Genomic DNA, 57449 nt, shown 5'->3' with positions numbered 1-57449 from the left:
CGGAAGTACGGCCGCAAGGTTGATACTTTGGGGAAATATCCGCTGGTGATAATGACAAAAACTCACTTTTACTTTTGATACCGTGTAAATCCACAGCAGCTTGATTACATTCTATGAACTTACCTGTATTGAGGTCTAGAATAGATAATGCATCTCCTGAAGCCTCGAACAGCTTTTTATACTTGTCTCTTTCAAAAGAAGTCTCAGCTAGTTGAGATTTAAGACTGTGGATTTCTTTTTCTAATTCAAGTTGATTTTTACTTACCATGTCCTTCCTAGTATGCGGCGTTAAGTATGTTAAACAATTCGACCTGTTAGTAGTATAGAATGGGAATAAACATTGTTAGCAGAAAAATAAAAGAGTTTTCTCACTTCAATGAAATAACTGAGAATGCACCAACTGCTATCAACACTACCTTGCAAAATACGTGTTGAGCCGAATGCTTCATGTTTGGGCTCAGTCAGAACAAGCCTTTAGCCGTCCGCGGAAAAGTAGCATCTCCATCTGTTATTGGCCTTATAACGATGATGTCGAGCAATAGATTCAGGTGCATTCAGAATGTAACGTAGTTGGAAATTGGTCACCAGCTTGCGGATTAAACTACAAAGCAAATGGACCTAGAAAAATGCAAGTATAAGAAGTTGTCGAACGGGGGATTTTCAACCTGTTTCTAATAACAAGAACATATAACATTCGCAGTACAAGTCATAGACCAAAAGGAACAGCGAGTGATGCTGACGCTAATGCTATTAAATATGCATGTGATGTCTGTAAGTTCAAACAATGGAAATCGAATACTGTTGTTAATTAACATTTTACTCAACAATAGATTCTGTCTTTATCTTGAAACTTGAGTCTATAATAATATTAATCAAGAGTGAGTTTAGACTTTGTTTTGCGATTACCTTCAGTCCTTCCTAGTGAAACATTATTTAGCCGCTTAATCCGGGGCCTGACAATCTCGGGGAGCAGTCGCCCTCATTATTATTTCTGGCTACTTGGAAGCTCAAGAGCTAGTTTCCATCCATATCTTACGTCAAATCTTATCAAAATAGCGAGTAAAGCGGAGGAGTCAGCAAATAGCTTATACTTTTCTCAGACACTATTCCCGCTTTTTGCCCATTATTTACCTTCGCATAGTAATGAAATTTACTACTCAGCGTTATCTACACCTTATGGTTTCAGAAGCTGCCAGCTGGCGAACTTTAGGGAACACGAATGTTTAACATTAAAATATTGCCCTTTATGTGCAATGAGCGATATTAAGCACTTTGGGGTGGCCTATTGGCATATTGAGCATCAGATACCTGGAATTGAATGTTGCTGTAGTCATCCAGTATGGCTTCTCCACAAACCTTTGCATAAAGCTAGTCAAGTCCACGAAGGGTTGTTACCTTGTGAAAGTAGCAATACTTTCAACTGTAATGATAAAGCCTTTAGTTTTGCTAAGTACACATCAAAAATATTACAATCAATACAAGCAGGTAAGCAGCTTAAAAATGATTACTTACCTATTTTGGCAGATAAAGGGTATGTGACAAAAGGTGGGTGTATTCGAAGGCGGTTACTAGCGACTGAACTTGCGAGATTAGTTGAAGAGTTGGGTTTCCCTTATACCGAGCTAATGCCTGAGTCTGAGCGTGATTATAAATATTTCTCTAATCTTTTGAAACCTAATGTTAATCAGCATCCCTTCAAACACCTTTTATTAGCTTACTGCCTGTCGGATTTAAATGTAGCTCAATTTTTGGCAGTTAAGCCTGTGTTGAATAGAAGCCTAAAGCCAGACCCTACTATTATTGAAGCGCAATGCTTGAAGCTTTTAAAGGAAGGTCATTCTATGGCTGAGATTAGTCGGAGGACTGGTAGAAGCAGGTGTTACATTAAAACGTTAGCACTAAAAGAAAATGTTGAATTTGAATCAAAGCCGAAAATCATAACCAAAAAAGTTAAATTATATATTATAAATTTAGCTAAGAAAGGATTTCACCGACGCGAGATTGCTAATCGCTATGGCATATCAAGTGGAAGTGTTGAGCAACTTATTTCTAGTCGTCCTGACCTAGTGATTTGGCGAAGGAAGTGTAAATCTGACTCAAAGCGTCGTAGATATAAATATACAATAATGAATTTTATTAAGACACACCCGCTTGCATCTAGGCAAGATTGTAAGAGAAGTAATTATGCAGCTTTTTATTGGTTATATAATCACGAACATGATTGGTTGAGCACCATTTTGCCAACGGCGATTAAGGGCTGTAGGAATCAAAGGGTTGATTGGAAAGAAAGAGATAGAAAGCTTTCAAAACAACTCGGTGATCTTTTGTCTAAGAATACAGAATCCGTAACTTTAACTAAGTTAGAACAGTTATTAGGTGCTCATGGGTGGTTGACGAGATATAGACATAAACTACCAACAGCTATGACGATTATTGAAAACTATAAGTTAAGAAATAAATGAATATACCTTTGGATGAATCACTGCAAAGCTTTCTATTTCGGCAGCAGATGTTATTTGCGGGGAAACTAGACCCTAAGAAAGTGATAACAAGAAATGGAATGTGGTACTTATCTCCTTATGCCCATCAAGAAGTACAACATATTTTTCATCGACTTGATGATAGCATTTTGCTTGAAGCGGCAGAGGTAGGTGAGCCTATACGAGCTTGCCAAGATGGCATTTTTACCTCTTCCGATGACTATTGTATGTCTCTATGGAGTATATTTTTTAACAACGGTAAGCAGGATAGTCGGATGATAAATAAAACGAAAATTCGATTTTGTCAGGCATGTGTTAATGAGGCCATTTTCGAGTATGGACACGGTTATTTTAAACATCAATGGGTTCGAAACACTTGGTGCTATTTGCATGAATTGCCCTTACGGCACTTAACAAGAGCTTCATATAAACATGCTATTGAAGATGTAAAAGAAGTTTTAGCTGGCGGCATACCGATTAACGAAGTGTGTACACAAACTAGACCTTCGGGTGCTGTCGAATCATTATCGGTCAATAATTCAAAGGAACTTGAGCTCTTATTTGCAGTTCATGCACCATATTGCTTAGGGCGCTTATTGGCGAATTGGCTAACGTTAAATTTCAGCAAACTGAGTGAGGTTGCTGAGTTTTTAACGAAAGTTGAATGGGCCTTTCTCCCGTGGAATTTATTGAATCTACCAATAGATTCAAATGATTACTCACAAGCTCTTAGGAAGCTAAATGCATTGATTGTGTCTTTTAGACGAAACTCCAGTTTAAACGAATATATAAGCGAACATGTTGAATATGTTAAAGTGTTTGTTTCGCCAAGAGGTCAGCTATCTGAAGTTATGATGCTTCCTAAGCTGCGCGATTGCCAGTCATGTGCTAAGAATAAAAGTTGCTCCTTTTTGAAGTTTGAGTATAACGAGATCAAAGAGGAAATTGACCTGCAGTTTTTGTTTCATCACTCAAGCTCATTTAAGAGGTATGCTATTGACCAAGGACAGATCTCCTTGACTGGCGATTACATGTGGATGCCTTTTCGAATTAACTCTTTTCTGTCGGAGGAAGATTTGGAGAGTGGGGAGCTAATGGAGTTTGTGTTATAGCTTCCAAATTTACTCTACGGTAACTTGAAAGGACAATTATGTTGCAACAGAAAAGCTATTGGTTTGAAAAATACGCTAGAAAATACTCATACAGTGTTGGTATATGAGAGCAGAGCGAAGCACAGATCTAACGTGTAGGAGCATAATTTTAAGTTACTAATGCATCTTGCGGGCAAACTTTATTGTCCATATCATTCCTTGCGGGCAAACTTTATTGTCCTTTCACAGCTAGTTTATTAGATTCTAGATGAAGACAATTAGATTCAAACAAAGACAATCTACAATCGAATAGAGACAAATATAGGCTGGAGTAGTTACTGTATCGGAACTGATATTATTAGAGACATTAGTGTCGATGTGATGTAGTTTTTAATGTTTCTATTTGCTCAGGGCTAAAACCATGACGAAGTAGCTCAAAATCACAGAGTTCAACGGTAGCTTTTTTACCGTCACCGACAACTTCGTAGATACTGCCGCTTGCTGTTTTTATAAGATTTTTCTTTGGCTTTATTTCAACCAATTTTGAAGTACATATATAATCACCTTTAGCGAATCTAAAAGATTTATCTTCAACACATATGCCCCATAAAACTTGACCGATTCGGTGCCCATCGTCTTCAACTGTCACTATTTGCCAACCACAAACTATAGTGTCCATAAATTCCCCTTACCCCATGAGCAGTAAAGTTCGATAGTAGGAAATTTGTGGTTAAAAACATACTAAATGCATGGATCTAATCCTGAGTTTTTCATTCAAAAAATTTTGTAATCGACTACAAAACTTGCAGATGAAGTATCTTTTTTTACTTAATAACCTTGAACTTATGATTCTTGTTGAAGGTATTCTCGAAGTCGATTGGTCAGATTAAGGGAATTAATATGCTGTTGTGTTGAAGATTGAACCATGTTTTTCCATTCACCGTCACCATTGAGCAAAGACTCTCGAATCAAAGTTGATGAAACCTCTTTATCTGCAAGATTTTCCCAAAGAACTTCAACTTTATAGCCCGCTTGTGACAAGCGCTCTACTTTGGCTTTATTCCATGATTCCCTAATTGTCGTAAAGCAGACAGTTTTGGTATCAATAAACTGGTAAAGTTTTTCAGGCTCATCAATAGGGAATGGAATAAAATCAAATCTGGCTCTATCGATATTCGCCTCTAATAATGCGTCTTTTATAATATTGATCCTTTCCAAATAGGTAAGTGGATTTGATGAAAGAACGCTTCTATTTGGAGAGTCATTGCACTTTTTTAATTCTTCAATATCGTATTGAGTAATACCAATCCAAAGAAAATCACAGGATTTTAATGCTGCTAGGGCGTACTCTAAATGCTCATTGTGAAACGGCTGAAACCTTCCATGAATTGATCCAACTACCATATTAATCCCTAACTTTTATTATTTGATTTTTTGTGCTCATATGAGGTGAAGCTGTGCCTATGTGTATTAACTTGTCAAACCACTCGCCTAATTCAGCACCTCGCTCAACAATCGCTAGGATTGGGCCATTTATTTCTCCACCAAACAAGACATCAATTATTATGTCATCAAGTTCTTGTATATTTTCTACAAGAGAGCCGAATGATTCTAGATTTGATTTTGCAGAACACCCCAGAAAGTAGGGGGCGGATTTAGCTTCAAAATTTAAGGGACCTAAAACCGAATCTAAACTCAAAGAAACTAGGTAGTTTTTGTTTTGAATAATTGATGCTAGATGACCTATTAAGCCAAAGCCTGATATATCCGTTGCATATTTGACCGAATCAGAGCGAATAAAATCCAACCACTCCAAATTATTGCTCAAAATAGCTTTAACTGAAAAATCTTCTTCTTGGCAGCGAATATTTCTAGTTGACCAAACTCCAACAGGTTTTGTGAGAAAAATATCGTAACAACCATTCATTTCAAACTCTGGCTTAAGTTCGCGGGATATTCCATTCATTGTAATAGTAATAGATGTTTGGTCAGCCCTAAAGGTATGGTAATTACAGGAGTTTATTCCTAGTGCATCTAATCCTTCTTGTATACATTTAAACATTAACCTGATTTCAGTTTTATCAAGACTGTTGCTAATTCCAACACTTACACTTGCTTGAATCGGCTTTATACCAGACGCGTATATGTCATTTGCACAGTGTAGAATAGTCGCCATGACATATGTAGAGATATCGTCAACAAATGGAAAAACAGTATCAATTGTACTGTGTATATATCCGTTATCAATTTTTACAATGTTGTTATCTGGTAATAAAAATGAGTAGCTTACTTCTTCCAATAGATCTCGTAAGTTATTTGCAGGGAGCTTATTCCCACATCCAAAATATGTTTGATCATAATCAAGCATTTTTGAGTCCCAATTCTACAAAATTTGCTTCGTTTTCTTTGTTTAGCTCCCAAAGCCTATCAAAATAGCGCGAGAATGCAGTATAGAAAGAGCCTTCACCATCGGTATTATGTTTTTTATATAAATGCATTTGCGGAGTTTTCTCCCCCGTACTTTCCCCATTGCCAAATATATTGAATGAGCACATGCAATAATTGCTATTGAAAAACATCAAGCGAAATATCGGCATTTCCGGTATTTCATCAGCTTTGTACAATCTAACCTCAATGTAATAATGACTGTCTTTTAACTCGCTAAGTTTTCTTAAAGATTCAATTACATTATTTCTATATCTAGTTTCACTAACACCTGCTCTATTTGCAATTTCTTTCAAAGCCTTACTATCAGGGTGACACAACAAGAATTTTGCTGGGTTTTCTTGAGTTGCGCTCCTTACTGCATTCTTAAACTCTTGCTCATTCTTAGTAAGTTTATGCCCCCCAGTTCCTAGCATTTTTAAGTTATCTTTAGTTAGTAGAAGTGACTGCTTGTAATTAATTCCATTGGCAATTTCTCTATCAATTCCTACTATCCCTGTTTGCATGTATTTTACAAGTCTTCTCGACATCACAAAAAAATTAACTGCTACTATATAAATAACTGTTGATTGATATACAAATTCACTTATCACATGCGTTGCAAACAGCACTGCCAATAGAAAAGAAGCGATGGCCGTCGAGGTAATTAACCATGTAAGGTTTTGAAACCTCCAATCGTGATTACTTGAGTGCTTATTGGTAACTGAAATAATGGCATTTATCGCAGAAAGTAGGAGTTGGTATATAAAAGCAGCTACTATTGATTGTAAAATAGGGGTAAATTCTCCATTTAACATATCAGTTGTCCTTATTATTCTTCTTAGTTGATGATGCCTGTTTAAGAACTTTATCTATAAGCTCCACAGACCAATTCTCATAATCCGTCTTGTTTTTGATAACATCACTTATGTGAGTTAATTCATCATTAATGTGATAGCCTTTCTCACCAATTTCGTAATCTTCATTAATCATTTCAACTAAATATACCAGCCCCAAATGCTGACTACTTACATCTCTTGTAGAATCATAAAGTAAGCCAATTGGTTTCATAACTGAATCTGGTGAAATAGTAATTTCTTCTTCTAATTCTCTCTTAATAAATGGGTGAGTCGATTCTGGGTCAAAAGGGTCAAATAAAGAATTAACTTCTTCATATGTAATATGCCCTCCAAAAACAATAGACCGTTCTCCATGTAACCTTGACTCAGGAGCTTTTGCAGATCTAGTGTGAGTTATGATTTTATCTTCAAATATAATTATAAAAACAGAGATTAATTGAACAACAGAGTAATCCTCTTCTGCTTCATGTCTAATCATAGGCGTACAATTTTCTTTGAACCAATTAGAATCAATAGGAACTTCGTTTAAACCATTTATGGAGACTATTTGGGGTAAGAGATTTCTCTTAAATACAGGTAAATATTCATCCATTAGCTGATTTCTTTTCTTCTTCGCTTCGTACTCTTTATATTTTCCGGGGCTGTCATTTAGCCATTTTCTCAGACCAAATGCTCCTTTCTGTAACCTAACAAATACTGATGCGCTTCCTAATTGATCAATGTTTTCAGCAAGCCTTGCTCTAATTGCTGTTTTAGGAGTTTTACCTGTGAAATCATATAAATTATTTGATTCTATTTCTCTCAAGATCGCTTCCGCAGTCAAGGGTTTTTGAACTTGCTCTAAGACAATGTATATTATGTCTAGAAGGCTCTTTTCCATTAAACTCTCCTTAACTCATGTCTCGAATAAACTCTTTTCGCATCCATAGTCTATCCGACTTGGCGAAATTACCATCAAAGATAAATGAAAAATTTCTTTCAATCAAACGCTTAGTTTTTTTATTTTCTGTAAAAATAAAGTTATAGCCTTTTTTTATGTCCGAAATAACCACAAACCAAAGTTGTCCATTCGTCGCATATTTGTCTTTTATGTATTTAGTCGCAGTACCTGTTAAAAAGTATGTTTCGATTATTTCTTCGGAATCTAACATCTCAAGTTGCCCAATGAAGCAATCTTCACCTTTCCAATCGTGAGTTTTTACGTCATTTAGAAGAACATTCTTAAAATCATTCAATAATTGATGTTCAATATGTGAATAGTACTCCGTTATCAATTCCGATTCGAAAAATCCCAGTTTCTCGATACCAATTTTTGCTTCAATATCCCTATTAGTTGTTACAAATGCTTTTAAGTTTAATGTGTTAGAGACGATTGCTAAATAAAGTAATTTAGCTATCGACTCTGGAAGTTGATGAACTTTTTCAAGTTTGACATATTTTTCCCATATCAATGTTGCACACGAACCTACGTGACTTATTTGCACAAACTTACCAAGTTTATCTTTCCAATATTTTTCAAATCCAAAATGATGATCATAAACCTCGATAATTTTTTCATGATCTACAAAACTTTCAAAATACCGAGGGTTGGATACATCAACTAATGCATACTTGAACCTACCTGAACAGGGTAATGTTTTCTCGAATAAGTCATAAACTTCGACTTTTACAGATTCGGGAATTGTTCCATTCATTTTACCTGTATGACATGCGATTGACTCTATACCACATAGTCTATGTAAATAACTTAATGCCAAAGAACAAGCGAGAACATCTATGTCGATATAAGCAGAACCAGAGGTAACAATTACAGTTTCATTAGTTTCAATAAATTGTGTATTACTCATAATTATCCAGTAGCTGATCTAGCCCCAATTTGTCAGCGAAACTCTTGTTACGTATGTGTGCTCTTTTTGCCACATCAGATAATTTAATTACCTCAAGCCTCATATTTGCAATTACACTTCGATCATTCTTTTTTGTAGCCCGAACCGGAATAGAATCTCTATACCAAGAACCAGTAACTGATTCTTCATACTCATTCAAATCAGCTTCAGGGAATATTTTTTCACCAATTAAATAACAATAAAATTTCTCAACTTTTACCTGACCATAATTCGCAATTAGTTGGCAATATCTTGGCATCTGCTGAAGGTAATCGGCTAAATCTGTTTCTGGTTCTTTAAACTCTATCACGATACACTTTCCTTCATCAGCAAATAGAAAGACATCAGGTCTACGATCTGGCTTAAACCCCATTCCTTTCATGTCCTCTAAAGCTTCGGGAGCAAGAAATGGTCTGCCATCTTTGAGCTGCATCTTGGTAAATTGTGTTTCAGAAAACCCATCAAAATGAACAAATTCTTCGTCTAATATCCAAAGATCATTTATGCTTGAACTAGTTTTTTTTCTTTTAAATATGAGATCATGAATGATGCCTTCTCGATCTCTGTTCTTTCCTTTGGGTATTTCTTTGGTTTGTACATCTAGCTCATTTTTAAGTATCTTGCTCAACAGCTTTACAACTAGACCTCTGCGAACTACATACTTTGAAAGCTCTTCTTTATTTTGGGCATCAATTAGTTCTGCAACTTCTTTCGATTTTAACTCAAGTTTTTCCCTATAATCATCGCTTGTGGGATCAAGGCTTTTTATATTATCTAGACACTTTCTGGTTGTGTTGCTTTTATCAGCAATAAACCGAGCTTCTTCTATTAGTAACTTACTTGTAATTGAATCTTCATCATCGTTTAACGATACATTTTTTAGTACATTGTTCACAAACTGTTGTGATATCCCTAGTTCTTTAGCAAGTTTGTGAACATTTTGTTCAGCCGCTTTTTGTGCGGACATTACTTCTTTGAAGATTACGTTAAGTTCATTGTTAGCTTGTTTTCTAATATCATCTATATAAACAGCAGAGTCATTATCAAAAAGATCACGGCTGACATTTGATACTTCGGTTTTAGACTTAATATTGAATGAATCTACAGCATGGTTGACGTTTTCTGGTTTATCTAAGTAAGGTCCATAAAAAGCAGCTAATCGTTTAGTCCCTTTAAAGCCTTTGCTTTTTTTCAAAACTGGATTTTCTAACTCTTCAATAGGTATATCTTTTGAGCATAAGAATGCTCCATGTCGATCAATTTCATCTTCAGTGAAGTCAAAAACTAGCCATTCAAATTTTTCAGGGGGCTTGGAATTATCAATATGCCAACACAGTTTGCTATTTTTATCTAAACTAGCACTTAGATAATTTACTTCAAAAGTTCCTCGCTCACTCGGCTGGGGTAAGTCATTATTTGTTATTAACATCGTTTCTGGATCAGAAGCAGCATAACAATACTTTAATTCTATATTGGGAAAGGTAATCCCTTTTTTCTTTTCCAAATATGCCCTTAATGCAAAATGGGACTTAATTATCGACACAAACTTTTGAAATGATAAAGAAGAATAAAATTTAACGTCTTTACTGCTTAGATTAGGGTTAAGGAATTTTACTCTTGTCTTCAATATCTCAGAATTCGAATTGTTGCATATGATATTAGAGATAAATGATTGTTTATTACACTTAAAACTCCTTAAATAATATGAACCTTCATTGATGAAATTACTTTCAATGACTACTTCACCAAATCTATGCAAATATTGAAGTCTGCCAGTACCTCTATTTTTAAATCCTTTGCTCTTGTCTAGTAAGTTACTAAATCTAGTAAATGCTTCATCATTGAATCCATTCCCTGAATCTTCAATTATCATGTAATCTAAACGCTTACCACCTTCGTTGTCATCACTATCATTAAAATGCAGTTCAATTGATATTTTTCTTTCAAAGTCATCAGGTAAGTGAAGAATGGACTCTAGTGAGTTAGTAATTCCTTCTAACATAGGCGCTAAAGGATTTGATGATGGACCAATCATCCCCATCATTTCTTCTAAAACTACTCCCGGTCTATTCATAAGCTTATGATCCTTCTGATGAATCTATATCACAATGGTAAATATTTTTAAGCCGTACCCACCAACTAGCCTTAAAGTTTTGACGATAGATCATCTAGTTCTTGCCTAATTGTGCCGATATTACCCTTGTGGAAGTGTTGCTGAAAAGTAAGTACAAAAATTATCAAAAAAACTATCATAAAGCATCACTTTAACGTGATATTTTTAATAAATTTAGTTGATTTAAAGAATACATATGAACTTCTTCGACCCCCCTTATAAAGAAATACCTATCAAAAAAAGAAATCCTTTTTTGCGTGACGCTTCTCAACTTGAATGCATAGAAGAGCCTATGAAGGTAGTTAGTAACCATTTGGAAGCAGCCGAATATATTTTGGAAAAGGGAGCATGCAATGGGCTAGATTTTCATATTTCCAATGTGTTGCGTAATAACGCTGCAATGAAAAAGTTATATGGAGCTAATTCTTTAAAGCCGCTTCCTAAAGAAATTAGAACTTACCAACAGACTAACAAAGGCAGGGAAAGTACTGAACTAAGCAATGCGATTGCCAGCCACTGTGTCAGCTTAGATTGCGAACTAATGCTGTACCATGGTGGTAGTTTACCTGTTAAAGAGGGTAAGCCTTTTACAACGTCAACGCCTCTTTCGACTTCATTTCAACCAGAAGTTGCTCTAAGAAACGCATTATGGCGGGGCAAGACCTATAAAGATGACCATGCTTTTTTATATGTGATCAAGATTATAAATCCTGAAATACGTGCCTTTCTTATGCCCCTTGATGGTGAGAGTCATGGGCACGAGTGTGAGGCTCTGTTAGAGAAAGGACTAAAACTTCAACTTGTTAAAATGCATTCTAAAAAATATGAACAGAAGGAAGGTAATAAACTATACACTATGTCTCTTGTTGAAGTAGAAGCTTCCTAGCTGGGGAGTAAGTGGTAATTAGAGGAGTATAATTGCTATAAACTTTTTTCGACATCAATGAAATATCATTTATTATGCTCAATAGGGATAAAAATTTGTCTTCTATTATCCTTACGGGCAAACTTTATTGTGCCTAAACAAGCCCAAATCACGCTCAAAAACGGCTATAGATTGATATTAATTGTAGCTTATCAAAAGAAAGGCTTTTACCAATTTAAAAGGACACTAAGCATATACTTAGTGTCCTTTAGTTGTTAGCCAGTTATCACGTCATACCGACTTTGCCTACCAATTGCGCTTCTGGGTAGGTTTCAATGGTTTCGGCTTCGCCACGGTGATCGCTGGCTAACTTTTCATAAAGCAGCGGTAAGACAATCAAAGTGAAGAAAGTACCAATGAGCATGCCTGCGACTAAGATAATACCTATGCTGTTGCGCGCTTCTGCGCCTGCACCGGTTACCAATACCAAGGGGAAGTGACCAAGCACGGTTGCACCTGTGGTCATCAGTATGGGTCTCAGTCGTGTGGCCGCAGCCCCTTTTACCGCCTCAAATTTCGATTTACCTTCAAGCTGTAAATGGTTCGCAAATTCAACAATCAAGATGCCATTTTTGGCTATTAAACCGATAAGCGTAATTAGGCCGATTTGGCTGTAAATGTTGACGGTCGTGAGTGATAAAAACGGTAGCATCAATGCACCTGCGAGTGCCAGCGGTGCGCAGCCGAGTAGTACCACGAGCGGATCTCTAAAGCTGTTGAACTGGATCGTCAGTAAGAAAAACACCACTATCATGGCAAACAAAAGTACGCCAACCATGGTATTGCCTTCTTTTCTTAGCTGTCTTGATTCGCCAGCGTAGTCAATTGAGTAGTGACTAGGTAAAACGTCTGCTGCAATTTCCTCTACCTGTGTGAGCGCTTGCTCTTTGGTAATGTGTGGTAGTGTGCCTGCTAATATTCTAAACGAGTTTTGCTGGTTGAATGAGCCAAGCACTCTAGGGCTTGTAAAGGTGCGCAAGGTAGCAAACGCTGAAATCGGAATAAGATCGCCAGCATCGGTTCTTACTTGCATATTAAGAATGTTCTCAGGATTGTACCTTTCGCCATCGCCGACAATGGGAATGACGCGGTAGGCTTTACCTTCTTTGTTGAAGTAGTTGGCAAAATTATTCGACATATAAATACTAAGTTGCTCGTTTACCGACGACAAACTGAGACCTAAGTCTGCAACCAGCTCTCGGTCGATTTCAAGCTCGGCTTGCGGCAGGTCGATTTTTAGGTCGGTATTGACGAACATAAAGCTGCCACTGGCGGTGGCGCGTTGAATAATCTCATCGGCGTACTGCTTCATCGCGGTTGGGTCGTCACTGGCACGGAATACTACTTCAACGTCAAACTGTCCTGCGGTAGGAAGCGATGCTGGTAGAATAGGGAATAAACTTAGTCCAGTCACGCTGCCTAACCGGCCGTATAGATCGTATAGTAAGTCGTGTACTGAATTTTCTCGCTCATCAAATGGTGCAAGCTCTACACCACCAAAACCTGCTGCCGCCGTAATAATCTGCCAAGTAAACTCAGCGCCTTCAGTGGCGTTCATGACTTCGGCTGTGTCATTCATTTTCGCTGAAGTATAAGCTTGAGAAGACTCAGGTGGTGCTTCCACTACGACTTGGATACTGCTTTGATCTTCGATGGGCGCTAGCTCTTTTTGTGATAACAGGTAAAACGGCACCGACAATAAAGAGAACACGATAGCGACAAAAAAGACCTGTGGACGCCACTTAAACAAGGTATCGAGTGCTCGAAAGTAGAACGCTTGTAATCGATCAAAATAGCCATTGACCTTTTGCGTTAATTTACCTTCTTTACCGCCTTCGGGATTAACGTAAGCACTCATGATGGGCGATAAGGTAATAGCAACTAGTCCAGAAATTAATACCGCAATGGCTAGGGTGAACGCGAACTCTCGGAATAAGAACCCCGTTAAACCTGTTAAAAATCCGATTGGCGCGTAGACCGCTGCAAGGGTCAGCGTCATGGCAATTATTGGGACGAGTAATTGACGTGAACTGATAAGCGCGGCTTGTAATCTGGGTTTGCCTTCGCGCATATGACGCGCAACGTTTTCAACCACCACGATGGCATCATCCACCACTAAACCAACAGAAAGCACGATAGCCAAAATGGTCAGTAGGTTGAGTGAAAAGCCCATTGCTGAGATCACCGCGATTGCGCCTAAAATAGAGATAGGAATGGTAACCAGCGGCACCATGGCGGTTCTAAACGAGCCCATCATCGCGAGTACAACAATCCCCACAAGTAGGACGGTTTCCCCAAGCGTGGTGAAGATTTCTTTTATGGAATCACGCATATAAAGCGTGCCATCGTAGCCAATTCTTAAATGCATGCCGTCGGGTAAGATGGTATTTATCTCATCAATCTTTTTATACAGGGCATCACCAATATCGATTTCATTGGCACCTGGTAATGCCCACACCGCTAAGAATACCGTATCGTGGTCATCAAGGCGTGCGGTTACCATGCCTTCGGCCTCACCAAGTTCTACCGTGGCGATGTTACCAAGCTTGAGTTGCGTGCCATCGATTTCTTTTACCACTAGGTTGTTAAAATCTGCTACCGTTTTTAACGAGGTATTGGCCATCAGATCGATGCGCTGTCTGTTATTTTCACTGTAACCTAAGGTGGCAATGGTATTGTTTGCTTGTAGCGCGGCAAATACATCGCTAGCACTTACGCCATAAATAGCGAGCTTTTCGGTATCGAGCCAAATTCGCATTGCTGGATCGCGGCCACCTTCCAGTGTCACTTTTTGTACACCGGGAATATCAGACATAGAAGGGACAACATTTCGGATCAAATAATCGCTCACGTTATTACGTGGCAGACCTTGAGATTCTACATCGAGATAGAATACCGCATATGGGCTGTCGGCACGTACGATTTGAATGGCTGGATCTTCCGCTCCGCTGGGTAACTCAAACTTAATCTGGTTTAATCGGGTAGTCAGCTCAGCCAAGGCATCGGTGGTACTATGATTAAGTTCAAGCCAAGCGGTGACTTTGCTAAGTCCCGAGGTAGTTATTGAGTCTACATAGTCGACACCCGGAACGGTAGAGGCCACTCGCTCGATGGGCTCGGTAACATAGCCTTTTACAACGTCTGCGGCAGCGCCCGTATAGACAGTGTTGATCACCAGTGAGGCACTTTCTATTTTTGGATATTGCTGCACCGATATATCTCGGGCGGCATTAAAACCTGCTAGTACAATAAGCAATGACACCACGATCGCCAGTACCGGCCGGTTAACAAAAATATCCATGATAGACGGCTTATTTTCGTGTAATGCGCTCATTACTGGCCTCCGTTATTGCCATCAACAGCGGCAACCTGATCGGTATAAACCAGTAAGTTTTCTTGTAGCTTAAATGCGCCTTCAGCAGCAATAAATTCACCACCGCTAAGGCCTGATAGCACAAGTTGCTGATCGTTGACCTTATCGCCTAATGTGATTTTTACCGGTTTTGCCCGCCAATTTTGGCTGTCGTCCTTTTCAAGTACATAAACAAACTCGCCAAAGTGATTGCGCGTAATTGCATTGGTTGGTACAACTGCGGCGCTCACGACCTCGGTTGGTACATTGACTAACACCATTTGGTTGTGGCTGAGTGTGCCATTGCTGTTTTGTAGCTCAGCGCGATAACTTTGTTGACGCGATGCGACATCGACCATTGGCATTTTGGCTGATACGCGAGCAGGCACTTGGCCGCTGGTATTAGAAATTGCCACGCTAACGTCTTCGCCTATGTTAGGTTGTGCTAAGGTTTGTGGAATTTTGAAATCCACCCAAATGCTGTCGTCTAACCCAACCAAGAAAGTGATTTCGCTATTGGCATCAAGTAATTGACCAACCTGATATTGTTCTAACCCCGTTTGACCCGGGTAAGGTGCACGAATGGTTTTTTTCTCGATTAATGTGGTTAGTCGTTTTACGTCTGCCTGATTAATTGCAACTTCAGCCTCGGCTTTGTCTACCTCATCTGGGCTGATCCGTTTTTGTTCTAGTAATTTGGCAACCCGTTGATAGGTTGATTTAGCAAGCTTTACTCGAGCTTTAGCCGCTAATAGATTTGCCTCATCAATGCTGCTATCTAGGCGCAGTAATACTTGGTTCGCTGCTACTTGCTCACCGGGCTGAAAACCGACGTAAGTGATAAGACCTGGATACTCGTTACTAATGGTGACGGTGCGCTTGGCATGGAGCTGACCTACAACCTTAACCGATTTAATATGCTCAGTGGTTGATACATACGTGCTTTTGACCGAAGCCGAGGGTTCTGGGAAAGATTCCCCAAAGGCGATTGCCGCTTGGATTTGTGTAAACTTCACAAAACCAAGGCTGGTAATAACGATGAGAATGAGGACAACGGCCATAAGCCAACGTTTGATGTTCATTGTGATTTCCTTAAGTTAACGAAGCTCGAGCGCTTGCAATTCTTTCTCTATGCGTACCAGCGAATCTTGAGTGATAGGCTGTTGCCATGGATAGCTGTTAAGTAGCCTCACTGTACTGCGAATAACAGGGTCATTAAGCTCAAGTGGTGCGAGCAATGAAGCCGTGCCCTCAACAATTTGCTTAGTTTGTTGCAAGCGCAGTACTTGCTCATATCCTACGGTAAGCGCCCATCCGGTGATGATGATTTCTTCTATCATGTCGTGTAGATCTGGTGTAGCTTGCAACTCACCTGCTTCAATGCCATCAATCAGCGCCTGTTTAAACACGTTTTCACAACCACCACAGGATTCGATAATTTTATTGGTCCAAAACTCAGAAGCCCTTTTGATCACCGCCTCATTGGTGGAGTAGGACTGTAATTCATAATCAAAAGAGAAGCGTTTAAGCTTTTGTGGCGAGATAAGACACACCGCGAGCATGCGTTCTGGCGTGCTAAGAGGTAAGGACAACACTTGCTTAAAAACACTGGATGTATGGGTAAAAGACTCATAGGCCAGCGCCATTACTAGGTCTTCTTTGGTCTGCACAAATTTATAGATTGAGCCCATAGACAACCCTGCAAGCAAAGAGACTTTTGCCATTGTAAAGTCAGTGACTGAAGACTCATTAATGCATTGTTCCGCAGCGTTTAAAATCATGCGTTGCTGGGTTTCTTTATCATATTTAGGTGCCGGTGCCATTGTTTCCCCTTAGAGTTTGAACCTTATTCGAATGGTATTCGAATAAGGTTCAATTATAGAGAGCAATTTTAAAAGTGCAATAAGTAAACAGAGATTGGTTTTCAAAATAGGAATTTTGTGTGTAGATAGGTTCTGAAGGAAGACTCAGCACGGCGCGTCATTGTTATAGCGACGTGCTAATAGTTTAGTGGTTTAAAATCCAGCTTTTAACGGGCTTTAACCACTCGTCTCTCGGGAGATAAAAAGCGCCGTGTTCCTTACCGGTTGAAATCGAAATCTCTGAAAAGCTTTTGAGGTTTGCAGAGCGTGCTTTCACAAAATCGCAAGAACCCACTTGATCTGAGGTTTCGTAAACGGACAACACCTTGCCATAGAGTTGAATCTCGGTTTTACTTTTGATAAGTCCAGCGCAGCCTGCTAGTACCACGTAGTGAATGGCATCATTTTTTAATGCATCACTTGCCATTATCGTTAACGCGCCACCGCGAGAAAACCCCACGAGTGTAATGTTGCTGGCGCTGACGCCCGCGTCCAGTAATTTGTGAACCTTGCTAACCAAGGTTTTTGTATACGCGTCTGGTGCGACGCCTTTAGGGCGGTGCTCAGCAATTAGCGTATAGGCATCATCACTTAAAGCTTGTTTGATGGCTGGAAAGTCATATTTCCCCCAGCGCTTATGAATAGGTGTTTCATTATCACCTTCAACGATATAGCCATGAGAGTAAAAAACATATTTGGCAGATGGATTAATCTGCTCAGGTATATCTGGGAAAACTGCTTTTGCAGAGGCGATTGATGCCACGCAAGCGGCAAAGGAGGCGCATACAGCGCGTAGTAAAGGATTCATTTTTTGAGTCTTTTTAGTTGATGTAGCGAGATGGTAGCCAAGCTTTGATAAAAGAAGCAAGCGTAGCGCGACCATCGTTGGGTATTGAGGTGAAGGTCAAATAAAGTATGCAGATATTTCTATAGTAGGTACACTAACTAGCGAAACAGGTAATAGGGTAAATCGAATGAGTAGATTACAGTTTTTGAAAGTAAATAGTGATGTAGCAGATGACATGCTCAAGTTAAAAGTGCGTGACTCACAACAACATCTAATTGCATCAAACGCCGAGTGGATCATTGAGGATAGCTTTAATGAAGATAGCGTGTGTTTTGGTATGTACGATGATGACTTGCCTGTTGGTATGATTGCGCTTATTGATCCTCGCTTGGTTGGGGATGACAATGGGCACTTTCAGGCACAACACTTATACATATGGCGTTTGATGATTGATGAAGCGTCACAATCTAAAGGCTATGGTAAAGCCGCGATGTGTTTTGCCAAACAGTATGCTGAGTTAATAGGGTTAGTTGGTTTGTCGCTTACAACCATGGATACAGAGGCCGAAAACGCGTTAAATTTTTATCAAGCACTAGGTTTTATTCCGACAGGAAGAAGGCTTGATGGCGAAATTGAGCTCATCTACACACAGAAGTAATTACGCTTCAGGCTTACGCCATTGCCAGCTCGCTCTTATCACCCATCCAGCGCCAGATAATCGGGTCAACAATATCGCTGTGGTTTTTTAGCACGGTAAAAGCGAGGCTTCTCACTTGCGGTAATAAATGTTTATCACGGCTAAGATCGGCAATTTTTAGCTCTGCCAATCCAGTTTGTTTTGTACCAAGCACTTCACCCGGGCCGCGGATTTCAAGGTCGCGCTCGGCGATGACAAAGCCGTCGTTACTTTCTCTAAGCACTCCTAAACGCTTTTGCGCAGTGACCGACAGTGGCGCATGGTAAAGTAGTAAGCAATGTGATGCGATTTGTCCGCGACCAACACGGCCGCGCAATTGGTGAAGTTGTGCAAGGCCCAAGCGCTCAGGGTTTTCAATGATGATAAGGCTAGCGTTGGGTACATCCACGCCCACTTCAATCACGGTTGTGGCAACCAGCACATGGGTATGACCTTGTTTAAACTCGTCCATGATGGCCTGTTTTTCTTGGGCTTTCATGCGGCCGTGCACCAGCGCAATATTAAGTTCTGGCAAGGCTTCGGCAAGTGCTTTTGCGGTGTCTTCTGCGGCTTGGCATTGTAACGCCTCCGACTCATCTATCAGCGTACATACCCAGTAAACTTGGCGCTTATCTTCAACACAGGCCTTTTGTACTTTTTTGATCACTTCATTGCGTCTGGTGTCTGGCACGGCGACAGTTGTGATTGGTGTTCTGCCCGGTGGTAGCTCGTCGATAATTGAGGTTTCAAGATCTGCATAGGCCGTCATTGCCAAGGTTCTCGGGATTGGGGTTGCGGTCATCACCAGCTGATGCGGATAGCAATCGCCAAACTTACCCTTTTCTCTCAGCGCTAGGCGCTGATGCACACCAAAACGATGTTGCTCGTCGATAATGATAAGCGCAAGGTTAGAAAACTGTACTTGCTCTTGGAATAAAGCATGGGTGCCGACCACCATCTGTGCTTGCCCTGAAGCAATACGCTCAAGCGCATGAGTGCGTTCCTTGCCTTTGGTTTTACCACCCAGCCATACGGTTTCTATGCCCATAGGTTCAAACCAATTAAGGAAGTTGATGCCGTGTTGCTCGGATAGGATCTCAGTGGGTGCCATCAGTGCTACTTGGTAACCCTGCGCGATAGCCGTTAACGCACTAAGCGCTGCCACAAGCGTTTTTCCTGAGCCAACATCCCCTTGCACCAATCGCATCATGGGGTAGGGATGTTGTAAGTCGCCTTTGATCTCTGCCACTACTCGGCTTTGGGCATTGGTGGGGGCAAATGGCAAGGCCGACAAAAATTGGGCTTCAAGTGGATTGGTGGGCGGTAGTGCAACCGCTTTTACCGCTTGGCCTTTTTGCCTAAGCTTAAGCAAGCTGAGGTTTTGCGCCAATAACTCTTCAAACGCCAATCGTGCCTGTGCAGGATGTTGCCCAAGCTCTAATTGCGCTAAATCCACTTCCTGTGGTGGACGGTGCAGTAATAACAGCGCTTCTTTTACGCTTTGCTGCGATGGCCGATATTGAGCTGGCAAATAGTCTGGTACATCATATTTGCGCAGTAACTCAACGGCTTGATCGGCAATTGCCCGAATGCTCAGTTGCTTCAACCCTTCGGTAGTAGGATAAACTGGGGTAAGCGTCGCAAGACTCGGATCGCTTGGTGCAGAGCGTGTCTCTTTGATGCTGTATTCTGGATGCGCCATTTCAAAGCCATAATGACCGCGGCGAACCTCACCAAAACAGCGGATCACTTTGCCCGCTTGCATGGCATTTTTTTGTGCTGCATTAAAGTTGAAAAAGCGCAGCGCGATCCGCCCCGTCCCATCATTAACATAACACACCAACATGCGGCGTTTGCCTTGCGTGATTTCGCTGCGTTCAATCTCGGCTTCAATACTGACATGGCTATGCGCTTGCAGCTCGCAGATAGGATAGGTGCGTGCACGGTCTTCATAGCGTAGCGGAAGGTGAAATAACATGTCTTGCACCGATTGAATGCCAAGTTTGGCCAAACGCTCGGCCGCTTTTGGGCCTACGCCTTTTAATTCGGTGATTGGATAAGTGGCCAAATTTGGTGTCGACATGCTAATCCTCTAGCGCGATCCGCGTTATTTATTTCTTCTGCGTAAACTTAAGAATGTCCCAAAAAGCCTCATCTGCAACGATTTCACCGTGCTCATCAAGTGCCGGGTAAGGTAGCCCTTTTTCGCGACAGCGGGTTGCAATGATTGGATGACATCCTTCAAATAGTAACTTATGTTTTACCACAGGATCCATCATATCTGTACGTTTGTACAGTCCTGCTGCATCTCTTTGGCGCTGCGCTTCGTATAAAATAAGCGCTGCAGCAACAGACACATTGAGTGATTGCACCATACCTTGCATTGGGATCACGATGTGCTGATCCGCATGCTCAAGTGCGCGCTCTGAGATCCCTAAACGCTCTTGCCCGACAATAATAGCGGTAGGTTTGGTGTAATCAATTTCACGAAAATCAACGGCGCTATCGCTAAGATTTGTAGCTAATAATTGTACACCTGGGTTTTGTTCACGAATTGTCGCAACAGCTTGGTCGATATGCTCATGCATATGGGTTTCAACCCAATTTTTGCTGCCGCCAGAGGTATTGTTTGTTAACCGTCTTTGATCTTGTGGCCATACCGCGTGTACGTGGTGGCAGCCAACCGCATCTGCGGTACGCACAATTGCTGACAGATTATGGTGCTTATGTACTTCATCTAGGCACACTGTGAGGTCGGTTTGGCGTCTATCTAATACGCTTTTTACACGATGGAATCTATTCTCAGCCATCTACTTACTACTCTAATCAAAAAATTCCCGCGATTATAACAAAAAAGAAGCTAGGGCATAACGGTGCGCTGAATTGGGTTTTGCAGTGAGATTAGTGTTTCGGTTGACTGGATCGACTCAATGGTTTGCACTTTATTGATAAGCACATCCTGAAGATGGTCGATGGAGCGCGCCATCACTTTGATAAAAATGCTGTAGTTGCCAGTGGTGTAGTAGGCCTCGACAACTTCTTCAAATTCTTTTAAACGTGCAATGGCTCCCGGGTAGTCGCCGGCGTGTTTTAAGTTTATTCCGATAAAACAGCAGACATCATAACCAAGCCGTTTAGCATTAATGCTTACTTGAGTCCCTTCAATGATCCCCGCTTGCTTCATTTTTTCGACCCGAACATGGATGGTACCGGCGCTAACAGCAAATCTTTTTGCTAATTCCGCGTAGGGCGTTCGTGCATTTTCTTTTAAAGCATGAAGGATGGATCTATCCAGATTGTCGATCTCATAATTTTCCATGTAAATATCCATTAACAATTATTGTTTATATAAAATTTATAGCATATTTTTGATGAAAATAATTATGTAAAGGTGTTTTTGTTGATGGTTATTGATGTTTGTGTCGGTTTCTTTAAATATAGACTCAACAAAACGACAAATTCGGGAATGAGGACCTAACCATGTTGAGCAAGTATCAAGAGACACAAAAACAGATAGCACGAGTAAAACAAGTATTTTCAGCACAGCTAACCGAGCAATTGGGTTTAGTTGAAGTACAAGCACCTATTTTGGCGCGTTTGGGCGACGGTATTCAAGACAACTTAAGTGGCCACGAGCAGGCGGTACAGGTAAAAGTGAAAACGCTACCGGATGCGCAGTTTGAGGTAGTGCATTCACTTGCTAAGTGGAAACGTAAAACACTAGGCGATTATGGTTTTGCTAAAGGCGAAGGCCTCTATACGCACATGAAAGCGCTACGCCCTGACGAAGATAAGCTATCGCCAATCCATTCTGTCTATGTGGATCAGTGGGACTGGGAAAAGGTGATTTGCGAAAACAGTGAGCGTTCGCTGGCAAAACTAAAAGAAACGGTAGAAACCCTTTATCGCTCAATTAAAGCAACGGAAAAAGTGGTTGAGGATGAGTTTGGCATTGCGGCATTCCTCCCAGAGAAAATTACCTTTGTGCACAGCGAAGAGTTACGCACTATGTATCCAGATTTCACAGCCAAGCAACGTGAAAAAGCGATTGCCCAAGAGTATGGCGCGGTATTTTTAATTGGCATTGGTGGTAAGCTTGGGGACGGTAAGATTCATGACGTTCGCGCGCCGGATTACGACGACTGGTCAACGCCAACATGCGACAAATACCAAGGTCTTAATGGCGATATTTTGGTTTGGAACCCGGTGCTAGAAGACGCTTTTGAAATCTCGTCAATGGGCATTCGGGTTTGTCCTGACTCACTTGCAAGACAGCTTAAATTAACCGATGACGAAGCACGCTTGGGCTTAGATTGGCACCAACAGTTAGTTGCGGGTGAATTACCACAAACCATAGGAGGTGGTATTGGCCAATCGCGTTTAGTGATGTTGCTGTTGCAAAAGCAGCACATTGGTCAGGTACAAGTTGGGGTATGGCCTGAAGAAGTACGTAGCAGCGTAGCCGATTTGCTTTAAACAGATCGCGAGGGTGAACTCGCTCCTACGGTGTGAATGCCTTAGTAGGCGCCGCTGTACACGGCAAAATAACATTCTGTTTTAGAGGAATAAATTTAGCACAGTGATAGGTTTCTGGGTTACTCACAACGCTGAATTTATTCCTCGACTTTTCCTTATTCTCATCCCTAGTGTATTCTTATACGTTACTCGGTATAATGCCCGCTTTTAGCTCTGCGGCAGACTTGAGTAAACCAATACCACTCGGCCGGTACTTATTGTTGAGAATGACTATGACATCACCTACACGCGGTAATCTGTTTATCCTTTCTGCGCCTTCTGGTGCGGGTAAATCAAGTTTAATCAAAGCGTTATTGGAAAAGCACGACGATATTAAAGTGTCGGTGTCTCACACTACACGTACTCCTCGTCCAGGCGAAGAAAACGGCGTACATTACCATTTTGTCTCGGTTGATGAATTTAAGCAGCTGATCGATAAAGGCGATTTCTTTGAGTGGGCGCAAGTATTCGAAAATTACTACGGCACTTCAAAACAAGCGATAGAAGATCAGCTTGCCGCTGGTATTGATGTGTTTTTAGATATCGATTGGCAGGGTGCGCGTCAGGTGCGTGAGTTGATGCCTGAAGTAAAGACTATCTTTATTTTACCTCCTTCAACTGCGGAGCTAGAAAAGCGCTTAAATGGTCGTGGTCAAGACTCTCAAGAAGTAATTGCAGGTCGCATGGCTGAAGCGAAATCAGAAAGCTCACACTATAACGAGTTTGACTATATTCTTGTCAATGATGACTTTGAGCAAACACGCGGTGAACTTGAACATATTGTTATTGCCGCAAGACTTGAACAACAAGCACAGTCTATCCGTCATCAAGCGCTTATCGCCGACTTGCTAAAATAATTACTTTTAAACCTGAGGTTTGGATAAGAAATGGCTAACTTATTGTATTTAAAATCGGCCTAATTCATATCCTTGTTTAGCCAGAGAGTTTTAGGGGGAACAAGGCGAATTTACGTACCAATAGCGGGCTATTGGAAGTGAATTCAACGCAGTTAGCGCTAAAACTGGCTGCTAGCAAGGCATTAATTATCCACAGCTCAGGTTTTTTAACCATCAATACTTGGCGAAAGGCTAGACATACAGTAAACTAGCCTTTTGCATAATGAACTGAATTTGGAGTGCTTCGATGGCTCGCGTAACTGTAGAAGATGCAGTAGATAAAATTGGTAACCGCTTTGACTTGATTTTAGTAGCAGCGCGTCGCGCTCGCCAAATTTCTGTAGGCGGTAAAGATCCTATGGTTGATGCTGAAAACGACAAGCCAACCGTAATCGCGCTACGTGAAATTGAGCAAGGTTTTGTAACCACTGACTCGCTTGATATTATCGACCGTGAAGAGCAGCAACACCAAGAAGCTGCAGAGCTTGCTGCAGTAGCTGCAATCGTTGGTGGCAATCGCTAATCCAACCACTGTCTAGATTCAATAATGCCAGCTTTTTTGCTGGCATTATTGTTTTATAGCAATTGAAATTAAGCAAATTGGTATAAATCGCCAGCACATTACACAACGCGTAACGCCTTTAATTTCCTAACAAGTAGCATAAATTGTTCATTGGCATTGCTGGTGTTTCATCGTATATTCTTAAGTAACTAGCTTGTAACCCGTTTTATACTCGCCGAGTATAGCTTCTCTGAAACATTGGAGTGTGAATGTATCTGTTTGAAGGCCTCAAAAAGAAAATCTCAGAATATTTGTCACCAGAAGACGTCGATTTGGTGCAAAAAGCCTATGTCGTGGCCCGTGAGGCACACGAGGGACAGACGCGCTCTAGCGGTGAGCCCTATATCACTCACCCAGTAGAAGTAACCCAGATCCTTGCGAGCATGAGGCTTGATCATGAAACACTCATGGCTGCGCTTATGCACGATGTTATTGAAGACACTGACTTTAGCCAAGACGACTTAGCGGAGATCTTTGGTGATACGGTCGCTGAGTTGGTGGAAGGGGTGTCAAAGCTCGATAAACTGAGCTTCAAAGATAAAAAAGAGTTCCAAGCCGAAAACTATCGTAAGATGATCATGGCGATGACGCAGGATATTCGTGTCATCCTTATTAAGCTTGCAGACAGAACGCACAATATGCGAACGCTAGGCGCTTTGCGTCCTGACAAGCGCCGTCGAATTGCCCGCGAAACATTAGAGATTTATGCACCAATTGCAAACCGCCTTGGTATTCATGATATTAAAAATGAGTTAGAAGATCTCGGGTTTCAGGCGTTATATCCAATGCGCTATCGTGCGTTACGCTCAGAAGTCGCCAAAGCACGTGGTAATCGTAAAGAAGTGATCAGCAATATTCAGTCTGAAATTGAATCTAGACTGGAAGAAGCGGGTATTCAAGGCTCAGTAAAAGGCCGTGAAAAGCACTTATACAGTATTTACCGCAAGATGCTGAATAAAGAGTTGATGTTTAACGAGGTGATGGACATTTACGCCTTTAGGATCAATGTCGACAACCTGGATACTTGCTACCGTGTGCTAGGCGTTGCGCATAATTTATATAAGCCAATTGAAACTCGCTTTAAAGACTATATTGCCGTACCGAAAACCAACGGTTACCAGTCGCTTCATACGTCGTTGGTAGGTCCGCACGGTATTCCGGTAGAAATCCAAATTCGTACTCATGATATGGATCATATGGCGGATAAAGGGGTAGCAGCGCACTGGATGTATAAAAAGTCAGGTGATAATGCCGGCCATACCGCGCAGCAGCGTGCGCGTCAGTGGATGCAAAGCTTGCTTGAGCTACAGCAAAGTGCAGGCTCGTCTTTTGAATTTGTGGAAAACGTTAAAACCGAATTATTCCCAGAAGAAATTTACGTCTTTACGCCAGATGGCCGCATTGTTGAGTTACCAATGGGCGCAACTGCGGTAGATTTTGCTTATGCCGTGCATACCGATGTGGGTAATACCTGTGTAGGTGCTCGTGTAAACCGTAAGCCTTATCCTTTGAGTAAAGCACTGGATACCGGCCAAACGGTCGAGGTTATTACCAGCTCAGGTGCGCACCCTAACGCTACTTGGCTGAACTTTGTGGTAACGGGTAAGGCACGCCTTGGGATCCGCAATTACCTCAAGAGCCAACAAGAAGAAGAAGCGATCCAACTAGGCCGTCGTTTGCTCGACTCGGCACTGGGTGAGTATAAGCTAGATGATATTGCTCAAGAGCAAATCGACAACGTACTTGAAGAGCATAACCTCAATACCTTGTTGGAGCTGCTGGTTGAGATTGGCTGTGGCAATATAATGAGCGTATTGATAGCGAAGCGTTTACTGCAAGATGATAATGCGGTAGAAGATATTGCTAAACGTGCTAAAGCCGCGATAATCGGAACAGAGGGCATGTTGGTAACCTATGCTAAATGTTGTCGTCCTGTGCCGGGTGACGCTATCACAGCATATATGAGCCAAGGCAAAGGCCTAATGGTTCACCGCCAAGAGTGTAAAAATATTAAGGGTTGGCGCAACGAGCGTTCGAAGTACTTCGTCGTGAAGTGGGAAGACAACCCAGAGAAAGAATATATAGCAGCGCTGCGTGTGGAAATTATTAACCACCAAGGTGCGTTGGCTAAATTAACCAATGTGGTTGCGACGACTCAAGCTAATATTGTCGAAATCGCAACGGACGAAAAAGAAAGTAATTTATACGTGATTGATTTAGGTATTACCGTAAAAAACCGAATTCATGTCGCTGATATTATGCGCCGAATTCGAGTGATGCCAGATGTACAACGCGTGTATCGTAAAAAATAAAGGAACATTAATGAACAAAGCTATTATTTCAACAGATAAAGCGCCAGCTGCAATTGGCACATACAACCAAGCGGTAAAAGTTGGTACTGCTGTCTATTTATCTGGCCAAATTCCATTGGTACCAGAGACGATGGAATTTATTTCTGAAGATTTTGCAGAGCAAACGCACCAAGTGTTCAAAAACCTTATCGCAGTATGTGAAGAGGCTGGTGGCGAGTTACAAGATATGGTTAAGGTTAATATCTTCCTAACTGATCTGAGTAACTTTGCAACGGTCAACGAGATCATGGCTCAGTATTTTAGAAAGCCATATCCAGCTCGTGCTGCAATTGGTGTAAAAGAACTACCAAAAGGCGCACAAGTTGAGATTGATGGCATTATGGAGTTACCTTCAACTAACTAGTAGTTAGATATATCTCTTCGCTCCAGTGCCAATCGCTGGAGCGGCTTTTCATAAAGCCAACACAGTCCACTCATTTTTCCCCTCGCATTACATTACAGGAAGTCCCATGACCGCAGCCAGCGCACTTACTAGCCGTGCATTGAAATTAAAAGCAAGTACTGCTGATCTTCACGACCGTATAGATAACAGCATTATGGCAAAAGACCCGTTTGCCAGCATTGAACGTTATCTCCAGTTTTTAACCCTTCAGTACCTGTTTCTTAAAGATGTCGCTGCATTATATGAGCATCGTGAACTCTCTATGCATATTGACGATCTCAAATCGCGTCGACGACTTGGGTTGTTGGAGCAGGACTTTGCTGACTTACGGCACACATTGCCTGTGCCGTCTTTGTCGCCTTCTATCACAACTTCAACTGAGTTTGCGACTGCTTTGGGAGCGCTTTATGTCGTTGAAGGCTCTAAGGTCGGGGCCGCGATGCTTGGACGTCAAGTGCAGGCCCGTTTGCCCGTCACAGGTGAGTATGGTGCGCGTTACTTAGCAGGCCCCGGTGCAGGGCGCGGCAGTGCGTGGCGTCACTTAATTCAATTTATCGATACGGTTGAATTAACTAGTACGCAAGAAGATGCATTGATCACCGGCGCTCGTCAGGCCTTTATGCGTTTTCAGCAGTATCAAGCAGAGGTCTATGCTTAATACAATTGATATAAGTTGAACGGAGAATAGCACGGTTGTTGTCGCGACATTACATCGCGACAGGTTAGTGACTAACACATATTGGTTGGGCAATCACAATGTAATGTATTTGGCTCAGGAACACATGCTAACGCCTTTGATGGGCAGACCATCGTTGGGCCATCGGTGTCACAGTTTAAGTCGCGACTACAATAGTGGGAGCAACCACCGCCAATCTCACGGGTCTTGTTGTTATCCAAAATTAGCTTACTACCTGCTAATGACTTCAATTGCTTTTTGTTCAGTTTTAAATCCATCGTTTATTCCTTCAATTGATTTAGGGTAAAAGCAGCACAGGTCACTATGATCTATGCTGTGGCTCGGATTTTTTAAGCGTTGAGTCTTCTTCACTTTCTTTAATTGGCGCAGGACGAAAACGTTCAACGTAAACCGTTGCTAGGATGACAGTTAACATGCAAGCCAGCAAAAAGCTTTTAATGTACAAATAGCTTCTATGTATCCAATTCCAGCTCCAAAATGGTTTCGCTACTTCTTCTGAAACCCCGAATATGTAATCCATATTACGAATTAAGTTTTCTAAGAAAGCTAGCCCATCAACCACTATGAATAACAAGAAAAGACCAACCAAAAGAATATCTGCATGAGTCATATAAACATACTCTCGCATTTTTGGCTGATACTTACCTACGAATAGAATGGATAGTCTAACTCTATTCTTAAATATTAAAAATAAGGAGATATCAACAAGTAAGTGCAGTGTAAATATGGCACCGTTAGTAAAGTAATAGGGGAGGTTATATTGAGGTGAAAGTGTAACTATTAAGGCGTATAAAGCCAGTTCAATGACAGTTACACTTATTAGTAATATACTTATGTGTAGAATGTTAAGCATATTTCGTGAAAAATAAGCGATGCTGAGAACCACTGCTAACGTATGGAGGTGGTAAGCCATATCAGTCTTGATATGCGCTATTGAAAGTAAGATAGCAAACGCAATTACAATTAGATAAAAATACCAAGTTGTTTTCATATAACCTTTACTCTTTTTCGGCTTTAGCCATTTTCTTTTGATCTTGGGTCTTCAACTGTACCACCATGGCTACCCCCCTTTACACGTTGAATCTCAAAGGTATTTAAGTTTCTAAAAACGATCTTTTTAGGTTTCTTAGGTGACATCATATCTATATCCTTTTATAGGCTTTGCAGTGGTTAAAGTTGTTAATACTGTACTCTGGAAAGCACTTATTGAGAACAACTTGTAAAGCCAAATGTGGTCTACCTATTTGGTTTCGGATTTATTTTTATTTGTAAAATATCAAACTGCCTAAAATAAGACTTAATTTCATACGTGGTAACTTCTTGAATTGGATTTTACAATTTCTGTTTCTACTTTTGGATCGTCGCCAATTTTTCCTGTGCTACTACCGCCCACCAATTTGGCAGAAGTAATATCCATATGTCGGATGTCAATTATCTTATTCTTTGTTCTTGAAGCACCGTTTGATCTACTATGACTGCCCCTTACTCCATGTATTGATTTAAGGTAACCAAATTTCTTAAAATCTATTATTTTCGTTGTTATAGATAACATCATATCCATATCCTTCATAAGCTTTTGCGGTGGCTAAACTATTAATACGGTACCTGTAAAATCAATCATTGAAAGCAACTGTAATTATCTGGTTTTAGGATCTTTCTTTAGAAGACCACCACTTCCTCCAGCTATGGCGCGTAACTGCTGAAGGTTAAATATTTGCGAGGGCTGCGCTTGTTGAGTGTTAAGCTCTAGTCTGTGGCATTTTAATGCTTTGCCATGATTTTCACCTTCGACTCGTTTTGCTTCGCTGTGGTGCAAATATTTGTGAGCAATATTATTAGTGGTTGTTGCTGTATTTGTTATCCCTGCTTTTTTCATATTTCTTTGGCTTGTCGTCATCAGTGTTTTTCCTTTTAGTAACAGTTTCATCTACAAATTAGGATACTTACTCTTCTACTTTCTTTGTATTAGAAGAGGTTGGGCTTTTGCGTCTTAATTGTGTATCACTAATTAAGCTCCGTAGCGCTTGAAACTGTTTAATGATGGGAGAAAGGTCAATATCACAGTAGTTACACCAAACTTGAAAGTGATCCCAAGGTATACGGCTTACACCATTTTCATAGTTTTCGTATGTTTGGCGACTAATACCAACAAGGTCAGCCATTTGCTGCGTGGTTTTTTGGGCAGCAAGGCGCATTCTTCTAAGGTCGTCACCGTTATATTTAAAATAGGGATTGCCCACCAATTTAGTCCTTTCTTGCATGGGGAGTCTGCTCAGTGCCACCCAAGTTATTTTTATGTGTAATCTTTGTTAATTTGTAATTGTAATCAATAAAAATGTTTCTGCAAGAGGAAATTTAATTAGTAAGATCTGAAAGTGGCGCTTAGAAATACACTTATACTTTTCACTTTATTTTCATCATATTAATAGAAAAATGGGTTCGACAAGATTTTTTAGCGAGGCTTTTGTTACTGTAGTGTGAAATGAAAACAAGGGTAACAACTGACTGAGGGTGATATGGATTATCTACGTCAATATAACGACTTAAATATTCTCTATGAAGCACTTAAAAAATCGAGTCGCGGAGAGGTTGAGATAGCTGAGACAACCACTAAGTGGTTTTCTCTTGTAGAGAGTACCTTATTTGAGCTCCAGGAGCTGGCGTATATGGAAAAGGCGTATATGCAAAAGTCACGAACCATGAATAATCTTATCGAACTGGTGTATGCCAGTGTTCCTACCACTGAGTAGGGCAAAGAGCAGAAATAAAATTGTATGTTTTGCAGTGGTAAGAGTGCCAATCAAGCTCGATTAAGTATTGGCACTCTTTTTTTAGTGATTTATATGACTTTTAGAGCTCAAATGGCGCGACGCCTTTGGCTTCCATCATATAACCTGTTTGCGCGATGTCGCCCTTCCAAGTAGAAACCTTAATCGTGCCACTGACTGTGATTGCATCATATAGGCTTTCAATCGGAACACCGCCTTTGATTTTGACATGAACAATTTGATTTGGCGGCGGAGGCGGCACGTGGATGCAAGCGCCAAAGTAGGGAACCAACAAAAATTCGGTGATCACTTCACTGTCACCTTCAAGTGGTACAACAAAGCCGGGTAAGCTGACTAGTTGGCCGTCTAACTCTTTGACTACTGGGGCATCTAAGTCAGGTTGCACCCAATTTTGCTCGGCGCCATCATGACTTGCTGCGTCTTGATTGCTGATCTGGACATGCCCTTTTGGGATTAAATCTTCCCAGAATATCTCTTTAGGTGGTGCCGCGTTTGCGATACCACTGAATACCATCGCAGTGATGAATGCAATGAAGTAAAAAACGTGAGTTCGTGCGGTTAACTGCATCTTGATCCTCTTAGGTTTTAATTTGCATGCCATCGGCAAGCGAGTAAAAATAAGCACGGGCGGCAGGAATGGCGCCGATCAAAGTACCTGCGCCTATAATAACGCTTAGTAGCGTGAGTTCATAGGTTGACAGCGCTGAGATACTTAGGACTACGCCAAATTGACTTTGTAGGCCGGATTGGGCAGCAATGAGCAGAGCATAGAAAAGCGCTACACCGAAAGCACATCCCAACACGGTGATAAAAATTGCTTCGCTAATGAGAAGCGTAAAAATATGCCAAGGCCGCGCACCAACGGAGCGCAGGATAGCGAGTTCTCGGCGTCTTTGATTCAATGTGGCGAGCAATGAGGTTAACATGCCTAGTAAGCTTATCAGCACCACAGCGAGTGTAATGAGCAGCAAGATTTTTTCGACTATATCTAGCATTTCCCACAGTTCCCTTAATGTCACCCCCGGCATAATCGCCAGCAAAGGCTCTCCTTTATACTGATTGATGTTTCTGCGCACTTGTAGGGTATAAAGTGGTGACTCAAAACCAAGTAAAAATGCAGTGATTTGTGTTGTTGAGCCGATTAAATCACCGGGTTTGGAGTCGAGGTTGTGAAGTAGAGCACTATTGTTTTTACTGTCATGCTCATGCTCATGCTCGTGCTGCGTTGCATCTTGTTCTCGTGCAACCATTCGAGATGGCTTGTTGTGCCCTGTGCTATGCATGCTCTCTATGGCACTTAACGGCACATGTAGTGTTTTATCCACCGGCGTTCCCGTGGCTGCCAAAATGCCAGAAATAACCAGCGGATTATCATCATGATGATGGAAACTGGTATTGCCCATACCGTGAGAAATGACGATTTTTTGCCCTAGCTGATAACCCAGCTTTTTTGCGACCATAGCCCCAAGCACGACTTCTTGGCCATTGTGAAATGGTCGACCAGCGGCAAAGGTGAGGTGTTGTTTTTTAGCGTATTGATAATGACTGAAGTAACTTGTATCTGTGCCCAGCACAGCAAAGCCTTTATGGCTATCGCCTAAGCTAATGGGAATACTCCACGCAACACCGCGTTGTGCCTTGATGTACTCGTAACTTTGCCATTGTACGGCATTATTGGCATGACCAATTCTAAATACGCTTGAAAGCAAAAGCTGAATATCACCAGTACGTGCGCCGACAATCAGGTCTGTGCCAGAAATAGTGTTCGCAAAGCTGGATTTTGCGTCTTGGCGTACACGCTCAACCGACAGCAGTAACATGACACTAATTGCAATGGTCACTAGAGTTAGGGCAACGCTGGCTTTTCGGTTTAGCGTACTTTTCCACGCAAGTTTGATTAGCATAGCGGCGCTCCTTGTTGTAAATCAGGCAAGCTTATTTGCCTATCAAATAACGGCGCTAAGCTTTTATCGTGACTGACAAAGAGAATAGATGCACTGTAAACCGCGGCTTGGCTAAATAGTAATTTAATAAAACCATCACGGCTGTCGGCGTCGAGGGCTGAGGTTGGCTCATCGGCAATAATGATTTCGGGCCTGCCAATAAATGCGCGAGCGGCGGCTACGCGCTGCTGTTGGCCAATACTTAACTCCGCGACACTGCGCTGCTGAGTGTGCTCGTCTATACCAAGATCAGAGAGCAGAAGTTTGGCTTCCTGCTCAAGAGATTTATTCTGTGAGAAAATGTTTTGCCTGCGCTTTTTGGAAAATTCGCAGCCAAGGGTAACGTTTTCAATGGGCGACAAATAGGGCAACAAATTAAAGTTCTGAAAAATAGTACCTATATGGTCGGCTCTAAACTTATCTCGTTGGCCACGGCTCAGTGCGCTCGCGTTTGTACCTGCTATTTCAACTACTCCCTGCTGGCAATCTAAGGTGCCGGCAATAAGCCCTAGCAAAGTCGATTTACCGCTGCCGCTTGGACCATGTAAAAACACGTGTTCACCTCGGGCGATATGTAGCTTAGGTATGGTTAGCACCGGGGTGCTCGACTTAGGCCATGTAAACTGTAATTGAGATATCGTAAGCATAACGCCTCAACGCTGGCAAATAATGTTGTGATGGTATAACAAGAATGACTAAAGCAAAACTAAGTTAAGCTCAACAACAAGCGTGTAAGTTAAATTGTGATTTTTGTTCAGCTCGACTATTATAGCGACCCTAACCCCCTCATTATTTTGTGCCCTTTAGCAAGGCGCATCCTGTCATTGGAGTAACAATGAGTAGCTACAAAGTTTTAGACGTTAATGACGATCTTCCAATTCGCACTAAAGGTGCGGTTCACAGTGGTAAAGTACGTTCAGTTTATTGGTTAACCGACGCCGACAGTGCACGTTTAATTGAAGAAAAAGGCTATCAAGTCCCGGTTGGTACAGAGCTGGCAATTATGGTCATTTCAGACCGTATTTCAGCGTTTGATTGTATTTGGCAAGGTGAAAATGGTCTTAACGGTGTACCGGGTAAGGGCATTGCGCTTAACAGCGTTGCTTCACATTGGTTTTCACTTTTTGATAAAGCTGGCCTTGCAGGTAATCATATTGTTGATATTCCACATCCTTATGTTTGGATTGTGCGCAAAGCCAGTACGGTAAGAGTTGAAGCGATTGCGCGTCAATATATTACCGGCAGCATGTGGCGCGATTACGCAAAGGGCGTAAGGGAGTTTTGTGGCTTGCAACTACCAGAAGGTTTAGAGGCCAATCAAAAGCTAGATAATGTCTTAATCACGCCATCAACCAAAGGGATCATCAAAGGTTTAGCAGACGTACCAGAAGTGGATGACGTAAACATCTCTCGTAAAAACATCGAAGATAACCTTGCAGCGTTCAACTTTAAATCTGCGGCAGATGTGGATAAGTACGAGCAGTTGCTAACCGAGGGTTTTGCCCTGATCAGTAAAGAGCTTGAAAAGCTTGATCAGATCTTTGTTGATACTAAATTTGAGTTTGGTTACGTTGAAGATAAAGACGGCCAAGAGCGCCTAATTTACATTGATGAAGTCGGTACGCCTGACTCGTCACGTATTTGGGATGGCCCTGCTTATCGCGATGGTAAGATCGTTGAAAACTCAAAAGAAGGTTTCCGCCAGCTATTGATAAACAATGTACCAGATAGCGATGTGCTGCTTAATAAAGATCGCATGCCTGAGCGAGAAGCACTTGCTCGCGATTATCTTTTGCCAGAAGCTGTAATGATGTCGGTAAGCGAAACTTACGTTGGGATCGCAAGTAAAATCGTTGGCCGTGAGCTAACGATCCCTGCTGATCCTCGCCAAGAAGTTATTGATATTCTTGATAAGCAGTACGGTTTAATAGATTAATTCTTTTTCAATTGCCCTGATAGACAAGTTTATTAGGGCAATTTCCTCAATTCACTTGCTTTTCATTGCAAGGTCTCTTTTACTTAACCTAATTGTTGCAAAAAATAGAGTCAGATATGCGAACGTCTGTTCTACTTCTACTAAGTTTTTGTTTTTTATTCCTTTTAGATTCAAACTGCGCAAATGCCGGGCAATTAACAGTGCTAGATGGCAGCGGCAAGCCCTTGCAGCATGCCGTTGTTGAATTGACGGACGAGCCTGTCGAGTCAGCAGCAAAAGCAGTGGCGGTTATGGATCAAATCAATAAACAGTTTGTTCCTTTCATTCTTACCATCCAAAAAGGACAATTGGTTAATTTTCCCAATAGCGATGATATCCGTCATCACGTTTATTCGTTTTCTGCGGTAAAACCTTTTGAGCTAAAGCTATACGCTGGCACGCCAAATCAACCGCTTAAGTTTGAAAACGCTGGTGTAGTGGTGTTAGGTTGTAACATTCACGACTCTATGGTGGGCTATATTTACATTGCAGATGACAAGCAAGTATTGGTATCTGATGCGAATGGATTAGTAACTTTGCCAGACTCTACAAAACAAGTAACGGTATGGCATCCTTATCAAGATAATGACATAGATAGTCGGCAAACCGTGCAAATAGTGAACACAACGGCGCCAATGTCCGTAACAATAAAAACAACTTATCCAGCGCCGCGTAATACCTTTGGCGAGCGCTTTGGACAACATGAATGAATAACAGCTTTAAAAATAAAATAATTAGTCTCTGTATTTTGCTTATCCTTGTCACGGCGGGGATGAGCTTGGCAAGTTTTTGGTGGTCCACAAGTAAATTCAATGAAGCGCAAGTGCAAAGAAAAATTCAAGTGGCACAAAATGTTTATCAACAATATTTAAAAGCGCGAGAGCAGCTATTGGTTACCGCGGCGACTGTACTAACCGCTGACTTTGGCTTTAAACAGGCGGTCGCGACAAGAGACGCACAAACCATCAGTAGTGTGTTGCTTAATCACTCTCGCCGTATTGATGCCGACTTAATGCTGCTGCTGGATGTGAAAGGCGACCTGATCTCCGCAAACAGAGAAGGACTCGACTTCCCGAGCGATACCAGAACTTGGATGCAAGCGTTGCAAAGCCATACCGACCACTCAGCTTTTGTGGTGCTTAGTGAGCAGTTGTATCAAGTGATTATTTTGCCTGTGCGAGCACCTAGAACGATTGCATACTCAATTATTGGCTTTGAGGTTGGATCTGCTGTGGCGCTAGAGCTCAAAGAGCTGACAGGAATGGAAACGAGCTTTGTTGGTGCCGCTGATAACCTAAAAGCAAGTTCGCTGACTACTCTTGCACTTGGTGGTGATTTATTTACTTTCCTAGCGGCGCAAAAAACGACACGTTGGCTTAGCCAGTATCCGGTATATGAAAGTGCAGAGGTGAGTTTACCTTCTCTTGCAAGTAACCCGGTGAGTTTGGTACTCAGTGCGGATTTAACTACTCAGTATCAAGAATTCGATAAAATGGTGTTGACCATTATTTTACTCTCCCTCGGTACTATCCTTATTGGTTTTATCACCAGTGGTATTGTTGCCAAGAATCTTACGACACCGCTTAGTAAGCTTACTGAGTTGGCAAAACGCTTTGCTAAAGGGGATTACTCAGCCAAGCTGGAAGAGGCTCGACCGACCCAAGAAATTTGCCAGCTCGTTGACGCTTTTAATGATATGGGCGAAGACATTCAACAGCGTGAAGAGCAGATCCGCTTTCAAGCCAGTCATGACCATTTAACTGGATTTTTTAATCGTAATGCGGCTTTGGATAAACTACATAGTATGCTCAGCAGTGGTGCAGAGTATTACTTTATTGCCATAGACATAAAGGGATTACGCCATATCAATGACAAGCTCGGCCCTCGGGTAGGAGATGATTGCATTAAAGCCGTGGCGAAACGGATAGCGGAGATCAATACAGCAGAAGGCGGATTGAATGTTAGGCTTGGTGGTGATGAGTTTTTAGTTGCACATCCAGCGAGTGCGTGTGCCGATCCGCAAAGTGCTGTGCTTGGTATTGTTGAATGTGCTGAGATGCTAAATCAAGGCCTGAGTAAGCCTTACACTGTGCAGGGATTAGATATTTCGCTTCACTTTAGTATCGGCGTAGTGCATTACCCCAAACAGGCACATACTCCCGAGGATGTCGTTCGCCGGGCTTTGATCGCAGTTGATACTGCAGCGCACGATGGTCATGATGTTTACTACTACCAATCAGGTGAAGATGAAGCCCATCTAGAGCGTCTGCAAATTATTGATGAACTAAAACACGCTATTGCCAACGATGATGGTCAGCTTTTTATGACCTATCAACCAAAGCTAAATATGAAAACCAATCGTATTGATAAGGTTGAGTCTCTTATTCGTTGGCAACGTAAAAATGGTGAATGGGTGTCGCCCGAACTATTTATCGATCTTGCCGAGCAATCAGGTTTGATTGTTGAGTTAACTCAGTGGGTAGTAAAGACTGTGGTGTCACAGGTTGCTAATTGGGTACGCCAAGGTGAACGCATCAAGGCAGCTATTAATGTATCGGCACAAGACATCGCAGATAAAAACTTCTTGTCTCATCTTAAGACGCTACTAGATACACATAACGTCAAACCTGAGTTGATCACCATAGAGCTTACTGAGCGAGACATGATTGAGAATGAGGAAAAAGGCATTGCGGTTCTTCAAGCGCTCAAACAGCTTGGCGTGCAGGTCTCGCTTGATGATTATGGTGTGGGTCAAACTTCCCTTGGTCGATTAAAAATGTTGCCTATTGATGAGCTGAAGCTCGACAAGGTATTTATTTTAAAGCTCGCTCAATCGGAAAAAGACCAGTTTATTGTGCGCTCCACCATCACGCTTGGTCACCAACTTGGTTTTAGCGTGGTCGCGGAAGGCGTTGAAGACAAAGCATCGCTTGAGCTACTTGAGTCAATGCAGTGTGATTATGCACAAGGTTACTATCTAAGTAAGCCACTCAAAGCCGCAGACTTTGACCTGTGGTTGGGGAGGTATAATGAAGTGGGCTAATGTTTTTACCGTGTGCTTAATAGTGTGCGGACCAACTTACGCCGCAACAGGAAAGTTACTAGCGACTCCCGGGGTGTCACAGGTTGAGGGTAGTGCTGGTGGTGGCATTGTGCCGTGGGCGCAGCTTGCAGGATATGCTTCGGAAGATGAATGGGCGGCGAGCGGGTTTTGTAGCCGAGCTAGCCTGAAAGACTACCAGCTCGATGTGTGTGGCGTTCAAGCCAACTTATTCAACCGCGTAGAGTTAAGTTTCGCTCGACAAAACTTCGATGTGGATGCGCTTAATCTTGATATTGAGCAAGATATTGTCGGTGCCAAGGTGCGGCTATATGGCGATATCGTCTACAGTAAATATCCACAATTGAGCTTTGGTATTCAACATAAGTCTTTGGATGATGCTACGGTTGCCAATTTGCTCGGCGCTGAAGACGACTCAGGAACGGATTATTACTTAGCTGCAAGCAAACTGCATTTGGGCGCTGTAGGTGGTTATAACTGGTTCTGGAATATTACGATGAGACATTCTCGGGCTAATCAACTTGGCATACTAGGTTATGGTGGAGCTAACGACAGTGCGCCTTGGCAACTAGAAGCTAGCAGTGCAGTGTTTTTATCTAGGTATTGGGCTGTCGGTGCAGAATATCGCCAAAAATCCAACAACCTTGGACTTGGTGAATCAGATTGGAAAGATGTTTTTGTCGCTTGGATCCCGAATAAGTCAGTGAGTGTGACGGCGGCATGGCTAGACCTTGGCAAAATCGCAGGGCAGCCTTCTCAAACGGGTTGGTATCTATCTGTTACGGGGTATTTTTAAATGAAATGGCTATCACTAACGGCAATCTTGCTTTTCCTCGTGGCGTGTAGTGCTTCAACTCCACAGACCTCCCTATATGAGCAAATAGGGGGCAACGCCGGCGCAGAAAAGCTAGTAGACGCGTTTATTAAACAGATTGGCAATGATGACGTTATTTTACCTTATTTTAGAGAGTCCAATGTTAGGCACTTTCGTGAAGGGTTTATCACTCATCTGTGCGATACCTTAGATGGCCCTTGTGATTATGAAGGTGATAGCATGGTGCAGATCCACACCGGCATGGCTATTAGTGAGTCTGACTTTAATCGAGTGGTTGATCTCTTGATCAACGCAATGAATGAGGTTGGGATTGCTCACTCTCTACAAAATCAAGTTCTGGCCCGTCTAGCACCGATGCGAAGTGAAGTGATCAAGCTGTAGGCTCGATAGCAAAAAGCTTGCAGAGAGGTTTGTTTGTATTTTGTTAGTAAACTTGTCCTTGCAGATAAATTGTGTTGTTTATTGGAATTATTGTTCTTAATCCAAAAGAGTAAAGTATAAGCTGAATTTTGATGCTTAATTCTGTAATCTAATAGCCAAATTGTCGTAAAGTTCGTCACGGTTTTAGCAACAAATAAATGCCATAGTGGGTTACAGCTCAAATCGTGCTGATTAGAAAGAGAGCCAAGTTGAAAAAAGTTATCACATTTGGAACCTTTGATGTATTCCACGTTGGTCATGTCAATATTTTAGAGCGTGCGAAAGCACTGGGTGATTATCTCATTGTGGGGATCTCGTCGGATAAACTTAACTTTTCGAAAAAAGGTAGAAATCCAATATACTCAATAGCAGATCGCCTAAAAATCATTAGCTCATTGCGATTTGTAGATGAGGTGTTTGTGGAAGAATCTCTGGAGCTAAAAGCGCAATATATCAAAGACTTTGATGCCGATATTCTGGTGATGGGTGATGATTGGAAAGACAAGTTCGATATATATAAAGATATCTGTGATGTGGTTTACTTGGAGCGCACCCCATCAATTTCAACAACGGAAATAATAGAGGTCGTACGCAGACCCGAAGGAAAGTAATAGCATGAAGCATGTGGTCGATAGGGAATGGCTCTTTGCAAACCTTGGCAAAGTGAAAGTATTGGATGCTGGTATTGTGAAACCGGGTCTGTCAGGCCCTTATAGCGCTCCTGCAATCATTCAAGGCGCGCTGCGCTTTGATATTAGTGGTGCGCTAGCTAATCCCCATGCTACATCACCCAATATGTGCTGCAGTCCAGCTCAATTTCAAGCAGAAATGCGACAGCTTGGTATCAACCAACATGATGTGTTAGTCGCTTACGATGATAAGGGCATGTTTAGCGCTGCCAGAGCTTGGTATATGCTCAAAATGATGGGTCATAAACAAGTGTATGTACTGGATGGCGGATTACCTGCTTGGTGTGAGGGACAATACCCTTTGAGTCAAGCGTACGCGCAAGTCCAACAAGCAGGAAACTTTGTCGCGGCATATGATGAAACAGCATTTGTTGATAAAGCGGCTGTGCTTAGTAATATTGACGCTGAACTGAGTTGCCTATTCGATGCTAGAGGTGCAAAGCGCTTTACTGGTGAAGAGCAAGAACCTCGTGCAGATATGCGCAGCGGTCATGTGCCTAAAAGTAAAAACCTGCCATACACGAGTTTGTTAAATGCCGATGGTTGCTTTAAACCACTCACTCAGCTTGAAGTGTTATATAGCGACTTATCAAAGGACAAAACTAAGCCTCTGATATTCTCTTGTGGCTCAGGTGTTACAGCTTGTATTTTAGCGCTGGTGGCTGACGAGCTAGGTTATGAACATTTGACGGTATATGACGGCTCGTGGAGTGAATGGGGCGCTGATCCCGATGTGCCCGTTGAGACAAATTAATCCACTATTTAATGTGAAAAAGGTGCCAATGGCACCTTTTTCATTTGCGAAGCGAGTTATTTTCTCGCTTCAAAATAGATCACTTATGATAAGCAAGGCACGCTTCAACTTCGTGCTTTGAGCCTAAGATAACACCAACGCGTTGGTGTATTTCTTCAGGTTGAATATCCAAAATGCGTTCACGACCTGTGTGGGCAATACCGCCTGCTTGCTCGATAAGCATCGCCATTGGATTGGCTTCGTAAAGTAGGCGAAGTTTAAATGGCTTGTTTGGATCTTTGCGATCTTCTGGATAAGTGAATAGTCCGCCACGGCATAATACGCGGTGAACGTCGCCAACCATTGCCGCTATCCAGCGCATATTGAAGTTTTTACCACGCGGTCCGGTTTCACCTTCAAGTAAATCGGCAATGTAATTTTGCATTGCTGGGGTCCAGTGGCGTTGGTTTGAAGCGTTGATGGCAAACTCTTTGGTGTCTTCTGGAATGGCTGCAAAGTCTTGCGTGAGTAGGAAGCTACCGTGTGTTTTGTCTAGGGTAAACAAGCGAGTTCCCTTGCCTGTTGATAGCGCTAACATGGTTGATGGGCCATATAACACATAGCCCGCTGCAACTTGTTTATGACCTGGCTGCATAAAGATCGCAGGATCGCTAGGATCTGAACCTTCAGGGGCTTCCATAATAGAGAAAATAGTACCAACTAGTGAGTTAATGTCAGTATTGGATGAACCATCCAACGGATCGAAAGCGACAATATAGTTCGCTTTTGGATTGCCGGCGACGGTGTAATCTTCTTCTTCAGAAGCGATGGCTTTGACATAGCCAGATTCAAGCAAAATATCTTTCAATAGCTGGTTTGAAAGTACATCGAGCTTCTTTTGCGTTTCACCTTGAATGTTCTCATCTAAGGTTGAACCTAATACACCTGAAAGTGCACCTTGGCCAACACGGAACGATATTTCTTTACATGCCGCGAGAATGGTTCTGATTAGAGAAACCAACTCACGAGAACAACCATCTTCAATTAACACCGGAGGGAGTCTACGCATTTTTTAAATCCTGATCACCTTGTGTTTATGGCAATAAATAGTGTGAGAGGTGCCATAAACAGCGCTGTAATTCGTCTTGAAAGACTGTAAATTGTATACGATTTCATATACAACTGGGGTTAAGCCTCAAAACCATAAATAACAAAGAGCAGCCATGAGAAAAATAACGTGCTTCACTCAAACTGTATCCGCTTTGCTACTGTGTATGATAACCCAAGCACACGCAGCAATTAAGTCTATTGATGAATTTACTGCCAGTTTTAATCATCATCCCGGTTTTTACGCCTTCTATAGCGATGATTCGAGCGGCAAACTGTACTTAGACATCGACAAACTAGACGCCCCTTTCTTGTTACAGCATAGTTTACCTTATGGTGTAGGTTCCAATGATATCGGCTTAGACCGCGGGCAGCTAGGCGGTACGCACTTAGTTCAGTTTGAACGTTTTGGTGATAAGGTCATGCTGCGTGCTATCAACACGTATTATCGCGCAAGTGCGAATAATATGGCCGAAAAGCAAAGCGTTAAAGAGGCTTTTGCTTCAAGCATTCTACATGGGTTCAACGTGGTCGCAGAAGATAAAGACAGTGTATTGGTTGACTACACGCCTTATCTACTCAGCGATGTGCATGGTGTTTCTCGCACGTTGGCAAATCGTAATCAAGGTAGTTTTAGCTTAGACTCAAGCCGCAGTGCTGTGTTTATGTCGCGTTCAAAGGCATTTGTTAAAAACACAGAACTTGAAGCCGTATTGACTTTCAAAGGGACAAAGCCAGGTGAATATGTACGTCAGGTGAGTGCAGATCCTTATGCGCTTACAGTACATCAGCACCATTCTTTAATTGAGCTGCCTGACGATAACTACCAGCCACGTGCATTTCATCCGCAATCGGGTTATTGGAGTATCGAGCATAAGGACTACTCAGCGCCGCTTGGACAGTCAATGTTTGTGCGTTATATCCCACGCCACCGTTTACAGAAAAAAGACCCAACTGCACAAGTCTCGGAGGCCGTAGAGCCAATTGTTTACTATCTTGATCCTGGCGTACCTGAGCCGGTCAAAACAGCATTACTTGATGGTGCTAAATGGTGGGATCAAGCATTTGAAGCTGCTGGCTACAAAAATGCGTTTCAAGTCAAAGTACTTCCTGAAAATGCCGATCCTATGGATATTCGCTATAACGTGATCCAGTGGGTTCATCGTGCTACTCGTGGGTGGTCATACGGCGCGTCGGTGATTGACCCTCGTACCGGTGAAATTTTAAAAGGTCACGTGACGTTAGGTTCGTTGCGTGTCCGTCAAGATATTCTTATCGCCGAGGCACTTTCTGCGCCGTTTGTTGAGGGTAATGAGGTGACTGAGCGACTTCATGCTATGGCGCTAGACCGTATTCGTCAGTTGAGTGCACATGAAATTGGCCACACGTTGGGCATTGCACACAACTTCTCAGCGTCGGTAAAGGATCGCGCGTCAGTCATGGACTATCCTCATCCGCTGGTGGGATTTGAAAATGGCCAACTTGATATTACCAAGGGCTACGCAAAAGGCATGGGCGTGTGGGATACACAAGTGATTAAATATGGTTATAGTGATTTCGCTGGCGCTGATGAAGCCACTGAGCTTGCAGCTATTCTTGCTGAAAATAAGGCGCAAGGGCTTGAGTTTATCTCTGATTCAGATGCCAGAGCACAAGGCGGAGCGCACCCAACGGCACACCTTTGGGATAATGGGGCAGATCCTGCTGCCGAATTACTGCGTGTGTTGGATGTTCGCAAGCAGGCGTTGAATAGCTTTGGTATTCACAGCATTCAAAAAGGAGTTGCTCTGTCGCAGCTAGAGGAGAAACTGGTACCACTGTATCTTTTCCATCGTTATCAAGTTGAAGCTGCAGTAAAATTGATTGGCGGCGTGGATTACGACTATGAAGTTCGCGGTGACGAGGTGATAAAAGGGGCGAAAGTCGTGGCTAAAGAGACGCAGCAAAATGCGGCCCATGCGCTTTTGAGTACGCTGTCGCCTGCGGCGTTGACTATTCCTGACTCTATTTTGGGGTTAATACCTCCTAAGGCTTACGGTGAGTACAAAACTCGTGAAAGTATTAAAGGGAGAACAGGGCTAACCCTAGATGCGATGGCATTACCAGAAGTCGCCGCACAGCATAGCCTTGACTTGCTGCTTAATCCACAGCGATTAAACCGTCTTGCACAGCAGCACGCACGTGATACTCAATATTTTGGTACACAGGCACTTTTAGAGGCTTTATATCAGCAGGTATTTGCCCAATCAGGCAGCAAAGGCATGGCTCAAAAGCTACAGCAACGAGTGCAATACCTAAGTGCAAATCAGCTTGTAAAACTGAGTAACAACGATAAAGTCGCACCTGAAGTGCAGGCGCAGTTAAAGTTTTATTTAGCAAAAGTTGCGAAAGACTTTAATCAGTCGTCGGTATTTAGCGATGTTGCTTTTGAGCAAGCATTTAAACATATGCTCGCGCAGCAAATTAATCACTATCTAGATTCAGGAGAATGGCCTGAAAGCTTTAAGGCGCTTGAAATGCCGCCAGGCTCACCAATCTAGCCTTTAAAGCGAGGCTGAAAAAGGGCGCTCGAGTGAGCGCCCTTTTTAGTTATAATTAATACCAATTGAATTAATTCTCTAATCAATTTGAAGGGGGAAATAGCATATTAGCTTCGTTAAAAATTTCTCATTTAGAACAACTAAATAGCAAAATTTTTGCCTTGCTACTAAAGCTATTTCCCCGCTTCAAGATAGATCATTTACTTAATACAACTGGTATAAGCAAAGCAACTTTCTCTTATTAGCTGCTTAATAATATCCTGACTTGGCTGGATTTTTTCCATTGCTAAAAACTCGTTGGGTTGGTGTGCTTGATTAATTGAACCCGGCCCCATAACGATAGTTTCGCAGCCTAGCTGTTGTAGAAAGGGTGCTTCGGTACAATAGTTTACAGCAATTGCTTGTTGTCCTGACAGGCGCTCAGCCATTTTCACCAAAGCAGAATCTGTCGAGCCGGTAAAAGCCGGAATGGGTTCGTGCATATCTATAACCGAGACACTATTCGGATAATGTGTATTGATGGGTGCCATAGCTGCCGTGAGCATGGCTTGCAGTTCTTTGATGCTAAGACCTGGCAAAGGGCGCATATCAATATGCAGTTCACAACAGCCACAAATACGGTTGGCGTTGTCGCCGCCATGAATGTGTCCAAGGTTTAAAGTTGGGTAAGGAATTGCAAAATGTGGCGTTGAATATTTATTCTTTAATTCTTCTCTTAACTTTAATAAATTTGCAATCACCTGATGCATGATTTCAATGGCATTTAAGCCGCGCTCTGGATCTGAGCTATGGCCTGAACGACCAACGATGCGGATGGCGGTCGTCATATGGCCTTTGTGGGTAAATACCGGCACCATATCAGTGGGTTCACCAATAATACAGCGCGCCGGCTTCAAGCTTGGATGTTTAGCAATTTCCTGAGCACCAGCCATAGTGGTTTCTTCATCGGCGGTGGCTAAAATCATGATAGGAGCATTTTGCTGTAATTCATCAAGCTCTGAGATTGCATTCAATACGAAAGCAAAAAAACCTTTCATATCAATACTTCCAAGGCCATATAATTTATTATCTTGCTCGCTTAATTTAAAAGGATCGAATTGCCAGCGGCTATCGTCGAATGGCACGGTATCCGTGTGGCCAGCCAGCATTAACCCACCATCGCCACTGCCTCGTCTTGCAATTAGATTATATTTTCCTTTTGCATGTTCAAGCTCAGTTACTTCGACGGTAAATCCTAACGTTTCGCACCACTGTGCGAGTAACTGGATCACACTCTGATTACTCATGTTGAGACTTTCTTCTAATGCACTGATAGATGGCGCGGCGATCAGTTGCTGATACATTTCCATAAAAGCGGGCAATTTCATAAAAATTCCTAAAATACTTATTCAAAGTTCTTGCATAAAAATATAAAGATGTTTAGAGTGAATATCAATTCACTTTTTTAGCATAAATATATTTTTGGAACAGCAATGCGACGATTTGACTTCAACAATTAGCAGAACCAATCCTAATCAAACTTTTTTAATCTTGAGAACACTATGTTGAAAGTATCTATAATCGGAGCGAGCGGCTACAGTGGCGCTGAGCTTGCTAAGCTGGTTGCCAAGCATCCTGCCTTCACACTTGCGCATTGCTTTGTATCTGAGCAAAGCTTAGACAAACACAAATTCATCAGCGATTTATATCCAGAATATTCGGGCTTGCTAGATATTGAGCTGCAACCCTTAAATGAGCAAGCTTTTTCGTTGATAGAGCAATCATCGGACTATGTGTGTTTATGCACGGATCACAAGGTTAGCGTAGAACTTGCACCGGTATTTTTACAGATGGGCAAACGGGTTTTTGACCTATCTGGAGGTTACCGTTTATCTAGCAATGAAGACTACGAAACTTACTACGGTTTTTCTCACCCACATCAAGACTGGTTAGCGCAAGCGCAATACGGGTTAGCTGAATGGTATGGCGATGCTATTAAAACGGCAAAGTTAGTGGCGGTCGCGGGCTGCTATCCGACTGCGGCACTCAATGCACTTAAGCCATTACAACAAGCTGATCTGATAACAGAGCAGCCAGTTATCATTAATGCTGTTTCTGGTGTTACCGGCGCAGGTAGAAAAGCGAATGTCGCCACACACTTTTGCGAAGTATCTCTTGCACCATACGGTTTGTTTACGCACAGACATAGTCCAGAAATAGAAAAATACCTTGAACACCCAGTGTTGTTTACGCCGCATTTAGGGAACTTTAAGCGTGGTATCTTGGAAACGATCTACGTCACTCTGAAAGAAAATGTCACACCAAATCAAGTTGATGCCGCTTACCAGGTGCTTGCCGATGAGCCGCTGATCAGATTAAAGGGGAGTCAACTCCCATCAATCAAAGCCGTTGAAAATCAGCCTTTTGTTGATATTGGTTGGCAGCAAAAGGGCAATCAACTGATTGTAGTGGTCGCGATTGATAACTTGCTTAAAGGGGCTGCAGGCCAAGCATTACAGTGTATGAACTTAGCGGCGGGACTTGAGCATTATCAAGGTTTAGGAGTATCAGCATGAGCAAACAAACTTGGGTAATAAAACTAGGTGGTGCGGTGTTGAATCAAGAGGGGGCAGCGCAAGCATTGTTTTCAGCTATCAAGCAAATTCAACAGGATGCACCACACAAGCAGTTTGTGATTGTTCATGGTGGCGGGGCGCTGGTTGATAAGTGGCTGACCGATGCCGGTTTTGCTACTGCAAAACATCAAGGACTGCGGATCAGTCCACAAGAGCAAATGCCCTATATTGTTGGTGCACTTGCAGGCTGTGCTAACAAGCAACTGATGGCAGACGCCATTACCGCCACGCTCAAGCCCGTTGGATTGTGCTTATATGATGCTGGGTTTTCCACAACTCAAAAGCTTAAAGCGCTTGGCCGTGTAGGTAGCTGTGAAGCGAGTGAAGGTGGCATGCTTGAAGCAGTGTTGGAGTTTGATAGATTGCCTGTTGTTAGTTCAGTTGGTATTGGTGCTGACGGCCATTTATACAATGTGAATGCGGATGAAGCAGCAGCTGCTATCGCCAGTAAACTTGGTGCAGAACTTATTTTTATGACTGACGTTGAAGCGGTATTTGATGGCGATAAACAGCCATTAAATCAACTTAACGCGGAACAGATTTCAACGTTAATCACGCAAAAGGTCATTGTGGGCGGGATGGAGGTCAAAGTTAAGACCAGTCTTCACGCTGCCCAACACTTACGACGAGGGGTGTACATCTCTAGCTGGCAAAAGCCAGAAAATTTAATTGCGTTGCTCAATGGTGAGCACGTAGGTACACAAATTCTGCCGTAGGAAAACATCATGACTAAGCATTTTTTAACTGGTTTGGAATTAGACCAAACGAAAGTTTTGAACTTATTAAAGCTTGCAAAAAATATTAAAAATCAACCGCAAGAATATAACCAAGCCTTAGCAGGCAAATCGATTGTCACGTTATTCGAAAAACCGAGCTTGAGAACGCGTTTGTCGTTCGACATCGGTATTCATAAACTGGGCGGCCATGCTGTGTATTTAGATCAGCAAAATGGCGCAATGGGTGCGCGTGAATCCGTAAAAGATTTTGCGCTTAATATTTCGACTTGGGCCGATGGCCTTGTGGCGCGCGTAAATCACCATAGCACGCTTGAGACGCTCGCTGAGTTTTCGTCTGTGCCTGTTGTGAATAGCCTATGTGATTTATATCACCCTTGCCAAGCGTTGGCTGATTTTCTCACCTTATTTGAAACTTACGACGATGTCAGCCAGATCAAAATCGCTTACCTCGGTGAAGGCAATAACGTAACACATTCATTAATGTTGCTTGCGGCAACATTAGGCACTGATTTTGTGGCGGTTTGTCCTAAAGGCCATTCTCCAGATGCACAAATTGTAAAGCAGGCTGAACAAATTGCAGCGGTAAATGGTGCCTCAGTTCTGGTCAGTGATCGGGTAGAAGCGGCGGCTGGCGCTAATGTGCTCTACGCTGATACTTGGGTTTCGATGGGGAATAAAACGCCAATTGAACAGGTGAAAGACACATTTATGCCATATCAAATCAACCAACAATTAGTTGAAGCGTGTGGCGCACAAACCATTTTGCATTGCCAGCCAGCACATCGTGAGTTTGAAATTACTTCAGAAGTGATGGACGGGCCAAAGTCAAAAATTATTCAACAAGCTGAAAACCGCATGCATGCCCAAAACGCATTGCTGGTATCGCTGTTAAACAAAGATTACGTTTGAGGTTAAAGAACATGAGCAAGATTAAAAAAGTGGTACTGGCTTACTCTGGTGGATTAGACACATCAGCGATTGTGCCATGGTTAAAAGAGAACTACGGTTGTGAAGTTGTCGCCTTTGTTGCCGATGTAGGTCAGGGTGAAGAAGAATTGGTTGGGGTTGAAGAAAAGGCAATCGCATCAGGTGCCTCTGAGTGCTATATCGTCGACTTAAAAGAAGAAATGGTTAGCGACTATATTTATCCAACGCTTAAAACTGGCGCTATCTATGAAGGGACATATTTACTGGGTACTTCAATGGCACGTCCTATTATCGCCAAAGCACAAGTTGAAATCGCGCGTAAAGTTGGCGCGGATGCACTTTCTCATGGTTGTACTGGCAAGGGGAACGATCAGGTGCGTTTTGAATCTTGCTTCTCAGCGCTTGCGCCTGATCTTAAAGTGATTGCACCATGGCGTGAATGGTCATTGTCAAGTCGTGAATCGCTGCTTGACTATTTGGCCGAGCGTAATATCCCTTGTGCAGCCTCTGCCACCAAAATTTACAGTCGTGATGCCAATGCTTGGCATATTTCTCACGAAGGTGGTGAATTGGAAGATCCATGGAATGAGCCAAGCGATCAGGTTTGGACCATGACTAATTCTCCAGAAGCCGCACCGGACCAGCCTGAATATGTGTCGGTATTAATCGAAAAGGGTGAAATCACCGGTGTTAACGGTGAGCGTTATAGTCCTTATCAGTGTCTAGTTAAGCTAAACGAGATTGCAGCACCGCATGGTGTTGGTCGTGTGGATATCGTTGAAAACCGCCTAGTCGGCATGAAATCTCGAGGCTGTTATGAAACGCCGGGAGGCACTGTAATGATGGCTGCGTTACAAGCGATTGATGAGCTGATCTTAGATAAATCTTGTCGTAAATGGAAAACCGCGCTTAGCGAAGAGTTTGCACACTTAGTTTATGACGGTCGCTGGTTTACCCCACTGAAAGATTCAATTCTAGCTGCCGCAGAGTCTTTCGCACAGCAGGCAACTGGCGAGGTGGTGCTTAAGCTTTATAAGGGCCATGTACATGCCGTGCAAAAGCAATCAATCAATAGCTTATATAGCGAGGATTTTGCCACATTTGGTGAAGATGACGTATATGACCAATCTCATGCGGAGGGATTCATTCGTCTATTCTCACTATCTAGCCGGATAGCGGCGTTAAACAAGCAAAAGCAGTCTTAAGGTAGGAGAGCGAGATGGCATTATGGGGCGGCCGTTTTTCATCAGGTCCTGATGAGGCATTTAAGCAATTTAATGATTCTCTGCCATTTGATTATCAATTAGCAGAGCAAGATATTGTTGGCTCTATCGCTTGGGCGGGTGCGCTAAAGCAAGTAGAAGTATTAACTGAAAGCGAACATCAGCAGATCATCGCTGCGCTGAAACAGCTTTTGGATGAAGTGATTGCTGATCCGCGTAGTGTAGCAACCGCGGGACATGAGGATATTCATTCTTATGTTGAAGCTAAACTTATCGACAAAGTGGGTGATTTAGGTAAAAAGCTGCACACAGGTCGAAGCCGTAACGACCAAGTAGCCACTGATTTTAGGCTGTGGAGTCGTAAAACGGCGCAGCAACTGCTTGTGGCACTGAATTCACTAAAGCAAGCTCTAGTGACACTCGCAGAGCAGGAGCTTGGTACTATTTTGCCTGGCTACACCCATTTACAGCGTGCTCAGCCTGTACTCTTTAGTCATTGGTGTATGGCTTACGTTGAGATGATTGAGCGCGATGAGTCGCGCTTAAATGATGCGCTTGAAAGGTTAAATGTATGTCCACTTGGCTCAGGTGCGCTAGCGGGGACTGCTTATCCTATCGACCGTGAAGTGTTGGCCGTTAACCTTGGCTTTAGAGAGGCCTCTCGTAATAGTTTAGATGCGGTCTCTGATCGTGACTTTGTGGTTGAGCTACTCAGTTGTGCGTCTATTTCTATGATGCATTTATCTCGTTTTGCTGAAGATTTGATCTTTTATAATTCTGGTGAATCTGGATTTATTGATTTGGCCGACAGCGTGACGTCCGGCTCATCCTTGATGCCGCAGAAAAAGAACCCTGACGCCTTAGAGTTGATCCGTGGCAAAACAGGCCGAGTTTTTGGCGCCTTTAGCGGCATGATGATGACGCTTAAAGCTTTGCCTTTGGCCTACAACAAAGACATGCAGGAAGACAAAGAAGGCCTATTTGATGCCATGCCAACTTGGCTTGCGTGTATTCATATGGCTGAAGCATGCGTTAAAGGCATTAAGGTTAATGGTGATAAAACGTTAGCGGCGGCAAAAGGTGGTCACGCTAATGCGACAGAGCTTGCTGATTATCTTGTTGCTAAGGGAATACCGTTTAGGGAAGGCCATCACATTGTCGGTGAATTAGTGCAGTTAGCAATTAGTAAGGGGCAAAACCTCGAGGATCTGAGCTTAGAAGAATTCCAGCAAGTCAGCGCAGTAATTGCAGAGGATGTCTATCCGGTACTCGAAATTGACGCTTGTATTGCCGCTCGTAAAGCATTAGGCGGCACCTCATTGCCACAAGTGACCAATGCCATTAAAACGGCAAAAAAAAAGCAAAAAATCCTAGTACGTGATGCCAATTTAGATGATGTTGAAGCCATTGCTGGGCTTATACAATACTGGGCTAAAGTAGGTGAGAACCTACCGCGAGCGAAAAGTGACATGATCCATAGTATCAATGAGTTTGCGGTGACAGAGGTCGATGGCAAAGTGACCGGATGTGCATCTTTGTATATTTACGACACTGGGCTTGCTGAAATCCGCTCTTTGGGCGTAAATCCCGAAAGCGAAATAAAGGGGCAGGGGCAACTTTTAGTCGAGCATTTGCTAGTGAAAGCCAAAAAATTGGCACTCAATCGTATTATTGTGCTAACTAGAGTGCCTGGCTTCTTTATGAAACAAGGTTTTAACAACTGTACCAAAGATAGCTTGCCTGAAAAAGTGATGAAAGACTGTGAGCTGTGCTTGCGTAAAGATAACTGTGATGAAATTGCGATGGATTTCATTATAAAACAGACATCTAGCTTAAGTATTCCATGTAAATTTGTGGCTTAACATCCAGCTTTTATAGGATCAAAAAGAGCGCTAGTAAGCGCTCTTTCTGTATGTAAATCAACCGATTGAAGTTGATTTGACAAATGTTGGCATGTCTCGTGCTGTGTAAATCTCGATAATTTTTAGGTGACTCACTTTTTAGAGTTAAGACTAATTTGTAAATATTGAGGGAAATTCAATGCTAAAGATGATTCTAGCGAGAAAAAATCAAGCTAAAACAGCTGGTCAAACAAAGTCGCTTTCTGATAAGGTAATTCAATCTGGAAGTAAACTTGAGATGGTATCTGGCGCACGTGGAAGTGTAATTACTCCGCCTGGGTCTAAAGAACCGTACTAATGATTAATGTTAATTTATGACTTTTTTGGTATGAGTATAGGAGCCCTTGTTATATGGGGCTTCTTGATGGCCACACTGCTACATCTATTTTTTTATATACTAAAAGTCCAGAAAAATTTACAGCTACTCCTTGCTTCTACTCTGTTATTTATCTCCTACTTTGTAAGCGATTTTATCATTGTTTCTGATAGCTATAACACAGCTATTCACGGCATATTTGCTTTATTTGATCTCTTTACTTTATTAGCTCTTTTTCTTGCCACTTATACTTTTTTTAAAGATGAAAAGCTTGAAGTGGGCGTTTTATATACTATGATAGGTTTGGCTATTAATACTGTTATGTTCTTCTTTATGTATATTGATACATATATTTATGAAAATGTAACGCGCTGGCTGTTATGGTATTTGTACTCATATTTAGTGATTTCTGTGGACTTTATTATGGTTACTTCTCTATTAGTCAATAAAGATTGGTTAGGTATTAAATGGGCTATAAGTAAGGTGAGAGCTAGGGTAGCTTGAAGTTGTGGTCGATTTTCACTATTTGTTTTACTTGTTTCTTAGTAGTTTGCACTCATGGATTCTACTGTTTGTTGCACTCTTTAACTTTGTTCGAGCAACTAAAAACCCTAAATTTAAGCAGCTCAGTGGCATTTCATTTCTCCTCGCAGGTTCATATTTTCTCACAATACCTACATTTTATTTTTGCGAGTCAAAAGGCTGGTTAACTGGTACAGCGGGGTTCTATGATCTTTCAATTTACTTTATATTTTTATTCTTAGATATTTCTACAATACTTTTGCTAGTTAAGCTATTTAAGTTTCCAGAATTTAGACTGACAAGAGTAGTGAAGTCCTATGTGATAGGTTTTTTAACAGTAAACTCATTTCTTTTTGTTTTAATTATAAGTGAGGATATTATTACTAATCACCGAGTGGATAAAGAGTATCGTGATTGGGTTTACTGGTTATACACTATCGGAATGTATATAACCGATTGGCTTTTAATTGTCGTTTTGCTTATTCCTAAGGACTTTCTTGGATTATACGCCATAATAAAAGAGCGGCGATGGCCGCTCGTTAAAACTGATATTCCACGCTCAACGTGAGTGCTGCGTGGCTTTCGTCTTCTTCCTGAGACTTATCTTGCCATGCCTTTAGGCCAATTTTAGCAAGCGCGCCAAACACACCTTGTTGGTAACCGAGCTCGAGCTGATTTCGTTCAACGTCTAGTGTGTCAAATTCAACTCGTTTTAGTTTGGCATAAGTACCAATGCCATCTGTGCTGAAGTAATCTAACGCGAGAGTGAGGTTTTTAGCGTCTAATCCCGAGCTTGCTCCAAGCCAAAGGTCGCGTTCACTGTAGTTCGCTGAATCTAGGGTATTGTCTCTTGGGCAAAGCGCGAGCTTTAGCTCGTCTTTACAATCAATGCTTGTATCTGAGTATTCAATAAAGCTTTTAAGACGATAGTCTTTACCACCCCAATAACTTTCAATACCTAGGGTGTACATTGGATTGCTTGGTAACGCACCACTGTCGTTATTGCCTGCAAACTCACCGTATAAAGCGAGCGGTTGATTAGCTAGCCTAGTGGAATATTTGAAGTCAACGCTGGTGAGGCGTTGCGTTTGCTTTTCGCTTTCAAGGTTTTGTTGTTGATAAACAAAGTCGCTGGATGTTGTACTAAAGCCAAGCTCTAACCCTTGAATTGGAAAAGCTGCCGCTCTAAACCCCCAAAAATCACCATCCTTTTTACTGGCTATACTTGGGCGTTGTTTTGCCATAATGGCCGTCACTTGCCAAGGACCAACGAAAGAGAGAAAGCTCGGTCCAATGTAGTTGTTATTGGCACGACTCAAACGAACCGCTTTCATTGGGGCTGCGTTGTTTGAAAGCATCAGCGCATTTTCGTTACTCGGTCCCCACCAGTAGCTTAGCCGCTCAGCGCTGAGAGACCAATTACCAAACAGCACTGCGAGGTGGCTGCCGTGGTGATTAACATATTTTCCATCTTGGCCTTCATCTGCGTAGTTAACCGCAACTTTAGCGCTAACAGCACCACCTGTAATAACGCCATAAGTACGCAAGCCTGAACGTTCATTTTGACGTTCACCAAAGCCTGTTGAGTGCTCTTCAGCACCGTTAAAATGTGCTTTTACACTACTGTATCTTTCTCTTTTTGCTTGTTTTAGCGCATGGCGTAAATGTGCCAATGCAAAGCTTGCGGTTTCAGAGAGATTTCTGTCATCAATAGCGGCGAGGTCATTTACAATGCCGCTCCATAGCAGAGGATATTGATTAACTGGGCGATTTATCACGCCTTCTGCAACCAGTAAATCTATGCTGTGTTTAAGCTCACTTTGCGACACCTCTATCCAAGGTGAAGCGTGCGCATAAGTACCAACCAATACGGCTAGGGATAATAGGCACTTTTTCATCCGTGTAGTTTTTCCTCTAAAGCTTTGGCAACCAGCGGATGAACAAATTCACTGACATTGCCTTTATGAAGCGCAACTTCTTTTACTAAAGTTGACGAGATAAATGAATTCTTTTCAGATGGCGTTAAAAATACGCTTTCCAAATCGGGATGTAAACGGCGATTCATATTGGCCAGCTGGAACTCATAGTCAAAGTCAGACACCGCGCGAATACCGCGGATCAGCACGTTGGCTTTTTGCTCTTTCGCTAAATCAACGAGTAATCCTGAAAACCCAATCACCTTTACATTTTTATGTGACTTTAAAATTTCTTCAGCCAAAGCAACACGTTGCTCTAGTGAGAAACAAGGTTGTTTATTTGGGTTATGGGCAATTGCCAAGATCACGGTATCAAACATTTTTGCTGCACGTTTGATTAAGTCTTCATGTCCATTAGTGAGGGGATCAAATGTGCCAGGGTAGAGGGCGATGACTTTCATAAGCGTAACTATGTTGAATTTTTTTGTATGGTAACAAGGTTTTTTTGAAAAAACACTGGTCAGCTTTGTCGGATCTAAGCTTATCTAGAGGTAAAATTAGTGCTATTTTTTCACATGGAGCGCGCAATAGCCTAGTAACACTAGCAATAGCTAACACTAGCAATAGCGCGACCACGTTATCAACAAAGATAGAGAATCGTAATGAATACCAAGGAAAAAATAATACGTACCAGCATCGCGTTATTTAATTTGCATGGAGAGCGCGCGATTACGACAAACCATATAGCGTCCAGTTTGGGGATTAGTCCTGGCAATTTGTACTATCATTTTAAAAATAAAGAAGACATCATTCGGCAAATATTCGCGCTTTATAGCGAGCATTTAAATACGCATTTTAAGCCACTGGAGCAGCACAACGAACCGCTTGAGCAGCTAACTCAATATTTAGACTCCTTGTTCGACCTGATGTGGCGTTATCACTTTTTCTACGACAATCTGACAGACATCTTGGCTCGTGATGATGAATTGAAAAAAAACTACATTGCTTTTCAGTCACGCTTACTTGAGCAAGTAAAAGCGGTAGTAATTGGCCTAAGAGATACGGGCGTGATCACCATAGATGATGACGATGCTAAAGAGCTTGCGCATATGTTGAAAATGACCGTTAGTTTCTGGACTCCTTATGTTAAAGCCAGAAGAATGACAGGCGTCCTTGAGCAACAAGATATATACAATGGCATTGTTAAAGTACTGATGATTTTTAAACCTTACGCGACGCCCATGAGCGCACCGAAAGTGGCACAACTTCAGCAGCATTATCAAGCACTAGCTGAGGCGAGCTTACCGAGTATTGCTTAGCCTTAAATAACTAAGCGGGCCTTTTGCCTGGGGGAGCACAGGCAAAAGGCTTTGTAGAGCACAAAGGGAAAAGGTTTGTTTATTTCCTAATCGGCTCTGAGTTTGATATACTCGCGCGCCCGAACTGTCCCTCGGTCAGTGTGCGCCACGATAGAGTCCGCTTAGGTCAAATCAGTGCGTCATCGCAACCGATAATCGATCTGTAGTAGAGTGACTTTTATGCTTAAATTTATCGTCAAATTACATCCCGAAATTGCTATTAAGAGCAAATCCGTCCGTAAGCGTTTTACCAAAGTATTAGAGAAGAACATCAAAATGCTGTTGGTTCGCGTTGACGAAAACGTAAAAGTTAAAAATAACTGGGACAATATCTCAGTGACGAGCGAGCTAAGTGACGAGAAAACCCGCCTTGGTCTAATTGACCACCTTAAACGCACGCCAGGTATTGTGCAGTTTATTGAGGTGCAAGAAACACAGTTCGATACGCTTGATGATATCTACCAACAAACGATTGCTTTGGTTGAGCCATTGATCAAGGGCAAAACGTTTTGTGTACGCGTAAAGCGCCAAGGTAAGCATGAGTTTACTTCAAGCGACGTGGAGCGTTATGTTGGTGGCGGTTTAAACCAAAATGTAGAGGGTGCCAGCGTAAGGCTGAAAAAACCTGATGTGACGGTTAAAATCGAAGTCAAAGACAATAAAGCCTACATCGTTCGTCACCAGCACTTTGGTCTAGGTGGCTTCCCACTACCAACGCAAGAAGACGTGCTGTCTTTGGTTTCTGGCGGATTCGACTCCGGTGTTGCGACTTATCAAATGATGCGAAAAGGGGCGCGTACGCACTTTTTGTTCTTTAACTTAGGTGGTGCAGCCCACGAAATTGGCGTTAAGCAAGTAAGCCACTACTTGTGGAAACAATTTAGCTCTACCCACAAAGTTAAATTTATTACGATTGACTTTGAGCCAGTTGTCGCTGAAATTCTTGAGAATATCGAAAGCGGACAAATGGGCGTGGTGCTAAAGCGCATGATGATGCGTGCAGGTGCTGTAGTCGCAGAGCGTTTGGGGATCCCAGCACTGGTAACTGGTGAAAGTATTGGCCAGGTATCGAGCCAAACCTTGGCTAACCTTAACGTGATTGACCGTGTTACAGAGATGCTGATCTTACGACCGCTTATTCAACACGATAAAGAAGAGATCATTCGTATTGCCAGAGCGATTGGCACCAATGAAATGGCAGAAGCAATGCCTGAATATTGTGGTGTGATCTCTCAAAAACCAACGGTAAAAGCACAGCTTCACAAGATATTAGCTGAAGAAGAAAAGTTTGACTTTGATGTATTGAATACAGTTGTAGCGAACGCGACGGTAAAAGATATTCGTGATATTGAAGCTGAAGCAAAAGAAGAAGTGAAAGAAGCGGAATCGGTAAGTGAATTACCTGACAACGCGGTGGTACTAGATATTCGTTCTCCAGAAGAGGAAGATGCCAACCCTCTAGAGCTAGATGGTGCACAAGTGATCCACTTACCTTTCTTTAGATTAGCCACTAAGTTTGGTGACTTACCACAGGACAAAGAATACTACTTGTACTGTTCGAAAGGCGTAATGAGCCAGTTACAAGCACTTATTTTGCATGAAAATGGCTATGCTAACGTCAAGGTGTACCGTCCTTAAAATAAAGCGTGTTAACAAGCGTTGGGTGAGACTTTAGGATTTACCCAACGCGTTTTTTGTGGGGTTGCTTGTTTATCCCCGTTTATTTACTAGGTATTTTGTAGCTGCCTTCCACAGTTAGTATCAAAGCGCATCCATGCGCTCCTCGTTCATTCTTTTGAAACGACGCAATCGAGCGAATCAAGAAAACGTCGCCCCGACATCATACTGAATCCTAAACCCAAAAAACGGATAGGAAAGCAACCGACATCCCGCCGGCGCATTGCATATCGGCTTATGCTTCTCAGGTGTGATGAAAGGGGAATTATACCAGTTGTATTAAGT

The 57449-nt window shown here is 42.3% G+C and carries 55 protein-coding genes (1 of these 55 running past the window's edge); 27 read left to right on the top strand and 28 right to left on the bottom strand.

Annotated features, from left to right (window positions below; all coding sequences use genetic code 11):
- Positions 1-268, bottom strand: partial view of a PAS domain-containing hybrid sensor histidine kinase/response regulator gene (locus BB427_RS10090; protein WP_069020591.1) — the start only. Its footprint begins 2165 nt before the window's first position; the window shows 268 of its 2433 coding nt (coding positions 1-268); it begins with the start codon at positions 266-268; its stop codon lies beyond the left edge, outside the window.
- Positions 269-878: 610 nt separating this feature from the next.
- Here BB427_RS10090 and BB427_RS10085 point away from each other — a divergent pair.
- Entirely contained in the window at positions 879-2462 is a 1584-nt protein-coding gene (locus tag BB427_RS10085) for a TnsD family Tn7-like transposition protein (RefSeq protein ID WP_083229864.1), read from the top strand.
- Positions 2459-3592, top strand: coding sequence for a hypothetical protein (locus tag BB427_RS10080; protein WP_069020590.1), 1134 nt, complete (start codon positions 2459-2461; stop codon positions 3590-3592). The genes BB427_RS10085 and BB427_RS10080 overlap by 4 nt, the downstream gene beginning before the upstream one ends.
- Positions 3593-3938: 346 nt before the next feature.
- Here the strand turns inward: BB427_RS10080 and BB427_RS10075 are convergent, their stop codons facing one another.
- The 7 genes from BB427_RS10075 to BB427_RS10045 form a co-directional block, all read right to left on the bottom strand.
- On the bottom strand, positions 3939-4250 hold the full coding sequence (locus tag BB427_RS10075) for a hypothetical protein (RefSeq protein ID WP_069020589.1): 312 nt from the start codon (positions 4248-4250) through the stop codon (positions 3939-3941).
- A gap of 164 nt (positions 4251-4414) precedes the next feature.
- Positions 4415-4975 (bottom strand): hypothetical protein, encoded by a 561-nt coding sequence (locus tag BB427_RS10070; protein WP_069020588.1) that lies wholly within the window; start codon positions 4973-4975, stop codon positions 4415-4417.
- Between the two features lies 1 nt (position 4976).
- Entirely contained in the window at positions 4977-5939 is a 963-nt protein-coding gene (locus tag BB427_RS10065) for an AIR synthase related protein (RefSeq protein ID WP_069020587.1), read from the bottom strand.
- Entirely contained in the window at positions 5932-6813 is an 882-nt protein-coding gene (locus tag BB427_RS10060; protein WP_069020586.1) for a hypothetical protein, read from the bottom strand. Before BB427_RS10060 ends, BB427_RS10065 begins: the two co-directional genes overlap by 8 nt.
- A 1-nt stretch (position 6814) precedes the next feature.
- Positions 6815-7735: an HTH domain-containing protein gene (locus tag BB427_RS10055; protein ID WP_069020585.1), complete on the bottom strand. Its 921-nt coding sequence runs from the start codon at positions 7733-7735 to the stop codon at positions 6815-6817.
- A 10-nt stretch (positions 7736-7745) separates the two neighbouring features.
- The gene (locus BB427_RS10050) at positions 7746-8702 is read right to left on the bottom strand and encodes a DHH family phosphoesterase (RefSeq protein ID WP_069020584.1); all 957 of its coding nucleotides are present in this window, start codon (positions 8700-8702) and stop codon (positions 7746-7748) included.
- Entirely contained in the window at positions 8695-10815 is a 2121-nt protein-coding gene (locus BB427_RS10045; RefSeq protein ID WP_069020583.1) for a hypothetical protein, read from the bottom strand. Before BB427_RS10045 ends, BB427_RS10050 begins: the two co-directional genes overlap by 8 nt.
- Positions 10816-11050: 235 nt before the next feature.
- Between BB427_RS10045 and BB427_RS10040 the strand changes: the two genes are divergently transcribed.
- Positions 11051-11740 carry a hypothetical protein gene (locus tag BB427_RS10040; protein ID WP_069020582.1) on the top strand — a complete coding sequence of 230 codons (690 nt, stop codon included), beginning with the start codon at positions 11051-11053 and terminating at the stop codon, positions 11738-11740.
- A 265-nt stretch (positions 11741-12005) separates the two neighbouring features.
- Here BB427_RS10040 and BB427_RS10035 read toward each other — a convergent pair whose 3' ends face one another.
- From BB427_RS10035 to BB427_RS10020, 4 genes are all read right to left on the bottom strand, one after another.
- Positions 12006-15113 (bottom strand): efflux RND transporter permease subunit, encoded by a 3108-nt coding sequence (locus tag BB427_RS10035; protein ID WP_069020581.1) that lies wholly within the window; start codon positions 15111-15113, stop codon positions 12006-12008.
- Complete coding sequence (locus BB427_RS10030) at positions 15113-16213, bottom strand: efflux RND transporter periplasmic adaptor subunit (protein WP_069020580.1); 1101 nt, start codon at positions 16211-16213, stop codon at positions 15113-15115. Before BB427_RS10030 ends, BB427_RS10035 begins: the two co-directional genes overlap by 1 nt.
- 15 nt (positions 16214-16228) lie before the next feature.
- Positions 16229-16954, bottom strand: a complete 726-nt coding sequence (locus BB427_RS10025; RefSeq protein ID WP_010605871.1) for a TetR/AcrR family transcriptional regulator — start codon at positions 16952-16954, stop codon at positions 16229-16231.
- Positions 16955-17138: 184 nt separating this feature from the next.
- The gene (locus BB427_RS10020; protein ID WP_045988002.1) at positions 17139-17801 is read right to left on the bottom strand and encodes an alpha/beta hydrolase; all 663 of its coding nucleotides are present in this window, start codon (positions 17799-17801) and stop codon (positions 17139-17141) included.
- Between the two features lie 166 nt (positions 17802-17967).
- Between BB427_RS10020 and BB427_RS10015 the strand changes: the two genes are divergently transcribed.
- The gene (locus BB427_RS10015) at positions 17968-18438 is read left to right on the top strand and encodes a GNAT family N-acetyltransferase (protein ID WP_069020579.1); all 471 of its coding nucleotides are present in this window, start codon (positions 17968-17970) and stop codon (positions 18436-18438) included.
- A gap of 13 nt (positions 18439-18451) precedes the next feature.
- Here BB427_RS10015 and recG read toward each other — a convergent pair whose 3' ends face one another.
- The 3 genes from recG to asnC are packed head-to-tail and all read right to left on the bottom strand — an operon-like array spanning position 18452 to position 21775.
- The gene (gene recG / locus BB427_RS10010; RefSeq protein WP_069020578.1) at positions 18452-20539 is read right to left on the bottom strand and encodes an ATP-dependent DNA helicase RecG; all 2088 of its coding nucleotides are present in this window, start codon (positions 20537-20539) and stop codon (positions 18452-18454) included.
- A 28-nt stretch (positions 20540-20567) separates the two neighbouring features.
- Positions 20568-21266 carry a tRNA (guanosine(18)-2'-O)-methyltransferase TrmH gene (gene trmH / locus BB427_RS10005; protein WP_069020577.1) on the bottom strand — a complete coding sequence of 233 codons (699 nt, stop codon included), beginning with the start codon at positions 21264-21266 and terminating at the stop codon, positions 20568-20570.
- 50 nt (positions 21267-21316) lie between these two features.
- Complete coding sequence (gene asnC, locus BB427_RS10000) at positions 21317-21775, bottom strand: transcriptional regulator AsnC (protein WP_010374296.1); 459 nt, start codon at positions 21773-21775, stop codon at positions 21317-21319.
- 161 nt (positions 21776-21936) lie between these two features.
- On the opposite strand from asnC, the gene asnA reads away from it, so the two are divergent.
- The 6 genes from asnA to BB427_RS09970 all read left to right on the top strand — a co-directional run bounded on the left by asnA (position 21937) and on the right by BB427_RS09970 (position 27841).
- The gene (gene asnA, locus BB427_RS09995; RefSeq protein ID WP_069020576.1) at positions 21937-22932 is read left to right on the top strand and encodes an aspartate--ammonia ligase; all 996 of its coding nucleotides are present in this window, start codon (positions 21937-21939) and stop codon (positions 22930-22932) included.
- Positions 22933-23204: 272 nt separating this feature from the next.
- On the top strand, positions 23205-23828 hold the full coding sequence (gmk, locus tag BB427_RS09990; protein WP_039492818.1) for a guanylate kinase: 624 nt from the start codon (positions 23205-23207) through the stop codon (positions 23826-23828).
- Positions 23829-24114: 286 nt separating this feature from the next.
- Positions 24115-24390 (top strand): DNA-directed RNA polymerase subunit omega, encoded by a 276-nt coding sequence (gene rpoZ / locus BB427_RS09985; protein ID WP_010374289.1) that lies wholly within the window; start codon positions 24115-24117, stop codon positions 24388-24390.
- A gap of 248 nt (positions 24391-24638) precedes the next feature.
- A complete protein-coding gene (gene spoT / locus BB427_RS09980) occupies positions 24639-26741 on the top strand; it encodes a bifunctional GTP diphosphokinase/guanosine-3',5'-bis pyrophosphate 3'-pyrophosphohydrolase (RefSeq protein ID WP_010605866.1) in 2103 nt (700 codons plus the stop codon).
- Between the two features lie 10 nt (positions 26742-26751).
- Positions 26752-27144: a RidA family protein gene (locus BB427_RS09975; RefSeq protein ID WP_010374286.1), complete on the top strand. Its 393-nt coding sequence runs from the start codon at positions 26752-26754 to the stop codon at positions 27142-27144.
- A gap of 106 nt (positions 27145-27250) precedes the next feature.
- On the top strand, positions 27251-27841 hold the full coding sequence (locus tag BB427_RS09970; RefSeq protein WP_069020575.1) for a biliverdin-producing heme oxygenase: 591 nt from the start codon (positions 27251-27253) through the stop codon (positions 27839-27841).
- A gap of 71 nt (positions 27842-27912) precedes the next feature.
- On the opposite strand, the gene BB427_RS09965 is transcribed toward BB427_RS09970, so the two are convergent.
- The 6 genes from BB427_RS09965 to BB427_RS09945 all read right to left on the bottom strand — a co-directional run bounded on the left by BB427_RS09965 (position 27913) and on the right by BB427_RS09945 (position 30141).
- A complete protein-coding gene (locus BB427_RS09965) occupies positions 27913-28137 on the bottom strand; it encodes a hypothetical protein (RefSeq protein WP_069020574.1) in 225 nt (74 codons plus the stop codon).
- A 44-nt stretch (positions 28138-28181) separates the two neighbouring features.
- A complete protein-coding gene (locus BB427_RS09960) occupies positions 28182-28871 on the bottom strand; it encodes a hypothetical protein (protein WP_069020573.1) in 690 nt (229 codons plus the stop codon).
- 23 nt (positions 28872-28894) lie between these two features.
- Positions 28895-29020, bottom strand: a complete 126-nt coding sequence (locus BB427_RS24795; protein WP_264484077.1) for a hypothetical protein — start codon at positions 29018-29020, stop codon at positions 28895-28897.
- A gap of 163 nt (positions 29021-29183) precedes the next feature.
- Positions 29184-29435, bottom strand: a complete 252-nt coding sequence (locus tag BB427_RS09955; RefSeq protein WP_069020572.1) for a hypothetical protein — start codon at positions 29433-29435, stop codon at positions 29184-29186.
- 81 nt (positions 29436-29516) lie between these two features.
- Positions 29517-29777 carry a hypothetical protein gene (locus tag BB427_RS09950; RefSeq protein WP_069020571.1) on the bottom strand — a complete coding sequence of 87 codons (261 nt, stop codon included), beginning with the start codon at positions 29775-29777 and terminating at the stop codon, positions 29517-29519.
- Between the two features lie 46 nt (positions 29778-29823).
- Positions 29824-30141 (bottom strand): helix-turn-helix domain-containing protein, encoded by a 318-nt coding sequence (locus BB427_RS09945; RefSeq protein ID WP_069020570.1) that lies wholly within the window; start codon positions 30139-30141, stop codon positions 29824-29826.
- Positions 30142-30396: 255 nt separating this feature from the next.
- Between BB427_RS09945 and BB427_RS09940 the strand changes: the two genes are divergently transcribed.
- A complete protein-coding gene (locus tag BB427_RS09940; protein WP_069020569.1) occupies positions 30397-30630 on the top strand; it encodes a hypothetical protein in 234 nt (77 codons plus the stop codon).
- Positions 30631-30730: 100 nt separating this feature from the next.
- Here BB427_RS09940 and BB427_RS09935 read toward each other — a convergent pair whose 3' ends face one another.
- The 3 genes from BB427_RS09935 to BB427_RS09925 all read right to left on the bottom strand — a co-directional run bounded on the left by BB427_RS09935 (position 30731) and on the right by BB427_RS09925 (position 33259).
- A complete protein-coding gene (locus BB427_RS09935) occupies positions 30731-31183 on the bottom strand; it encodes a DUF3299 domain-containing protein (RefSeq protein ID WP_370599249.1) in 453 nt (150 codons plus the stop codon).
- Positions 31184-31247: 64 nt separating this feature from the next.
- The gene (locus tag BB427_RS09930) at positions 31248-32573 is read right to left on the bottom strand and encodes an ABC transporter permease (RefSeq protein ID WP_069020568.1); all 1326 of its coding nucleotides are present in this window, start codon (positions 32571-32573) and stop codon (positions 31248-31250) included.
- Complete coding sequence (locus tag BB427_RS09925; RefSeq protein ID WP_069020567.1) at positions 32567-33259, bottom strand: ABC transporter ATP-binding protein; 693 nt, start codon at positions 33257-33259, stop codon at positions 32567-32569. The genes BB427_RS09930 and BB427_RS09925 overlap by 7 nt, the downstream gene beginning before the upstream one ends.
- A gap of 188 nt (positions 33260-33447) precedes the next feature.
- On the opposite strand from BB427_RS09925, the gene BB427_RS09920 reads away from it, so the two are divergent.
- The 7 genes from BB427_RS09920 to BB427_RS09890 all read left to right on the top strand — a co-directional run bounded on the left by BB427_RS09920 (position 33448) and on the right by BB427_RS09890 (position 40346).
- Positions 33448-34548 (top strand): phosphoribosylaminoimidazolesuccinocarboxamide synthase, encoded by a 1101-nt coding sequence (locus BB427_RS09920; protein ID WP_017218410.1) that lies wholly within the window; start codon positions 33448-33450, stop codon positions 34546-34548.
- A 116-nt stretch (positions 34549-34664) separates the two neighbouring features.
- Positions 34665-35297: a methylamine utilization protein gene (locus BB427_RS09915; protein WP_069020566.1), complete on the top strand. Its 633-nt coding sequence runs from the start codon at positions 34665-34667 to the stop codon at positions 35295-35297.
- Positions 35294-37630: a putative bifunctional diguanylate cyclase/phosphodiesterase gene (locus BB427_RS09910; RefSeq protein ID WP_069020565.1), complete on the top strand. Its 2337-nt coding sequence runs from the start codon at positions 35294-35296 to the stop codon at positions 37628-37630. Before BB427_RS09915 ends, BB427_RS09910 begins: the two co-directional genes overlap by 4 nt.
- The gene (locus tag BB427_RS09905) at positions 37617-38444 is read left to right on the top strand and encodes a DUF3034 family protein (protein ID WP_069020564.1); all 828 of its coding nucleotides are present in this window, start codon (positions 37617-37619) and stop codon (positions 38442-38444) included. Before BB427_RS09910 ends, BB427_RS09905 begins: the two co-directional genes overlap by 14 nt.
- Entirely contained in the window at positions 38445-38864 is a 420-nt protein-coding gene (locus tag BB427_RS09900) for a group I truncated hemoglobin (protein WP_069020563.1), read from the top strand.
- Positions 38865-39112: 248 nt separating this feature from the next.
- A complete protein-coding gene (locus BB427_RS09895; protein WP_069020562.1) occupies positions 39113-39514 on the top strand; it encodes an adenylyltransferase/cytidyltransferase family protein in 402 nt (133 codons plus the stop codon).
- A gap of 4 nt (positions 39515-39518) precedes the next feature.
- Complete coding sequence (locus BB427_RS09890; RefSeq protein WP_069020561.1) at positions 39519-40346, top strand: sulfurtransferase; 828 nt, start codon at positions 39519-39521, stop codon at positions 40344-40346.
- Positions 40347-40425: 79 nt separating this feature from the next.
- On the opposite strand, the gene BB427_RS09885 is transcribed toward BB427_RS09890, so the two are convergent.
- Positions 40426-41394, bottom strand: coding sequence for a class 1 fructose-bisphosphatase (locus BB427_RS09885; RefSeq protein WP_010374260.1), 969 nt, complete (start codon positions 41392-41394; stop codon positions 40426-40428).
- Positions 41395-41548: 154 nt separating this feature from the next.
- On the opposite strand from BB427_RS09885, the gene BB427_RS09880 reads away from it, so the two are divergent.
- Positions 41549-43972 carry a zinc-dependent metalloprotease gene (locus BB427_RS09880; RefSeq protein WP_069020560.1) on the top strand — a complete coding sequence of 808 codons (2424 nt, stop codon included), beginning with the start codon at positions 41549-41551 and terminating at the stop codon, positions 43970-43972.
- 200 nt (positions 43973-44172) lie between these two features.
- Here the strand turns inward: BB427_RS09880 and argE are convergent, their stop codons facing one another.
- A complete protein-coding gene (argE, locus tag BB427_RS09875) occupies positions 44173-45339 on the bottom strand; it encodes an acetylornithine deacetylase (protein ID WP_069020559.1) in 1167 nt (388 codons plus the stop codon).
- Between the two features lie 177 nt (positions 45340-45516).
- Between argE and argC the strand changes: the two genes are divergently transcribed.
- From argC to BB427_RS09845, 6 genes are all read left to right on the top strand, one after another.
- On the top strand, positions 45517-46527 hold the full coding sequence (argC, locus tag BB427_RS09870; RefSeq protein ID WP_174694584.1) for an N-acetyl-gamma-glutamyl-phosphate reductase: 1011 nt from the start codon (positions 45517-45519) through the stop codon (positions 46525-46527).
- Entirely contained in the window at positions 46524-47303 is a 780-nt protein-coding gene (gene argB / locus BB427_RS09865) for an acetylglutamate kinase (RefSeq protein WP_069020558.1), read from the top strand. Before argC ends, argB begins: the two co-directional genes overlap by 4 nt.
- Positions 47304-47312: 9 nt before the next feature.
- Positions 47313-48233 (top strand): ornithine carbamoyltransferase, encoded by a 921-nt coding sequence (locus tag BB427_RS09860; RefSeq protein ID WP_069020557.1) that lies wholly within the window; start codon positions 47313-47315, stop codon positions 48231-48233.
- 11 nt (positions 48234-48244) lie between these two features.
- Entirely contained in the window at positions 48245-49456 is a 1212-nt protein-coding gene (locus BB427_RS09855) for an argininosuccinate synthase (protein ID WP_010374248.1), read from the top strand.
- A 14-nt stretch (positions 49457-49470) separates the two neighbouring features.
- Positions 49471-51336, top strand: a complete 1866-nt coding sequence (argH, locus tag BB427_RS09850) for an argininosuccinate lyase (protein ID WP_069020556.1) — start codon at positions 49471-49473, stop codon at positions 51334-51336.
- Positions 51337-51739: 403 nt separating this feature from the next.
- A complete protein-coding gene (locus BB427_RS09845) occupies positions 51740-52195 on the top strand; it encodes a hypothetical protein (protein ID WP_223193776.1) in 456 nt (151 codons plus the stop codon).
- A gap of 557 nt (positions 52196-52752) precedes the next feature.
- Here BB427_RS09845 and BB427_RS09835 read toward each other — a convergent pair.
- Positions 52753-54111, bottom strand: coding sequence for a capsule assembly Wzi family protein (locus BB427_RS09835; protein ID WP_069020555.1), 1359 nt, complete (start codon positions 54109-54111; stop codon positions 52753-52755).
- Entirely contained in the window at positions 54108-54590 is a 483-nt protein-coding gene (gene coaD, locus BB427_RS09830) for a pantetheine-phosphate adenylyltransferase (protein WP_010374242.1), read from the bottom strand. The genes BB427_RS09835 and coaD overlap by 4 nt, the downstream gene beginning before the upstream one ends.
- A 201-nt stretch (positions 54591-54791) precedes the next feature.
- On the opposite strand from coaD, the gene BB427_RS09825 reads away from it, so the two are divergent.
- Positions 54792-55448: a TetR/AcrR family transcriptional regulator gene (locus tag BB427_RS09825; protein WP_010374241.1), complete on the top strand. Its 657-nt coding sequence runs from the start codon at positions 54792-54794 to the stop codon at positions 55446-55448.
- 219 nt (positions 55449-55667) lie between these two features.
- Positions 55668-57125 (top strand): tRNA uracil 4-sulfurtransferase ThiI, encoded by a 1458-nt coding sequence (thiI, locus tag BB427_RS09820; protein ID WP_010374240.1) that lies wholly within the window; start codon positions 55668-55670, stop codon positions 57123-57125.
- Positions 57126-57449: the final 324 nt, after the last annotated feature.

It is taken from the genome of Pseudoalteromonas sp. BMB, from assembly GCF_001709235.1.
In the GTDB taxonomy this organism is placed as follows: Bacteria; Pseudomonadota; Gammaproteobacteria; order Enterobacterales; family Alteromonadaceae; genus Pseudoalteromonas; species Pseudoalteromonas maricaloris.
The sequence above is the reverse complement of the archived record's forward strand: the minus strand, read 5'-3'. Positions and strand labels throughout refer to the sequence as shown.

What these genes read in the sequence shown, in the direction of transcription:
- BB427_RS09935 (WP_370599249.1), bottom strand. Translation starts at nt 31,183, where the DNA reads ATGGTATTCAGTGGTATCGCAAACGCGGCACCACCTAAAGAGATATTC.
- BB427_RS10055 (WP_069020585.1), bottom strand. Translation starts at nt 7,735, where the DNA reads ATGGAAAAGAGCCTTCTAGACATAATATACATTGTCTTAGAGCAAGTT.
- BB427_RS09905 (WP_069020564.1), top strand. Translation starts at nt 37,617, where the DNA reads ATGAAGTGGGCTAATGTTTTTACCGTGTGCTTAATAGTGTGCGGACCA.
- BB427_RS09915 (WP_069020566.1), top strand. Translation starts at nt 34,665, where the DNA reads ATGCGAACGTCTGTTCTACTTCTACTAAGTTTTTGTTTTTTATTCCTT.
- BB427_RS09960 (WP_069020573.1), bottom strand. Translation starts at nt 28,871, where the DNA reads ATGAAAACAACTTGGTATTTTTATCTAATTGTAATTGCGTTTGCTATC.
- BB427_RS10075 (WP_069020589.1), bottom strand. Translation starts at nt 4,250, where the DNA reads ATGGACACTATAGTTTGTGGTTGGCAAATAGTGACAGTTGAAGACGAT.
- BB427_RS10070 (WP_069020588.1), bottom strand. Translation starts at nt 4,975, where the DNA reads ATGGTAGTTGGATCAATTCATGGAAGGTTTCAGCCGTTTCACAATGAG.
- BB427_RS09955 (WP_069020572.1), bottom strand. Translation starts at nt 29,435, where the DNA reads ATGATGTTATCTATAACAACGAAAATAATAGATTTTAAGAAATTTGGT.
- BB427_RS10050 (WP_069020584.1), bottom strand. Translation starts at nt 8,702, where the DNA reads ATGAGTAATACACAATTTATTGAAACTAATGAAACTGTAATTGTTACC.
- recG (WP_069020578.1), bottom strand. Translation starts at nt 20,539, where the DNA reads ATGTCGACACCAAATTTGGCCACTTATCCAATCACCGAATTAAAAGGC.
- BB427_RS10030 (WP_069020580.1), bottom strand. Translation starts at nt 16,213, where the DNA reads ATGAACATCAAACGTTGGCTTATGGCCGTTGTCCTCATTCTCATCGTT.
- BB427_RS09950 (WP_069020571.1), bottom strand. Translation starts at nt 29,777, where the DNA reads ATGACGACAAGCCAAAGAAATATGAAAAAAGCAGGGATAACAAATACA.
- argB (WP_069020558.1), top strand. Translation starts at nt 46,524, where the DNA reads ATGAGCAAACAAACTTGGGTAATAAAACTAGGTGGTGCGGTGTTGAAT.
- BB427_RS10025 (WP_010605871.1), bottom strand. Translation starts at nt 16,954, where the DNA reads ATGGCACCGGCACCTAAATATGATAAAGAAACCCAGCAACGCATGATT.
- BB427_RS09910 (WP_069020565.1), top strand. Translation starts at nt 35,294, where the DNA reads ATGAATAACAGCTTTAAAAATAAAATAATTAGTCTCTGTATTTTGCTT.
- BB427_RS24795 (WP_264484077.1), bottom strand. Translation starts at nt 29,020, where the DNA reads ATGATGTCACCTAAGAAACCTAAAAAGATCGTTTTTAGAAACTTAAAT.
- argH (WP_069020556.1), top strand. Translation starts at nt 49,471, where the DNA reads ATGGCATTATGGGGCGGCCGTTTTTCATCAGGTCCTGATGAGGCATTT.
- BB427_RS09945 (WP_069020570.1), bottom strand. Translation starts at nt 30,141, where the DNA reads ATGCAAGAAAGGACTAAATTGGTGGGCAATCCCTATTTTAAATATAAC.
- BB427_RS10035 (WP_069020581.1), bottom strand. Translation starts at nt 15,113, where the DNA reads ATGAGCGCATTACACGAAAATAAGCCGTCTATCATGGATATTTTTGTT.
- BB427_RS09970 (WP_069020575.1), top strand. Translation starts at nt 27,251, where the DNA reads ATGACCGCAGCCAGCGCACTTACTAGCCGTGCATTGAAATTAAAAGCA.
- BB427_RS09855 (WP_010374248.1), top strand. Translation starts at nt 48,245, where the DNA reads ATGAGCAAGATTAAAAAAGTGGTACTGGCTTACTCTGGTGGATTAGAC.
- BB427_RS10020 (WP_045988002.1), bottom strand. Translation starts at nt 17,801, where the DNA reads ATGAATCCTTTACTACGCGCTGTATGCGCCTCCTTTGCCGCTTGCGTG.
- trmH (WP_069020577.1), bottom strand. Translation starts at nt 21,266, where the DNA reads ATGGCTGAGAATAGATTCCATCGTGTAAAAAGCGTATTAGATAGACGC.
- rpoZ (WP_010374289.1), top strand. Translation starts at nt 24,115, where the DNA reads ATGGCTCGCGTAACTGTAGAAGATGCAGTAGATAAAATTGGTAACCGC.
- BB427_RS09965 (WP_069020574.1), bottom strand. Translation starts at nt 28,137, where the DNA reads ATGGATTTAAAACTGAACAAAAAGCAATTGAAGTCATTAGCAGGTAGT.
- argE (WP_069020559.1), bottom strand. Translation starts at nt 45,339, where the DNA reads ATGAAATTGCCCGCTTTTATGGAAATGTATCAGCAACTGATCGCCGCG.
- spoT (WP_010605866.1), top strand. Translation starts at nt 24,639, where the DNA reads ATGTATCTGTTTGAAGGCCTCAAAAAGAAAATCTCAGAATATTTGTCA.
- BB427_RS10080 (WP_069020590.1), top strand. Translation starts at nt 2,459, where the DNA reads ATGAATATACCTTTGGATGAATCACTGCAAAGCTTTCTATTTCGGCAG.
- BB427_RS09860 (WP_069020557.1), top strand. Translation starts at nt 47,313, where the DNA reads ATGACTAAGCATTTTTTAACTGGTTTGGAATTAGACCAAACGAAAGTT.
- BB427_RS09825 (WP_010374241.1), top strand. Translation starts at nt 54,792, where the DNA reads ATGAATACCAAGGAAAAAATAATACGTACCAGCATCGCGTTATTTAAT.
- gmk (WP_039492818.1), top strand. Translation starts at nt 23,205, where the DNA reads ATGACATCACCTACACGCGGTAATCTGTTTATCCTTTCTGCGCCTTCT.
- asnA (WP_069020576.1), top strand. Translation starts at nt 21,937, where the DNA reads ATGTTGAGCAAGTATCAAGAGACACAAAAACAGATAGCACGAGTAAAA.
- BB427_RS10040 (WP_069020582.1), top strand. Translation starts at nt 11,051, where the DNA reads ATGAACTTCTTCGACCCCCCTTATAAAGAAATACCTATCAAAAAAAGA.
- BB427_RS10065 (WP_069020587.1), bottom strand. Translation starts at nt 5,939, where the DNA reads ATGCTTGATTATGATCAAACATATTTTGGATGTGGGAATAAGCTCCCT.
- coaD (WP_010374242.1), bottom strand. Translation starts at nt 54,590, where the DNA reads ATGAAAGTCATCGCCCTCTACCCTGGCACATTTGATCCCCTCACTAAT.
- BB427_RS09925 (WP_069020567.1), bottom strand. Translation starts at nt 33,259, where the DNA reads ATGCTTACGATATCTCAATTACAGTTTACATGGCCTAAGTCGAGCACC.
- BB427_RS10015 (WP_069020579.1), top strand. Translation starts at nt 17,968, where the DNA reads ATGAGTAGATTACAGTTTTTGAAAGTAAATAGTGATGTAGCAGATGAC.
- thiI (WP_010374240.1), top strand. Translation starts at nt 55,668, where the DNA reads ATGCTTAAATTTATCGTCAAATTACATCCCGAAATTGCTATTAAGAGC.
- BB427_RS10045 (WP_069020583.1), bottom strand. Translation starts at nt 10,815, where the DNA reads ATGAATAGACCGGGAGTAGTTTTAGAAGAAATGATGGGGATGATTGGT.
- BB427_RS09930 (WP_069020568.1), bottom strand. Translation starts at nt 32,573, where the DNA reads ATGCTAATCAAACTTGCGTGGAAAAGTACGCTAAACCGAAAAGCCAGC.
- BB427_RS09890 (WP_069020561.1), top strand. Translation starts at nt 39,519, where the DNA reads ATGAAGCATGTGGTCGATAGGGAATGGCTCTTTGCAAACCTTGGCAAA.
- BB427_RS09920 (WP_017218410.1), top strand. Translation starts at nt 33,448, where the DNA reads ATGAGTAGCTACAAAGTTTTAGACGTTAATGACGATCTTCCAATTCGC.
- BB427_RS10060 (WP_069020586.1), bottom strand. Translation starts at nt 6,813, where the DNA reads ATGTTAAATGGAGAATTTACCCCTATTTTACAATCAATAGTAGCTGCT.
- asnC (WP_010374296.1), bottom strand. Translation starts at nt 21,775, where the DNA reads ATGGAAAATTATGAGATCGACAATCTGGATAGATCCATCCTTCATGCT.
- BB427_RS09975 (WP_010374286.1), top strand. Translation starts at nt 26,752, where the DNA reads ATGAACAAAGCTATTATTTCAACAGATAAAGCGCCAGCTGCAATTGGC.
- BB427_RS09900 (WP_069020563.1), top strand. Translation starts at nt 38,445, where the DNA reads ATGAAATGGCTATCACTAACGGCAATCTTGCTTTTCCTCGTGGCGTGT.
- BB427_RS09940 (WP_069020569.1), top strand. Translation starts at nt 30,397, where the DNA reads ATGGATTATCTACGTCAATATAACGACTTAAATATTCTCTATGAAGCA.
- BB427_RS09885 (WP_010374260.1), bottom strand. Translation starts at nt 41,394, where the DNA reads ATGCGTAGACTCCCTCCGGTGTTAATTGAAGATGGTTGTTCTCGTGAG.
- BB427_RS09880 (WP_069020560.1), top strand. Translation starts at nt 41,549, where the DNA reads ATGAGAAAAATAACGTGCTTCACTCAAACTGTATCCGCTTTGCTACTG.
- BB427_RS09835 (WP_069020555.1), bottom strand. Translation starts at nt 54,111, where the DNA reads ATGAAAAAGTGCCTATTATCCCTAGCCGTATTGGTTGGTACTTATGCG.
- BB427_RS09845 (WP_223193776.1), top strand. Translation starts at nt 51,740, where the DNA reads ATGGCCACACTGCTACATCTATTTTTTTATATACTAAAAGTCCAGAAA.